The sequence below is a fragment of the Pseudogracilibacillus auburnensis genome, from assembly GCF_003201975.1.
Lineage (GTDB): Bacteria > Bacillota > Bacilli > Bacillales > Amphibacillaceae > Pseudogracilibacillus > Pseudogracilibacillus auburnensis.
Genome location: NZ_QJJQ01000025.1, coordinates 1 through 46,220, shown reverse-complemented (window position 1 = coordinate 46,220; position 46,220 = coordinate 1). Strand labels below are relative to the sequence as shown.

The 46,220-nt window shown below is 35.1% G+C and carries 42 protein-coding genes, 1 rRNA gene, 1 pseudogene and 1 other annotated feature; of the genes and pseudogenes, 28 read left to right on the top strand and 16 right to left on the bottom strand.

All coding sequences use genetic code 11. The features are described from left to right. Positions 1 to 96: ribosomal RNA gene (rrf, locus tag DFR56_RS21670) — 5S ribosomal RNA — on the top strand; the annotation flags it as partial. Between the two features lie 200 nt (positions 97 to 296). Here the strand turns inward: rrf and DFR56_RS21665 are convergent. Then, positions 297 to 506, bottom strand: a complete 210-nt coding sequence (locus tag DFR56_RS21665) for a hypothetical protein (protein ID WP_110397549.1) — start codon at positions 504 to 506, stop codon at positions 297 to 299. 196 nt (positions 507 to 702) lie between these two features. Here DFR56_RS21665 and DFR56_RS21660 point away from each other — a divergent pair, with 196 nt between their 5' ends. The 4 genes from DFR56_RS21660 (at position 703) to DFR56_RS21645 (ending at position 5,117) form a co-directional block, all read left to right on the top strand. Next, the gene (locus DFR56_RS21660) at positions 703 to 2,418 is read left to right on the top strand and encodes a putative polysaccharide biosynthesis protein (protein ID WP_342353179.1); all 1,716 of its coding nucleotides are present in this window, start codon (positions 703 to 705) and stop codon (positions 2,416 to 2,418) included. Further along, entirely contained in the window at positions 2,408 to 3,133 is a 726-nt protein-coding gene (locus tag DFR56_RS21655; RefSeq protein ID WP_110397548.1) for a pseudouridine synthase, read from the top strand. The genes DFR56_RS21660 and DFR56_RS21655 overlap by 11 nt, the downstream gene beginning before the upstream one ends. Positions 3,134 to 3,227: 94 nt before the next feature. Continuing rightward, positions 3,228 to 4,160 carry an NERD domain-containing protein gene (locus DFR56_RS21650; protein WP_110397547.1) on the top strand — a complete coding sequence of 311 codons (933 nt, stop codon included), beginning with the start codon at positions 3,228 to 3,230 and terminating at the stop codon, positions 4,158 to 4,160. Continuing rightward, on the top strand, positions 4,161 to 5,117 hold the full coding sequence (locus DFR56_RS21645) for a diacylglycerol/lipid kinase family protein (RefSeq protein WP_110397546.1): 957 nt from the start codon (positions 4,161 to 4,163) through the stop codon (positions 5,115 to 5,117). Here the strand turns inward: DFR56_RS21645 and DFR56_RS21640 are convergent. Continuing rightward, positions 5,110 to 5,400: a YtzH-like family protein gene (locus DFR56_RS21640; protein WP_110397545.1), complete on the bottom strand. Its 291-nt coding sequence runs from the start codon at positions 5,398 to 5,400 to the stop codon at positions 5,110 to 5,112. The genes DFR56_RS21645 and DFR56_RS21640 overlap by 8 nt on opposite strands. A gap of 81 nt (positions 5,401 to 5,481) precedes the next feature. On the opposite strand from DFR56_RS21640, the gene DFR56_RS21635 reads away from it, so the two are divergent. Next, positions 5,482 to 6,333, top strand: coding sequence for a YtnP family quorum-quenching lactonase (locus DFR56_RS21635; RefSeq protein WP_110397544.1), 852 nt, complete (start codon positions 5,482 to 5,484; stop codon positions 6,331 to 6,333). A gap of 44 nt (positions 6,334 to 6,377) precedes the next feature. On the opposite strand, the gene DFR56_RS21630 is transcribed toward DFR56_RS21635, so the two are convergent. Beyond that, entirely contained in the window at positions 6,378 to 6,695 is a 318-nt protein-coding gene (locus DFR56_RS21630; protein ID WP_110397543.1) for a PepSY domain-containing protein, read from the bottom strand. A gap of 245 nt (positions 6,696 to 6,940) precedes the next feature. Here DFR56_RS21630 and DFR56_RS21625 point away from each other — a divergent pair, with 245 nt between their 5' ends. After that, positions 6,941 to 7,984, top strand: a complete 1,044-nt coding sequence (locus DFR56_RS21625) for a M42 family metallopeptidase (protein ID WP_377725790.1) — start codon at positions 6,941 to 6,943, stop codon at positions 7,982 to 7,984. Positions 7,985 to 8,001: 17 nt separating this feature from the next. Continuing rightward, the gene (locus DFR56_RS21620; RefSeq protein ID WP_110397541.1) at positions 8,002 to 8,511 is read left to right on the top strand and encodes a DUF84 family protein; all 510 of its coding nucleotides are present in this window, start codon (positions 8,002 to 8,004) and stop codon (positions 8,509 to 8,511) included. A gap of 77 nt (positions 8,512 to 8,588) precedes the next feature. Here the strand turns inward: DFR56_RS21620 and DFR56_RS21615 are convergent, their stop codons facing one another. Together DFR56_RS21615 and DFR56_RS21610 are read right to left on the bottom strand one after the other, a co-directional pair. Further along, on the bottom strand, positions 8,589 to 9,335 hold the full coding sequence (locus DFR56_RS21615) for a class I SAM-dependent methyltransferase (protein WP_211320664.1): 747 nt from the start codon (positions 9,333 to 9,335) through the stop codon (positions 8,589 to 8,591). 57 nt (positions 9,336 to 9,392) lie between these two features. Beyond that, positions 9,393 to 9,833, bottom strand: a complete 441-nt coding sequence (locus DFR56_RS21610; RefSeq protein ID WP_110397540.1) for a YtoQ family protein — start codon at positions 9,831 to 9,833, stop codon at positions 9,393 to 9,395. A 375-nt stretch (positions 9,834 to 10,208) separates the two neighbouring features. Here DFR56_RS21610 and DFR56_RS21605 point away from each other — a divergent pair, with 375 nt between their 5' ends. From DFR56_RS21605 to DFR56_RS21575, 7 genes are all read left to right on the top strand, one after another. Further along, positions 10,209 to 11,045 (top strand): DUF1444 domain-containing protein, encoded by an 837-nt coding sequence (locus DFR56_RS21605; RefSeq protein ID WP_110397539.1) that lies wholly within the window; start codon positions 10,209 to 10,211, stop codon positions 11,043 to 11,045. 80 nt (positions 11,046 to 11,125) lie between these two features. Beyond that, positions 11,126 to 13,357, top strand: a complete 2,232-nt coding sequence (locus tag DFR56_RS21600; RefSeq protein WP_110397538.1) for a DNA translocase FtsK — start codon at positions 11,126 to 11,128, stop codon at positions 13,355 to 13,357. 74 nt (positions 13,358 to 13,431) lie between these two features. Further along, the gene (locus DFR56_RS21595; protein WP_110397537.1) at positions 13,432 to 14,565 is read left to right on the top strand and encodes a nicotinate phosphoribosyltransferase; all 1,134 of its coding nucleotides are present in this window, start codon (positions 13,432 to 13,434) and stop codon (positions 14,563 to 14,565) included. 91 nt (positions 14,566 to 14,656) lie between these two features. Next, a complete protein-coding gene (gene murC / locus DFR56_RS21590; protein ID WP_110397536.1) occupies positions 14,657 to 15,988 on the top strand; it encodes a UDP-N-acetylmuramate--L-alanine ligase in 1,332 nt (443 codons plus the stop codon). Positions 15,989 to 16,467: 479 nt separating this feature from the next. Then, positions 16,468 to 16,872, top strand: a complete 405-nt coding sequence (locus DFR56_RS21585) for a DUF948 domain-containing protein (RefSeq protein WP_110397535.1) — start codon at positions 16,468 to 16,470, stop codon at positions 16,870 to 16,872. Positions 16,873 to 16,890: 18 nt separating this feature from the next. Continuing rightward, on the top strand, positions 16,891 to 17,373 hold the full coding sequence (locus tag DFR56_RS21580; RefSeq protein ID WP_110397534.1) for a YtxH domain-containing protein: 483 nt from the start codon (positions 16,891 to 16,893) through the stop codon (positions 17,371 to 17,373). Between the two features lie 205 nt (positions 17,374 to 17,578). Next, the gene (locus DFR56_RS21575; RefSeq protein WP_170124518.1) at positions 17,579 to 18,817 is read left to right on the top strand and encodes an IS256 family transposase; all 1,239 of its coding nucleotides are present in this window, start codon (positions 17,579 to 17,581) and stop codon (positions 18,815 to 18,817) included. Positions 18,818 to 18,924: 107 nt separating this feature from the next. Here the strand turns inward: DFR56_RS21575 and DFR56_RS21570 are convergent, their stop codons facing one another. After that, positions 18,925 to 21,051 carry a cell division protein FtsA gene (locus DFR56_RS21570; protein WP_110397532.1) on the bottom strand — a complete coding sequence of 709 codons (2,127 nt, stop codon included), beginning with the start codon at positions 21,049 to 21,051 and terminating at the stop codon, positions 18,925 to 18,927. Between the two features lie 136 nt (positions 21,052 to 21,187). Here DFR56_RS21570 and DFR56_RS21565 point away from each other — a divergent pair, with 136 nt between their 5' ends. From DFR56_RS21565 to motS, 4 genes are all read left to right on the top strand, one after another. Continuing rightward, on the top strand, positions 21,188 to 22,264 hold the full coding sequence (locus tag DFR56_RS21565; RefSeq protein WP_110397531.1) for a bifunctional 3-deoxy-7-phosphoheptulonate synthase/chorismate mutase: 1,077 nt from the start codon (positions 21,188 to 21,190) through the stop codon (positions 22,262 to 22,264). A 392-nt stretch (positions 22,265 to 22,656) separates the two neighbouring features. Next, positions 22,657 to 23,652 (top strand): catabolite control protein A, encoded by a 996-nt coding sequence (gene ccpA, locus DFR56_RS21560; protein WP_110397530.1) that lies wholly within the window; start codon positions 22,657 to 22,659, stop codon positions 23,650 to 23,652. 64 nt (positions 23,653 to 23,716) lie between these two features. After that, complete coding sequence (motP, locus tag DFR56_RS21555; RefSeq protein ID WP_110397529.1) at positions 23,717 to 24,535, top strand: flagellar motor protein MotP; 819 nt, start codon at positions 23,717 to 23,719, stop codon at positions 24,533 to 24,535. Then, a complete protein-coding gene (motS, locus tag DFR56_RS21550) occupies positions 24,525 to 25,361 on the top strand; it encodes a flagellar motor protein MotS (protein WP_110397528.1) in 837 nt (278 codons plus the stop codon). The genes motP and motS overlap by 11 nt, the downstream gene beginning before the upstream one ends. Positions 25,362 to 25,608: 247 nt before the next feature. On the opposite strand, the gene DFR56_RS21545 is transcribed toward motS, so the two are convergent. After that, entirely contained in the window at positions 25,609 to 26,145 is a 537-nt protein-coding gene (locus tag DFR56_RS21545) for a hypothetical protein (protein ID WP_110397527.1), read from the bottom strand. 363 nt (positions 26,146 to 26,508) lie between these two features. Here DFR56_RS21545 and DFR56_RS21540 point away from each other — a divergent pair. Next, a pseudogene (locus DFR56_RS21540) lies at positions 26,509 to 26,858 on the top strand (transposase); the annotation flags it as partial. 189 nt (positions 26,859 to 27,047) lie between these two features. Here the strand turns inward: DFR56_RS21540 and DFR56_RS21535 are convergent. Then, the gene (locus DFR56_RS21535) at positions 27,048 to 30,074 is read right to left on the bottom strand and encodes a transglycosylase domain-containing protein (protein WP_110397526.1); all 3,027 of its coding nucleotides are present in this window, start codon (positions 30,072 to 30,074) and stop codon (positions 27,048 to 27,050) included. Positions 30,075 to 30,292: 218 nt separating this feature from the next. Here DFR56_RS21535 and DFR56_RS21530 point away from each other — a divergent pair, with 218 nt between their 5' ends. The 3 genes from DFR56_RS21530 (at position 30,293) to tyrS (ending at position 33,194) form a co-directional block, all read left to right on the top strand. Beyond that, a complete protein-coding gene (locus DFR56_RS21530) occupies positions 30,293 to 30,736 on the top strand; it encodes a MarR family winged helix-turn-helix transcriptional regulator (protein WP_110397525.1) in 444 nt (147 codons plus the stop codon). A 17-nt stretch (positions 30,737 to 30,753) separates the two neighbouring features. Further along, positions 30,754 to 31,539, top strand: coding sequence for an alpha/beta fold hydrolase (locus DFR56_RS21525; protein WP_110397524.1), 786 nt, complete (start codon positions 30,754 to 30,756; stop codon positions 31,537 to 31,539). A gap of 109 nt (positions 31,540 to 31,648) precedes the next feature. Then, positions 31,649 to 31,872 (top strand) — a binding site (T-box leader). A gap of 56 nt (positions 31,873 to 31,928) precedes the next feature. After that, the gene (gene tyrS, locus DFR56_RS21520) at positions 31,929 to 33,194 is read left to right on the top strand and encodes a tyrosine--tRNA ligase (RefSeq protein WP_110397550.1); all 1,266 of its coding nucleotides are present in this window, start codon (positions 31,929 to 31,931) and stop codon (positions 33,192 to 33,194) included. Between the two features lie 169 nt (positions 33,195 to 33,363). Here tyrS and DFR56_RS21515 read toward each other — a convergent pair whose 3' ends face one another. Beyond that, entirely contained in the window at positions 33,364 to 34,299 is a 936-nt protein-coding gene (locus tag DFR56_RS21515) for an RpnC/YadD family protein (RefSeq protein WP_110397523.1), read from the bottom strand. A 337-nt stretch (positions 34,300 to 34,636) separates the two neighbouring features. On the opposite strand from DFR56_RS21515, the gene DFR56_RS21510 reads away from it, so the two are divergent. Further along, entirely contained in the window at positions 34,637 to 35,650 is a 1,014-nt protein-coding gene (locus tag DFR56_RS21510) for a S66 family peptidase (protein ID WP_110397522.1), read from the top strand. Positions 35,651 to 35,752: 102 nt separating this feature from the next. On the opposite strand, the gene DFR56_RS21505 is transcribed toward DFR56_RS21510, so the two are convergent. Both DFR56_RS21505 and DFR56_RS21500 read right to left on the bottom strand, forming a co-directional pair. Next, the gene (locus DFR56_RS21505) at positions 35,753 to 36,406 is read right to left on the bottom strand and encodes an SAP domain-containing protein (protein WP_110397521.1); all 654 of its coding nucleotides are present in this window, start codon (positions 36,404 to 36,406) and stop codon (positions 35,753 to 35,755) included. A gap of 419 nt (positions 36,407 to 36,825) precedes the next feature. Further along, positions 36,826 to 38,088 carry a DNA polymerase IV gene (locus DFR56_RS21500; RefSeq protein ID WP_110397520.1) on the bottom strand — a complete coding sequence of 421 codons (1,263 nt, stop codon included), beginning with the start codon at positions 38,086 to 38,088 and terminating at the stop codon, positions 36,826 to 36,828. 250 nt (positions 38,089 to 38,338) lie between these two features. Between DFR56_RS21500 and DFR56_RS21495 the strand changes: the two genes are divergently transcribed. The 3 genes from DFR56_RS21495 to DFR56_RS21485 all read left to right on the top strand — a co-directional run bounded on the left by DFR56_RS21495 (position 38,339) and on the right by DFR56_RS21485 (position 43,326). After that, on the top strand, positions 38,339 to 38,659 hold the full coding sequence (locus DFR56_RS21495; protein WP_110397519.1) for a YolD-like family protein: 321 nt from the start codon (positions 38,339 to 38,341) through the stop codon (positions 38,657 to 38,659). 1,060 nt (positions 38,660 to 39,719) lie between these two features. Further along, positions 39,720 to 41,579 carry an asparagine synthase (glutamine-hydrolyzing) gene (asnB, locus tag DFR56_RS21490; RefSeq protein ID WP_110397518.1) on the top strand — a complete coding sequence of 620 codons (1,860 nt, stop codon included), beginning with the start codon at positions 39,720 to 39,722 and terminating at the stop codon, positions 41,577 to 41,579. Positions 41,580 to 41,883: 304 nt separating this feature from the next. Further along, complete coding sequence (locus DFR56_RS21485) at positions 41,884 to 43,326, top strand: CPBP family intramembrane glutamic endopeptidase (protein ID WP_146214356.1); 1,443 nt, start codon at positions 41,884 to 41,886, stop codon at positions 43,324 to 43,326. Between the two features lie 53 nt (positions 43,327 to 43,379). Here the strand turns inward: DFR56_RS21485 and DFR56_RS21480 are convergent, their stop codons facing one another. The 5 genes from DFR56_RS21480 to DFR56_RS21460 all read right to left on the bottom strand — a co-directional run bounded on the left by DFR56_RS21480 (position 43,380) and on the right by DFR56_RS21460 (position 45,682). Further along, positions 43,380 to 43,850 (bottom strand): GyrI-like domain-containing protein, encoded by a 471-nt coding sequence (locus DFR56_RS21480; protein WP_110397516.1) that lies wholly within the window; start codon positions 43,848 to 43,850, stop codon positions 43,380 to 43,382. A 26-nt stretch (positions 43,851 to 43,876) separates the two neighbouring features. Next, positions 43,877 to 44,245: a VOC family protein gene (locus DFR56_RS21475; RefSeq protein ID WP_110397515.1), complete on the bottom strand. Its 369-nt coding sequence runs from the start codon at positions 44,243 to 44,245 to the stop codon at positions 43,877 to 43,879. 48 nt (positions 44,246 to 44,293) lie between these two features. After that, positions 44,294 to 44,758, bottom strand: coding sequence for a GyrI-like domain-containing protein (locus DFR56_RS21470; RefSeq protein WP_110397514.1), 465 nt, complete (start codon positions 44,756 to 44,758; stop codon positions 44,294 to 44,296). A 66-nt stretch (positions 44,759 to 44,824) separates the two neighbouring features. Next, positions 44,825 to 45,199 carry a VOC family protein gene (locus tag DFR56_RS21465; protein ID WP_110397513.1) on the bottom strand — a complete coding sequence of 125 codons (375 nt, stop codon included), beginning with the start codon at positions 45,197 to 45,199 and terminating at the stop codon, positions 44,825 to 44,827. 78 nt (positions 45,200 to 45,277) lie between these two features. Continuing rightward, entirely contained in the window at positions 45,278 to 45,682 is a 405-nt protein-coding gene (locus DFR56_RS21460) for a VOC family protein (RefSeq protein WP_158525762.1), read from the bottom strand. Between the two features lie 473 nt (positions 45,683 to 46,155). Here DFR56_RS21460 and DFR56_RS24080 point away from each other — a divergent pair. After that, the coding region (locus DFR56_RS24080; RefSeq protein WP_146214335.1) for a helix-turn-helix domain-containing protein at positions 46,156 to 46,220 on the top strand (65 nt) is incomplete at its 3' end.

Genomic DNA, 46,220 nt, shown 5'->3' with positions numbered 1-46,220 from the left:
GGTCACACCTGTTCCCATCTCGAACACAGTAGTTAAGCTCTCCAGCGCCGATGGTAGTCGAGGCTTTGCCTCCGCAAGAGTAGGACACCGCCAGGCTAACAAACCATCATTTATTTATTATGATAAGTAAATGATGGTTTTTATTTTGTCTTGTGCACAATATGATGTCATTAAGGAAACAAAAGTAAAAACGAATTAGGATGAAAAACTGCAAAAGCATTTAATTATTCAATTCCATATCCACTTTCTATGTAAAGTACAAGCATGACATATTCATGCTTGTACTTATTTTAAATTTAGCTCATACTTTGAGAGCCAAATTGTCCCGATTGTTGATTATTTCCACTACCGCCACTAGTGTTATTGTTTGTCATACCACTAAGCATTGGCGCTACAGTCTCCATCGCCTTGTTCATTGGTTGACCACTTTTTGACATCGTATAAAAAGCAGCAGCACCTACACCAACTGAGGCAAGAAGTGTTAACCACATATCCGATCTTTTCATTCTCTTCATTCCTTCCCAAAATAATGTTCAGTTGATTAATCAAAAAAACGAAAGATTCGATAATTGAACCAAATCTCCTTTATAGTTTAGCTCCTTTAAATGAAATAATACTCGGAATGATTTACCTGTATCATCATAATCATATGACTCCAAAAACGATATTGTAGAATTTTATCGAAAAATAGGAAGGAATTAAGTGACGTTATGCATCATTAAGGTTCCAACATATCTAAAGTATGATAAAATAGCTAAAGGACTTATTATTTTTTATGTAGGTGAACTGATGTCAAATAAAATTTTAAAAGGAACTGCATTATTAACAGGAGCAGCTTTTTTATCCAAGTTTTTAGGAATGATTTACGCAATCCCATTTAATGAATTTGTTGGAGATAAGGGTGGAGAATTGTATTTTTTTGCTTATAATCCTTATTCAATATTAATTAGTATATCAACAGTTGGAATTCCGCTGGCAGTGTCAAAAATAGTGTCAAAATATAATACATTGGGGTATTATGACCTTGGTCTGAGAGTATTTAGATCTAGTTTATTATTTATGGCAATAACAGGACTTTTAGCTTTTATCACACTTTATTTTGGTTCAGGTTGGCTTGCATCGAAGTTCATATATAGTAGTGAAGAAGGTAATACTGTTGAAGATGTGAAAAAAGTAATGCAAATGATTAGCTTTTCCCTTTTGATCATACCGGCAATGAGTGTTGTTAGGGGGTTCTTTCAAGGGAATCAGGTCATGGAGCCGACAGCAATTTCACAAGTTATAGAACAAATTGTACGTATTGCAGTTGTTTTAATAGCAGCTTTCACTATCATCAAAATCTATAACGGAAGTATTGTTTTAGCCGTTAGTTTTGCTACTTTTGCGGCGTTTATTGGTGCAATAGCATCGTGTATCATACTTTTATATTATTGGCAAAAACACCGAAAACAGCTTCGAAAACATGTAAAAGTTTCACAACGTCCTTTAAATATATCGACTAAAGAATTAGTTATTGAATTATTTTCTTACGCTGGACCTTTTGTATTAGTCGGAATTGCTATTCCACTGTATCAATCCGTTGATTCGTTTACATTTAACCGTGCAATGTATATGGGTGGTTATGAAGAAATTGCCACAGTTTCCAATGCAACGATTAATATGTATGGCCATAAATTGATTAGTATTCCGGTCACAATCGCAACTGGAATGTCCTTAACGATCGTACCAGCATTAACTGAATCGTTTACAAGGCAAAATCGTAAAAAACTTTTTGTTGAAATGAATCAATCTTTACAAATTGTTTTATTGTTCGTTATTCCGGCCGTTGTCGGGTTATCGGCACTTTCATATGAAGCATATGGTTCATTATTTGGAATGAAAAATTTAGCAATTACAGGGAATTTACTTGCTTGGTATGCACCTATTGCTTTGCTTTTTGCTTTATTTACAGTAACAGCAGCGATTTTACAAGGAATCAATGAACAACGATTTACATTAATCAGTTTGACAGCTGGATTTTTAGTAAAAGCTATTTTTAACTCTACTTTTATACATGCCTTTGCAGGAAAAGGGTCTATTTTAGCGACAGGTCTTGCTGTTTCAGTCGCTGTCTTGTTAAATTTCTGGCGGATTAGACGTGCTATTTTGTTTTCATATAAACAAACGCTTAAACGAACATTATTTATGGTTATTTATAGTCTGATCATGTGGGGAACAATCATTATACTAAAATATATTTGTGGTATGTTTATCCCTTATGAAGAAAGCAGAATTGCGGCAATTTTTATGTTGTCCATTGGTGTATTAGGCGGGGGATTTGTCTATTTATTTCTTGCATATAAAACCACTTTAATTGATCATGTATTTGGTGGAACTAATATGTTAAATCGTTTCAGGAGGAAAAAACGTGCGAATTGATAAGTTGCTTGCTCACGCGGGTTATGGCTCACGAAAAGATGTGAAACAATTACTAAAGAATCGGGTAGTTACGGTCGATAATAAAGTTATAACGAAAAGTAATGTTCATGTTAACCCAGATGAGCAATCGATCGCAGTAAATCAGAAGCAAGTACATTATCAACAATATATTTATATTATGCTTCATAAGCCAAAAAATTACTTATCTGCAACAACAGATCGTTATGAAAAAACGGTACTAGATCTCGTTGAGGAACAATATCAACATTATGATTTAGCACCTGTTGGAAGGCTTGATAAAGATACAGAGGGGCTTATTTTGCTTACAAATGACGGGAAATTAAATCATCGATTAACTTCGCCCAAACATGATGTCTTTAAGACATATTTTGCGAAAGTCGATGGTCACGTAACGAACGATCATATTCAGCAGTTTAAAAAGGGAGTTATTTTAGATGATGGATATAAAACGAAACCAGCTAATTTAGTCATTGAAAAAAGTAACCCCGTTTCAGAAGTAAGGCTCTCGATATCGGAAGGAAAATTTCATCAAGTAAAACGAATGTTTCGAGCAATTGGAATGGAAGTAATTTACTTAAAACGTTTAAGTATCGGGGATTTATTATTAGATAAGACATTACCAATCGGGAAAATGCGCTTATTAAATGAAGAGGAATTAGCTTATATTGTATCAATAGTAGGTAAGGGAGTCTAAATCCAACTTACTACATAAAGTGCAACTAAGGCATTCGGGTAAAACCTTAGTGGATGCCAACTTTCCTAAAAAAAATGAAAAAGGGGTGCATGAAATGGCGCAATTAATAAAACTTCTTGATTATATTACGAGATACGAATCAAACCCATTTCATTATCCAACTCAATATATTCGATTAAAACAAGAGAACTGGAAAAAAACGTTACAATTATGGGAAATCGAAAATGAAAAGTCTTCAAACCAGAATCAGTCATATCATAATGATAACAATAATGGAAACTTTCGTTGGAATCCATTTGCAAAAAAGCAACAAATGGAACAAGAAGAACGAGAATCTTTCGAGCGAACATTACCTATAACAAAAAAACAACTAACGAAGCACTTTTTGAATGAGCTCTACCCGTTTCAATTAAAATGGGCAACTTCAACTATTTCTCATGTTTCGTTTACTGATTCGAAATACAATCATGATCATGCATTAAAATTTTTTTTACAACGGTTCCCTGATATCTATTTACTGATGTATTATCCGATTTTTAATATTAAAAAAGCACCGATTGATGGTGAAATTATTCTAATTAGCCCTGTTGGGATTGACATTATATCATTAATGAATAAAAATCCATACGAAACAATCGTTGCAAGTAATGAACGTACATGGACGATTGAAACGGAAAATGATGTGCGTAAGGTGCTTAGTCCAGTCATCTCATTAAAGCGGACAGAACAAATAGTGAGAAGTATTTTGAACATGCATAACATTGATTTTACGATTACAAAAACTGTTTTATCCCAAACGAATAATTTTCTATTCAGTACGGAGCCTTATAATACATCGATTATCGGAAAACGAGAGTATGAGGATTGGTTTGAGAAAAAGAGAAACTTACATTCCCCATTAAAAAGCGTTCAATTAAAAGCGATGGAAGTATTATTACATCATTGTCAAACGACATCTGTTCGGCGTCCTGAGTGGGAAACAGAAGATGACACATATACGACACCGGCAAGTTTTGAGGAGTCGTAAATGTACATATTTATTATGAATCCAATTGCCGGAAAAGGTCGTGCTAAAACGATTTATGCCAAATTACAGAAAAATGAGTATTTCCAAAAACTAAATACCGTATCTTTCTGTACAAAATATAAAGGACATGCCGAAGAGATTGCGAAAAGCCTTCACCGAAAATATCGCGAAACTGACATTACTTTAATTGTCGTTATTGGTGGAGATGGTACCATGCATGAAGTGATAAATGGATTGAAAAATAAGCAAATACCGATTAGTTTTATCCCTAGTGGTTCAGGGAATGATTTTGCAAGAGGGACTTCGACTCCAAAAAATATAAATAAACTAATGCAAAACATTTATGAGACTAATACTTCCGTCCCTTATTGGTTCGGGTCTTATCTTTCAAAAAACGGTGAAAAACGAAACTTTGTAAACTGTCTCGGTTTTGGTTTTGATGCAGTAGTCGCTCAGCAGGCTAATCAATCGAAAATAAAAAAGGTCTTCAACCGATTACGATGCGGTTCTCTCGTCTATTTATATGCATTAATACGTTCACTTTTCACGTTTAAACCTTTTATCATAAAAATGGAATTGGATCAAAGGACCAAAGTATTTAAACGATGTTTTTTGCTTACGATAAATAATCATCCTTATTTTGGTGGTGGAATGAAAATAAATCCGCAAGCACGGAATAATGGAGAACATTTTTCGATTCTAGTTATTGATTCGATTTCAAAGTGGAAAGTATTGGCATTGTTTTTCACTGTGTTTTTTGGAAAACATCTTCACTTTAAAGAAGTATCAACGTACACGGCGCAGAAAATCACATGTTATGCCAATCATTCTATCCCATATCAAGTAGATGGAGAGACAGGGAGTACATCTTTTTGCACCATGATAAAACAGCCACTACCAATGCAGGTAAAAGGCTGTTCAAAAATGGTTCAAAATAATCGCAACCATATTAACTAATATTTGTTTTTGTTCGATTGATCGTTTCTAACCACTTCTGAATATTGTTTTCGTTTTCTGAAATATGATCTGAAAAAGAGTGGGCGATTTCACCTTTAATCCCGTAATAATAAATTTCTGGTAGCACTGTTAACAACTCGCCATCCATTTCTTTATTAGCAATCATCGTTTGAACAAGCTTTTTAATTTGCCTGTATTCATTCATGGAAACGGTTTTAAATGTCACTTGTTCATCTAGTAAATCATGTAATAATGTTAACTGATTGTGGACAGTTAAATACATTATAAAATCACCTCTCTGCTATTATGCCCTAAATTTGTTATAATATACCCTAATTGAATTTGAAAATAGGAGGAAGATACGATGGAACGTCTACAAGTTGGAAAAGCGACTTTAACTTGGCTCAATGGTGGTGTTAATTTTCTTGATGGTGGGGCGATGTTTGGTGTTGTACCAAAGCCATTATGGAGTCGTAAATACCCTGTAAATGAAAAAAATCAAATCGAATTAAGAACAGATCCTATTTTGCTTCAATTAGATGGAAAAAATTATTTAATCGATACCGGAATGGGAAATGGAAAGCTTTCAGAAAAACAGATGCGTAATTTCGGGGTACTGGAAGAATCTAATCTTGAATCTTCCCTTGAAAAACTCCATTTAACCGTAGCAGATATCGATTGCATTTTGATGAGCCATTTACATTTTGATCATGCTTGTGGTTTAACGAAAAAGCTAGGTGATGAGTATGTTTCGGTTTTTCCTGATGTGCCAATTATAACGTCTAGCATCGAATGGAAAGAGATGCGAAACCCGAATATTCGGTCCATTAATACGTATTGGCCAATGAACTGGGAGTCCATTCAAGAACAAGTGAAAACGTTTGAAGATGAAATACATATTACCGACGAACTAAAAATGATCCATACAGGTGGGCATAGTGATGGACATAGCATAGTAGTATTTGAAGATGGGGAGAACTGTTTTATCCATATGGCGGATATTATGGCAACCCACGGTCATCAAAACAAGTTATGGGCCATGGCATATGACGACTATCCTGTTACTTCCGTTCATGAAAAAGAAAAGTGGATGGAGTATGGATATGAGCGGAAGGCATGGTATACCTTTTATCATGACGCATATTATCGTGCGTTACAATATGATGAGTCTGGTGTGGTAATTGACGAGCTTAAAAGGAAGCAGTATGAATATTAATAAACTTTAATCGATAAAAAAATAGCCATCCAGTATGAGGATGGCTATGAAGCTATTTGTTTGGCGTCAATGATGGCACCTGTTTCAATATCGACATAAAAGTCATATTGTTTGTTGTCTCCATCAATATTTCGGCTAATACCTCCGCGATACGTATCGTAAATTAGGCCGTTTTTTTCTAGTTTTTCTGGCTTCATGTAAATCCATGACCCATTAATTGGACCGTTTTTTTGAAACGTTTCTTTTGCATATTGTAGTGCTTTTTCTGGTGTGAGTTTTTTGTATTCGTCAAGTTGTTCTTTTAATAAGTAGCCAATCGCAAATCCTAATCCAGCTGCAAGTAAAGTATTTTTTCGACTCATTTGTATCATTCACCCCATTTAAATAATCTTTGTAAGGAGTCATGTTCTCCAAATCTAATGATTTATATGTATAGTATACATGAAAAAAGGAATTTATTATATGACAAAACAAGTAAATAGTATGTAGAAAATGGATATTCTCCAAGTCTTTCATAAATTCCTTATCCATTAGAAATGATCATCCACTTTTGAACAAGTGAAAAAATAGAAAGAGAGTGATAAAATTGGAAAAATCTACAAGGAACATGTTTAAAACGTTGACAGAGTTACAAGGTGTGCCTGGAGATGAAAAGCTAGTACGAGATTTTATGAAAACGGAATTAACTAAATATGCAGATGAAATAATGTATGATAATTTGGGTAGTATATTTGGGGTGAAAAATGGTATTGGACCACGTGTCATGGTTGCAGGACATATGGATGAAGTTGGCTTTATGGTCACGCAAATTACCGACAATGGAATGATTCGCTTTCAACCGCTAGGCGGATGGTGGAATCAAGTATTACTTGCTCAAAGAGTACAAATTATGACGAAAAAAGGAATCGTTCCTGGTGTGATTGGATCGATTCCACCACATAATTTAACTCCAGATCAACGAAAGAAGCCGATGGAAATAAGCAATATGTTAATTGATATTGGCGCGGACGATAAAGAAGATGCACTTCATATCGGTGTTTCACCAGGCGATTCCATTGTGCCAATCTGTCCTTTTACTCCGATGGCAAATGAAAAAAAGATTTTAGCTAAAGCTTGGGATAATCGCTATGGATGCGGACTAGCGATTGAACTATTAAAAGAGCTTAAAGAGGAAACATTACAAAATACATTATATGCAGGGGCTACTGTTCAGGAAGAGGTCGGTTTACGCGGGGCGCAAACGGCAGCAAACATGATTCAGCCAGATATCTTTTTTGCACTTGATGCATCACCTGCAAATGATATGTCTGGAAATAAAGAGGAGTTTGGGCAAATTGGTAAAGGTGCACTACTCAGAATTTTTGACCGAACGATGATCACTCACCGTGGGATGAGGGAGTTTATCCTTGATACAGCAGAATCAAACGATATTCCATACCAATATTTTATCTCTCAAGGTGGAACAGACGCAGGACGTGTACATATTTCAAATGATGGGGTACCATCAGCCGTGATTGGGATTTGTGCTCGATATATCCATACGTCTTCCTCGATCATTCATGTCGATGATTATGCCGCGGCAAAGGAATTATTGGTTACATTAGTAAAGGCAACTGATCAAGCAACAATCGATTCCATACGAAAAAACTAACAGAATGAAGGGTTTTTATGAAAATTGTCATCGGTTCATTGAATAAAACGAAAGTAAATGCAGTGAAAACGGTTTTTGAAAAAGAAGAAATTTTAACTGTGGAAGTACCATCAGGTGTTTCCGCGCAACCAGTGGGGGATGAAGAAACACTGCAAGGTGCGATAAATCGGGCCCGTGGTGCAAGGAAGACAAGTCAAAATAGCACTGGAATAGGACTAGAAGGTGGCGTCATGTTCCTACATGAGGAGCTTTATCTTTGTAATTGGGGGGCGATCGTTACACCAGATGGGAAACTATTTACGGCTGGTGGTGCCCGTATTCAATTGCCACGATCCTTTATAGAGCCGATTGAGGATGGAATAGAATTAAGTGATGTCATGAATGACTATGCACAGAAATCAGATATTCGTCATCATGAAGGTGCAATTGGGATTTTTACAAACGGACAAATACTCCGTGATGAAATGTTTGCTCATGTTGTGACGTTATTGAAAGGGCAGATGGATTTTTGGAGTAAAGAAGAGTAATTTATTCAAGATAAAAGGCTGTGGTGGATTTTTTCCATCACAGCCTTTTTTTACAAATTACTTTTTAGGATAAATAATTAGACGTAGAGCCCCATTAAAAAAAGGCATTTTTCTATGCGCTCCAAACTTTTTATCCCATTTACCGATGTAAGATCATCTTCTAACCTTTTAACGAGTTTTTGTTCCACTTCATCTGACAAAAATATCCAAGCTGATTGAGATTGGCGGACTTCCTTTTGAAGAAATGCTTCTGGTCTTCCATAAAAAGCTTCTTGAAAACCATCTCGACAATCGATCGGAATTGGGATATCTTTGATAATAGAGGCTTCACCTAGTATGTTTGTTATTTTATTTATTTTTGGATAGCGCGCTTTTTCTACTTTAATTAATTCTGGAAAATAATAAGCATTCCAAAAAACATCCAGTGCATTAGGATCATATGTCATAATAACAATTTGGTTTCGAGTCACCCTCTTAAGCTCAAGTAAGCCTTTTTCAAGGTCAGGCCAATGGTGAATTGTTAGAGTCGCCAAGGACGCATCAAAAGAGTCGTTATCAAAAGGTAATGAATCCGCTGTTCCGATAATGGCAGGAACTTTATTCGCATTCACTCGTTCTTTTCTCATTGAAATAGAAGGTTCAACTGCAACAACATATTTGTCTTGAGGCTCATAAGAACCCCCACCTGCACCAACATTGAGGACCGTTTTAGCTGAGCCTAAAGCTTCTACTATATGTTTGGCAATAATTGGATCGGTTTGCCTCAGGCTAGAATACTTTGTTTCGTGCTCATCATAATTAAAACTCGTTTTTCCAATAGTCATTATGGAGCCCCTTTGTACATAAAGTTCTCCCTACGAAATCCCAAATACCGATTACATTTATTCATAAATATAGCTTAACACATCTAATGCTTGATCTACCGTTTCCACTGTTACATTCGCTTTATTGGAAAGCTCTTTCAGTGGATGAATGAGTGATTCTGGTCTAATAATAATAGTTGGCTTGTTCCATGTAATTGCGCTGCTTGCATCCATTGCAGTATTCCACTGCCGGTACTGCTCTCCAAACAGGGCGATGACAACATCTGCTTTTTGCAACATTACTTGTGTTCTGAAATTATTAATATCGGAAGCTGCTGCATCTTTATAAAGCTTTCCCGGTTGCTTTCCTAAAATGTCTTCCCCAATATCATCTGAACGATCATGATTCGTTTGAGGTGCAACAAATGTAAGGGGTAATTGTTTTTTTTCTGCCTTCTTTTGCAGTTCTTCACGCCAATTCGTATGAATTTCTCCCGCTAAATACACCGTTAATTTCATTCTCATCCCTCCAAGTCTTATTATACTTTGTAAGCAAGGAAAAACAAAATTTTTCCATTTAAAATATAAACGAGCAAGTGAGTCACTGACATCAATGCTAATTCCCAGATCAACCCGAACATTATCTATGGAAGAAATCTTCATATTCTTGTATTGTAACTAACATCTAGAGTGGAAACGAATAACTAATCTTTGTTATTCGGATTTTTAACTGAAATATTGAAAGATGGGGATTGATTCCAGTAGAAAAACAATTAGAAAAAGAAATATTATTTGTTAAAGTTCAAGAACGTAGTATGATAGTATATAAAGAAATAACAATTAAATGTAAAAAATCGAACGTTTTTGATATATTTTTCTTGGAGGAATTTTCAAATGAAAATGACTAGTATAAAAATGAAAAACATTCTCAATAAGAGATTAGCAAGTCCGGATTTTCGGACTTCTTTTAATCGTGATAAAGATTTGTTTCGGATTGAATGGAAAAATACAAAAAAAGGGATGAACGTTAAGTTACCTCAAGTGATCGCGAAATATAATGCACAAGGTGAGGCAGCGATCGATGAACTTGTTAACCATATAAAAGAAGCATTAGCAATTATGAATGAAGAACATCAATTAAAAGGAATGGAAAAACATATTTTCCCTGTCATCCGTTCTACCTCCTTTCCAACAAAAACGAATGGCGGAAAACAATTAGTAACAAAAGATCATACAGCAGAAACGAGAATATTTTATGCGCTTGATTTAGGAAAATCATATCGATTAATTGATGAAGAGATTCTTGAAAAAGAAGGCTGGACAAAAGAACGAATGCATGAAAATGCTTTATTCAATCTCCGTTCTTTACCGATGGATTATAAAGTGGATCGAGTTCGAGAAAATGATTTTTATTTTATAGCAACACAAGATGGATATGATGCAAGCCGTATCCTATATGATGCTTTTTTAGAAGAAATGAAAGCAAAATGTGTCGGCGACCTAGCCGTTGCTGTCCCACATCAAGATGTTCTTATTTTAGCAGATATCACAAATGATACAGGGTACGATATTTTAGCACAGATGACGATGAAGTTTTTTGCAGAAGGTAGAATTCCGATCACTTCTTTATCCTTTATTTATGAAGATAAAACATTAGAACCGATTTTTATTTTAGCTAAAAATAAACCGAAAAAAGTAAAAAATAAAGCAGATGATGGAAAGAACGATTAATTTTCGCGATCTTTCAACAAAAAAAGTAAAAAACTGATAAAATAGATATATCATTATCGTTATGAAAAGTAGGTGAGATTATGTGGAAAGATTGGAAGAAAAAAGTGAGTGACTTTTTTTACGAAGATGTCATCGAAGGCGATGAAGAAGAACGAGAAGAAGATGAAGCAATGAATCAGTCGATTCATCGTTCTGTTGCAAATCGAACTGTAAACACAAAAATGACCTACCAATATCCGAAAGAACAAATAACTCCTTTTCGTTTCCCAGTTATTCCTGATCATCAAGCTGAAAAAAAATTGGCAAAAAGACAAGTTAATCAGAGAAATTATCAACTAAAGCGTAACTCTCATCGTTCCAATAAGGAAAAAGACTTTTTAATTCATGGATACAAACGAAAACAGTTAGTAAAAGAACTAGAAGATATCCCAGCATATGTTCGAAGGAGAAAAATAGAAGAGCGAGAACAAAAAAGGAATCAAGTAGAGAATAAGGAAGATCAAATAGAAGTACAGCATGAGCCAATTGTATTCAATCATACGAGGCCAGATGAGCTTGATCGAGTGTTTAAAATTCGAGACGGCCTACTAAATAATGATTCCGAAGAGTATAAGATGAACTCACTACCAATTCAGATTGAAGTTCACGATTCAACTGAACAAAAAAGGAAGCCATTTGAGCTTTCACTAAAGGAAGAAAAAAAGCTAGAAATGCAGCAACAAATAGAACAAAAAGCTACTTCAGAAAAAGAAAAGCATATAGTATCTAGTGAAAAGCCAAATCCACCATCATTTGTTCTTGACCTTATAGAAGATAGTCATGAGGAGTATGATTTACCACTTGATAAGCTGATCGATGAATCAATCGATGACCCAATCGATGAACCAATTGATGACCCAATCGATGAACCAATTGATGTACCAAACTATTTATTAAACGATCCAATACTTCCAGACGAAGATGATTCGGTCTGGTTAGATGAACAACAATCTTTACTTGAACAAACGTTAAAACATTTTAATATCCAAGCCAAAATTGTCAAAGTGACGCAAGGCCCATCCGTAACAAGATTTGAAATCCAACCAGCGCTTGGGGTAAAAGTAAGCAAAGTTAGAAATTTAGCAGATGATATTAAACTAAATATGGCTGCAAAAGATATTCGTATTGAAGCACCCATTCCAGGTAAAAATACAATTGGAATCGAAGTGCCAAATCAATATCCACAAGTCGTAAGCTTACAAGAAATTATTGAAACAGAGGAGTTTAACCAGGCTCCATCTCCATTAACAATTGCGTTAGGCTTAACAATTGAAGGAGATCCACTTATAACCGATATCGGTAAAATGCCCCACGGCTTAATTGCTGGTGCGACAGGATCAGGAAAAAGTGTCTGTATCAACACCATTTTACTTAGTCTTTTATATAAAGCGAATTACAATGAAGTAAAATTTTTGCTTATTGATCCGAAAATGGTTGAACTTACTCCATATAATGGGATTCCGCATTTGATCGCCCCAGTCATTACAGATGCGAAAGCGGCAACGATTTCATTAAAATGGGCTGTGGATGAAATGGAAGATCGATATGAGAAATTTGTTGAAGCAGGCGTAAGAAATATATTAAAATATAATGAAAAAATGACGAAACAAAATCGAGAGAGAGACAAATTACCTTATATGGTTATTGTCATCGATGAACTAGCCGATTTAATGATCGTCTCTCCGCAAGAAGTAGAAGATGCGATTTGTCGGATAGCTCAGAAGGCGCGTGCGTGTGGTATTCACTTACTACTTGCAACGCAACGACCGTCTGTTGATGTCATTACAGGTCTTATCAAAGCAAATATACCGACTAGAATTGCTTTTAGTGTTTCATCACAAGTGGATTCTCGAACGATGCTTGATACAGTCGGTGCAGAAAAGTTATTAGGTAAAGGTGATATGTTATTCGTTGAAAATGGAGCAAATAAAAGTGTAAGATTGCAAGGACCATTTGTTTCAGACGAAGAAATTGATCGAGTAGCTTCTTATATGCGTTCAGTTGCTAAGCCAAATTATTTATTCGAGCAGGAACAATTACTACTCGACTTCCAAGAAGAGGAAGAAGATGAATTATTAAACGAAGTGATTGCATTTATCGTAGACCAAAATCAAGCGAGCACTTCCTTATTGCAAAGAAGGTTTAGAATAGGGTATAATCGAGCCGCACGCTTAATTGATACATTAGAAAATAAGGGAATAGTATCTGCCCAAAATGGATCAAAACCACGTGAGGTACTTGTAACAAAAACACAATTGGAAGAATTTTTATAAAGGTGAAAACGAGAGGATAAAAAGACAGTTAGCTTATCCTTTAGAAAATGAGATGAAAGCAAGGAGCTCCTTTTATGAAAGAAATAGAACAGAAATTACAAGGGAAAATAAGCCGTTTAACAAATCGTACCTTCAAATTTGATAAACGTATTGGAGAAGGTTGGTTCTCAGCGGTATACTTTTTAAAAACAAGAGAGATCGTTGAAAAAAAGTTACCACATAATATAGTGACCATGCAATTTTTTCAAAAAGAAGAAGCGGTTCTTTGTGGAACAGATGAAGTGATTGCATTAATACATACGTTTGCAGAACACCCTGAACAACTGGAAATAAAATCGTTAAAAGATGGCGATAAAATAAAACCATTTGAATCTGTACTAACGGTTACGGGACCATATCAATACTTTGGCTTTTTAGAAGGGATTATTGATGGGATTTTGTCACGAAGAACCTCTGTTGCTACAAATGTATATAATGTGGTAAAAGCAGCAAGGTCATCTGGAAAACAGAAACCGGTAATCTTTATGGGAGACCGGGATGACCATTATACACAGCAAGCAGGGGATGGCTATGCGGCATTTATTGGCGGATCGACAGCGCAAGCGACTCATGCAATGAATGAATGGTGGGGGAAAGAAGGCATGGGGACGATGCCACATGCATTAATCCAAATGTTTCGCGGTGATATTATCGCCGCATCAAAAGCCTACCACGAAATGTTTCCAGAAGATGACTTGATGGCACTTGTCGATTATAATAATGATGTGATTACAGATTCACTTAAAGTCGCACGAGAATTTGGTAAGACATTAAAAGCAGTTCGTGTAGATACATCACGTACATTAGTAGACAAATATTTTTTAAGAAACCATCATTTAATGGGTACTTTTGATCCTCGTGGTGTCAATCCTGAATTAATTTTTGCCTTACGAAAAGCTTTAGATGAAGAAGGTTTTGAATTTGTAAAAATTGTTGCAAGTGGCGGATTTACGGAAAAGAAAATCGCCTATTTTGAAAGCAAGAATGTTCCCGTTGATATGTATGGAATCGGTAGTAGCTTATTAAAAATTAATATTGGCTTTACTGGGGATAATGTATTATTAAATGGATCACATTCAGCAAAAGAAGGTAGAAAATTTCGTCCAAATCCGCGATTAGAAGAAGTTAGATATGAAAAAAAACTAAATTTGAGAAATGAAAGTCAATAAAGAATAAAAACAATGATATTAGTCAATAAAAAACACTAGGTGTTTTGACTATATTTTATGTTACGTTCTTTATATGTTTTGGAGGTTTGTTATGACAACTTACCATTTTATTGGTATTAAAGGAACTGGAATGAGTGCTTTAGCCCAAATTCTTCATGATTCAGGGGAAAAGGTACAAGGTTCAGATGTAGATAAATATTTTTTTACACAAGAAGAAGTAGAGAAAAAAGGAATTTCCATTTTACCATTTTCAAGTGACAATATTAAAGAAGATCAAATTATTATCGCTGGAAATGCTTTTTCAGACGATCATATTGAAATAAAACGGGCAAGAGAATTGGGATTAACTTTTTACAAATACCATGAATTTCTCGGTCAATGGGCAAAAAAGTATACAAGTATTGCGATTACAGGCTCACATGGAAAAACGTCCACAACAGGTCTATTATCACATGTACTGGAGGAAAGCTATCCAACCTCCTATTTAATAGGTGATGGAACTGGAAAAGGACATGAAAATAGTGATTACTTCGTATTCGAAGCATGTGAATATAAACGTCACTTCCTACATTATAGTCCTGATTACGCAGTGATTACGAATATCGATTTTGATCATCCTGATTATTTTGCCGATGTAGAAGATGTTTTCAATGCATTTCAATCGATGGCAGATCAAGTGAAAAAAGGAATTATTGCTTGTGGAGAAGATGAGCATTTGCAACATTTACAAACAAAAGTGCCAATTATTTATTATGGCTTTTCATCAACGAATGATTTTCAAGCAAATAATATTCAAGTAACGAAAAATGGCACACAATTCGATGTCTTTGTACGAAATACGTACTACGATACTTTTCATATTCCAATGTATGGAAACCACCATATTTTAAATGCGTTAGCTGTGATTGCTTTTTGTCATTATGAAGAAATGGATAGGAAAGTAATGCATCATTTAAGCACTTTTGGTGGGGTAAAACGCCGTTTTTCCGAAAAGCAAATTGGTAACCAAATTATTATTGATGATTATGCACACCATCCAATTGAAGTTACGGTTACGATTGATTCGGCAAGGAAGAAGTATCCTGATAAGTCGGTGATTGCCGTTTTTCAACCACATACATTTACACGAACAAAAACATTTTTAAATGAATTTGCTGAAAGCCTCGACAATGCGGACTACGTATTTTTATGTGATATATTTTCTTCCGCTCGTGAATCATCGGGGGATTTAACGATTAATGACCTATTAAATAAAGTAGAAGGAAGTACTTTATTAACATTGGAAAATGTATCGGTTTTACAGCAATTTGCTGATAGTGTTCTTATTTTTATGGGAGCTGGGGATATACAAAAATTTCAGTCTGCATATGAACAAAGTGTAGAACTTGGCTTATCGGAACAAAAAGAAAGTAAAAGTAGTTAAACATCTTAGCGTTAAGGGAAGAAGTGTTTGCATAGATTGGCTATGTAAACACTTTTATGTTAACAAGTAAAAAGTATTAAACTTACTACTGCTTCCGCTCGTCCCATCGAAAAGCGTTGCGACTGCAATTACTTGTCGTGTTAAACATTGTAACGTCGTAAAGTACAGCAAGGACTCGCCGTTACAGGCTTTACGAATGCCAAGTTTTCTAATCGTTTTTATTTTGGACAAACATTTTATGATTGAAATTTCACTTTTGGAATAAAATAAGCGTAGGAAGTTTACCTTTCTGTCAAAAAGGTAAAAGATCTTAATTATTTTTTCGATTTATTTGAAAAAAATTGTCAAAATAAGCTAGTATGTATATAGGGATAAGTTGAAAAATGTTTACTCTATTTAGTAATGGGTATTGTTATTAAAAAACAAGTAATATATACCTATGATTTATGAAAAGATAAAGAAAGAGGAGTTGACCAATTATGAGTGCCGGATTAACGATTGCAGCAATTATCGTAGCAGTTGCATTTGCCGTATTAGTCTTTTATTTAGCCCAAACACTTTTAGCAACAAAACGTACTTTAAACAATGTTGCAGATACATTGGCAGATGTAAATAAACAAATGGAAGGAATTACAACGGAGACGACATTGTTACTTCAAAAAACAAATGATTTGGCAGAAGATGTCAATCATAAAGTCTCAAAACTAAACAGCGTATTTGATGGAATTCAAGAAATAGGGGATTCATTCAATCATTTAACACATTCTGTAAAAAAATTATCCACTAGCGTTTCCGTATCTGCAGATCAAGACGTCGAAAAAGCGACAGAAGCAGTTAAGTGGAGCACAGCCATTTATAATGTTTGGAAAAACAGAAAAAAATAACTTAGGGAGGGTTTAATAATGGAAGAGAACAACAACAAAGGTTTTTTATTAGGTACAATCATTGGAAGTGTTGTCGGTGCCACATTAGCGTTAGTATTCGCCCCTAAACCTGGAAGAGAATTACGTCAAGACATCAACAAAGGGGCTAGACAGGCACTTGAAAAAGCTGACGAGCTAAAAGAAATTGCACAAGAAAAAGGAAGTGTGTATACAGAAAAAGTTAAGGTCAAAGGTTCTGAACTAAAAGAAAAAGGATCCGAACTTACTAAAAAAGCAGTTGATTCAACGTCAAAACTGACAAAAGAAGTTACTGAAAAAACAGTTGATTTTGCCCAAGATGTAGGTGAAAAAACGAAAGATCTTGCAAAAGATGTATCGGAAAAAACGAAAAGTACGGTAAAAGAAGTTTCACAAAAGGCAAAAGAATTACGAAAAGATACAAAAGAAGAAGTTCAAGCAGAAATAGAAGATGTGAAAGAAGAAGTAAAAAGCGAAAGTTAAATTGGTTAAATAAAAAAGCTTGTAGAAGTCGAATTGGCTACTACAAGCTTTTTGGTTTGGGGCCATCAGAATTTTTCCCTCCCGATCTTTTAGGGAGTGTAAAATAAACTGTGTAAGTAAGAGAGCGTACGGCTCTTACTTCACAGTTTATTTTTTTACTATTTTATTGTTAGAATAAATACAAAACAATTGGGAGGTTATTCTATTGACTCAATCAAAGCGTGATCAGAAATCAGCTGAATTAGCGAAACAAATTCTAGAAAACTACCAACCAGAGACCGTAGAAGATATGCAGAATGCACTTAAAGATATATTTGGACCTATGTTTGAAGCAATGTTAAAAGGAGAAATGGTAACTCATTTAGGCTATGAATCGAATGATAAAGAAGAAAAAGAGACGGAGAATAGACGAAATGGTTATGGAAAGAAGACCATCAAAACGAGCTCCGGTGAAGTGAATATCAAGGTGCCACGAGATCGCGACGGTTCTTTTAATCCGGAACTGATACCGAAACGGAAAAAGGACGTTTCGGCGATCGAAAATAAAGTAATCTCCATGTATGCACGCGGGATGTCGCAACGGGATATTTCTTCAACGATTGAAGATATCTATGGCTTTTCGGTATCTCACGAAATGGTGTCTGATATTACGGATCAAGTTCTTCCTGAACTGGATGAATGGCAAACGAGACCTTTAAGTAACTGTTATGCCTTTGTTTTTGTAGACTGTATGTATACAACGATTCGCAATGAATATGAAACAAGAAAATATGCCGTCTATACGATTTTAGGATACACCACTCAGGGCCATAAAGAAATCCTTGGATTGTGGCTCAATGAAACAGAGAGTAAGCATAAATGGATGCAGATTTTTGATGAAATCAAAGCGAGAGGAGTTGAAGATATTTTCTTTATCTCTATGGATGGAGTGAGTGGTTTGGAAGAAGGAGCACGTGCTATTTTCCCAGATATCATCGTACAACGATGTGTGGTTCATTTGATTCGCAACTCCATCAAATATGTTCCTAGTAAAGATTATAAAGCATTCACCAAGGCCTTAAAGAAAGTCTATGGTGCACCAAGCCTCAAGGCTTGCCTAAGTGCTTTCGAATCCTTTAAACAACAATGGGCTTCATACTCAGGGGCTATTGACGTTTGGACAAGAAACTTCAACCATATCGAGCAACTTTATGATTATGGAAGTGCGATTCGTAAAGTGATGTACACAACGAATGCAGTAGAAAGTATCCATGCCAGCTTTAGAAAAATAACTAAAAAAGGAGCATTCCCTAACGAGAACGCTCTATTAAAAGTATTATTTTTACGAATAAAAGAACTTGAAACCAAATGGGAAGGTGGACACATTCAAAACTGGGCAATGGTTATGAACCAACTTCTCCTTCATGATGAGCTAAAAGATAGGGTGTTAAAATATCATGAGTAAATTGAAACTTACACACTTTATTTGACAAACCCATCTTTTCCATCTTGAGGTAGAAGTTTCCCCCAAAAGGGTTAGGAGGACAATTCTTTTCGATCATCTTGCAAAAACTATTCCCAAACAATTTCCAACTTATCTCCATGAATGACTTCTTCATGGAAGGTTGTCAACTCATTATTTTTATATAATTTATAGCTTCCTCTTATCTGGGATAAGTCAATATCGACATACCGAAAGATATCTTGAAAGATAAAGGCTCTCACATTTGTTTCCTTTAATACAAGTCGATCCCCATGATGTAATTCACTCGTTTCTTCCAACGGTTGGTCATCTCTTATCATCGTCATTCGATTTTGCTTTAGTTCAACAGGCTCTCCATTAAATGTTACATGAATCTGATAATCGAACTGCTTGTCTAGCTGATGTAATAACGTTTTTACCGTGACGTTTTCCGATGGGGTCATTGTTATTTGGTCTTCCTCATGAATATAAGTAGTCATATTAGCCTGTTTTCCATTGACCAAAATGATTGTACTTCCTTTATCTAATTTTACTTTTCGTTCGTTTACGATAACAAAAAAATCCTCTTTTTCCTGATCATTCAATAGAGTTTGTTCCGATAAAAAGTCAGCAATTGTTTTTGCCATGACGACATGAATCGTATCTTTATCTTGCACAAGGTAATTTTTATCAACGATTTGACCATTTGCTTGATAAACAGGTTTAAGTACAAATTCCTGATCATTGTATGTAAAAGGTATTTCCTTCATATCGCCTACGATCTCTTCTAATGTAACAGTTGAATTTTTCCCGTCTTTCCCTTTATGGATTACAATCTTGTCACCTGAAGCTATTAAACTATCAACAGTGGCAGCTTGATCATTGACAAAGATAGTTGGTGGATCACCATATTCTCCGCGAAGGGTCATTTTTTTCCCATTGAACGTAATAATCGAGGCAAGGCCAATCTTGCCATAATACTTGTTTACTTCAATTCCGGCTTGAATAATGGCATCTCCAACCGTTAATTGTTTTGTTTCAAACATAAGCGTTACTTTATCATTGACGTAAACGGTAATATAGTGAAGTGGATTTTGTGTTGCACTAATCGCTATCCCAACCGGAGTGACAAATTCTGGCCCAGTCGGCAACCCTTCATTTGATTTTAAACATTGGATCGCTTCAATTCCTCTCATGGCAACTCTGTTTGCAGGAAGTTGTAAATAAGTAGCTAGTTTTTCATTTAGTTTTGGTGTTAAACTTCCACCACCGATAAGCATGACAGCTTGTGGTGCCTTTGCATTTAAATGACGTATTTCAGTTGCTAATAGATTTGCCAGTCGATCGACACTTTCTGCAATTTGCGGAACTAAATCTTCATATGTAATGGTTGATTCAAACCCTAAAATATCGTGGACAGTTGCTTCTTGATCATTGATAATTTTCCGCTTTGTTTCTTCAGCTACTTTAAAGTCGAGTAAGTAATGATCACTTATTGCTTCTGTTATTTCATCTCCTGCAATTGGTACCATCCCGTAAGCCACAACTGTCCCATCATTTGAAATAGCAATATCGCTCGTACCTGCACCGATATCAATTAATGCAATATTTAATCTCCGCATGGATTCAGGAATAAGTACATGAATAGCAGCAATCGGTTCCAATGTTAATGCTTCCATCGTTAAATCAGCTCGTTCAAGTGCGGCTAATAAAGATTCAACAACAATTTTCGGTAAAAAAGTAGCGATAATTTCTACTGTTGCTTCCTTTCCAACTTGATCGATAAAAGAACCAATTTTTTCACCGTCTAGTTTATAATGTAAAATGGAAAAACCTACACAATGATAGTTGGTAAAATTATGTTTATTTTCTTTTGCTAAAAGAGCTTGTGCTTGTTGAACAGCACTTAACTCTAAATGTTTAATTTCTTCTTCGGTAGTAATTGGTTTATCTATTATCGAAATACTTTTTTCTGTTTGTATCGTTTTTAACGCACGACCCGCGGCAGCCACACAAACATGTTGTAACAGACCATGCTTTTTTTCAAGAGCACATTTCACTTCAGTTATTACTTCTGCAACTTGAACAACGTTTTGGATTTGTCCATCTAACATTGATCTTTCTTTATGTTGTCTTACACAAAAATCTATTACTTTATAGGAATCGTTTGTCTTTTGTAAAATGATCCCCGTAACAGATTGTGTTCCTATATCAAGTGCAAAAACGTGTTCATTCATTATGTAATTTCCTTTCGTTAGAAAAATTGCGAAAAACAGTATATACTCTATTATATATACATTAAAGTGACAAAGAAAACAATATTAGATATAATTGTTCTAATTGTTAATAAACTTGAAGGAGAGTCGTTCGTAAATGAGTAATGGAACTATGCAAGAACTACGTGAGCAACTGGATTCACTCAATCTAGAATTACTAGATTTGATTAACAAACGAGCCGAAATCGTTCAGCAAATTGGTGAAATTAAGGGAAAACAAAGTACAAGACGTTTTGACCCTGTCCGTGAAAGAGATATGTTAAATCATATTATTCGTAATAATGACGGACCTTTTAAAAATGCAACGGTTGAGCATATATTTAAAGAAATTTTTAAAGCGAGCTTAGAAATTCAAGAAGATGATCAGCAAAAAGAATTACTCGTATCTCGTAAGCGAAAGGCAGAAGATACGATTATTGATATTAAAGGTGTGAAATTTGGAGACGGGGATAATCATTTCATTTTTGGACCTTGTGCAGTTGAAAGCTATGAGCAAGTTGCAAGTGTAGCAGAAGCAATTAAGTCAAAAGGATTAAAGTTACTAAGAGGTGGTGCATTTAAACCACGTACGTCTCCTTATGATTTCCAAGGGTTAGGATTAGAAGGATTAAAAATTTTAAAACGAGTAGCTGATGAATACGATTTAGCTGTCGTAAGTGAAATTGTCAATCCGGCAGATATTGAAGCGGCACAAGAATATATTGATGTCATCCAAATCGGAGCACGAAACATGCAAAACTTCGAATTATTAAAAACGGCTGGAGAAGCAAATAAACCAGTTATTTTAAAAAGAGGATTATCCGCAACGATTGCTGAATTCATTAATGCTGCCGAATACATTATTTCACGAGGCAATGGAAACATTATCTTATGTGAACGTGGAATAAGAACGTATGAAACAGCAACAAGAAATACACTAGATATTTCTGCTGTGCCTATTTTAAAACAGGAAACTCATTTACCAGTTCTTGTTGATGTCACCCACTCTACTGGGCGAAGAGACCTTTTAATACCGACAGCTAAAGCGGCGATTGCAGTTGGCGCAGATGGTGTGATGGCTGAAGTGCACCCAGACCCAGCAGTTGCTTTATCTGATGCACAACAACAAATGGATTTAGATATGTTTAATGAATTTTTCAATGAAGTAGCTAATTATGGATTAGCGGTAAAATAACGTTCTTAAGGAAAGTTATTCCCAATTTGAACGAATAAAATGATTAGATCCTACTTTAGCGATCCGAATAAAAGTAGACTTTTTGACTAAAGTGAGACCCCACAGAATACAGGACGAGGTTGATCAATCGTCACGTCCATGTGACATTATCGACATTAGCACGTCCTGGGGCTTTGCGACTGCGATTACTCGTCACAATAAATATGGTGCTTCGGAGGCACAAGGGTCACCTATTCAAAGCGAAGTATAGTCGGATCGCGGGTAAAAGAGCATAAATAACGGATAATATACAGTGGGTTTTGCAGGCTTGCTGTATATTTTTTGTGTTTTTATTCAAGCTAGGATATTATAAACAGTAGATAGTTGATAATTTTGGTCGGAGGTGGCTAAAGATGAGTATAACAATTTATGATGTAGCAAGAGAAGCAAACGTTTCTATGGCAACTGTATCACGTGTTGTTAATGGAAACCCAAATGTAAAGCCAACAACTAGGAAGAAAGTGCTGGAAACGATTGAAAGATTAGGATATCGTCCAAATGCTGTTGCAAGAGGTCTTGCTAGCAAAAAAACGACGACAGTTGGTGCAATAATTCCTGATATTTCGAGCACCTTCTTTTCAGAACTAACGCGTGGTATTGAAGATATTGCCACAATGTATAAATATAATATTATTTTAAGTAATTCAGATCAAAATAAGGAAAAAGAACTTCATCTAATTGACACAATGTTAGAAAAGCAAGTAGATGGAATCGTTTTTATGGGTGGAGAAATTACAGAGGAACATATTGAGCAGTTCAAAACATCTCGTGTTCCCGTCGTTTTGGCAGCAACTCATGATGAAACAAATGAACTGCCATCTGTTAATATTGATTATGAATCTGCTGCATATGAGGCAACAAAACATTTAATTGAGACGACGAAAAGTCAACCAGCATTCATCACTGGCGGCGAGCATATTCAGTCAAATGGATTAAAATATGAAGGATATATTCGTGCGTTAAAGGATTCGTCCATTGAAATTAATGAACAAATCGTTATTGAAAATGAAGCTACTTATCATGGTGGTATTGAAGGAGTCGAGCAACTGTTAAAAGTAGCGGAGCGACCGAAAGCAATTTTTGTCACGACTGATGAAATGGCTATTGGTGTGATCCATGGTATTCAAGATAGAGGACTTCACGTTCCAAATGATATTGAAGTATTTGGATTTAATAACACTCGGGTTGCGCTCATGGTTCGCCCGACGCTTACGACAGTTGTACAACCGATGTATGATATTGGAGCAGTTGCTATGCGTTTATTAACAAAATATATGAATAAAGAAGAAGTAGACGAAAATACAGTTATTCTCCCACATCGAATCATCGAAAGAGATTCAACAAAATAAAAATAGAGCCGATATATAGAGTAGGTAGTAATTACTACACTAGCATACGGGAGAGATTTATATAATGAGAAAAAGAGACATTCTAACTCCAATAGGGATCACCATCGGGTTTATTATGATTATGCTCGCAATTTTATCGAGTGGCGGTAAAGAAGGCTTCGGGAATTTTGTTGATGTAGCTTCCATTTTTATCGTCATTGGTGGTCTTATTGGATCATTGCTCATTAACTTCAAGTATGAACAAATTAAATTATTTTCATCCGTAATGAAAGAGGCGTTCAGAAAGAATGATCGTAAAATGCCTGAATTAATTCAGTTATTTATCCGCCTTTCTGAACAAGCGAGAAAAGAAGGATTACTCGCATTAGAAAACGAAATGGAAGATGTAGAAGACGAATTTATTAAAAAAGGAATTTTGCTAGCAATTGATGGGATTGAGCCTGAAGTAATTAATGAAATTATGAATGCTGAAATTACTGCCATGGAAGAAAGGCACTATAAAGGACGTGTCATTATCGAGAAAGCTGGTGAATATGCACCTGCTTGGGGGATGATAGGTACGCTAATCGGCCTTGTGTTGATGCTTAGTAGTTTGGACGACCCGGCAAGTTTGGGACCTAATATGGCAGTAGCACTATTAACAACACTTTATGGAACGGTTCTTGCTAACTTAGTTTTTTTACCAATGGCAAGCAAATTAGAAAACAAAACAGACGAAGAAATTTTTATTAAACAAATTATCATTGAAGGTATAATCGGTGTGCAATCCGGGCAAAACCCACGTATTTTAGAAGAAAAATTAAGCGCCTTTTTAGTTGGAGAAGAGTTAGAGACACCTTCTAAAGTAACAGGAATTAGTGGGGAAAACATCCATGAGGCGTAGAAATAGAAAGCAACAAAAGAATGGCGCACCAAAGTGGATGGTTACATATTCTGATATGGTTACATTAGTATTAGTTTTTTTCATCTTATTATTTTCGATGTCGCAAATTGACTTGGTTAAATTTGAATCTATTTCAAAGTCATTTCAAAGTCGGGCAATTTTAGACTTTCTACCTTCTTCTGTTCCATCAGAAAATATCACGAACGATGATGCTTTTGGTGGATTGGGAGATGGGGACGAAGGTGTTGACGATGCTGCAGGTGGAGAGGACGATAGTGAAGATGAAGAAGAATTAGACGTTGACAAACTAATTGATCATTTGGAAGAATGGGAAAAGAAAGCCGATGCACTTGCAAAACTAATGGAAAACATTGATTCCTTTTTAGATTCGGAGGAGTTGGGAGACGTTATCTCAGCTAAGCGTACGGAAGAAGGGGTTATTTTAGTTTTACAAGATAGTATTTTATTTGATTCAGCGGAAGCACAAATTTTAGATACTGGACGACCTTTTTTAGATGAGGTTGGTAATTTGTTAAAAGGAATGAATAATCATGTACGTGTCGAAGGGCATACGGATAATCGACCTATTTCGACCTATCGTTATCCTTCCAACTGGGAGCTTTCTGGAGCTCGTGCTGGAAGTGTTGTTCGTTACTTTATTGAAGAACACGACCTCGATGAAGAGCGTTTTTTAATTGGAGGATACGGTGACACTAGACCTGTCGTAGAAAATAAAACTCCAGAAGATTGGAGTAAAAATAGACGAGTTGAAATTGTCATATTGGACGCGGATCATGAGCAAACAAGTAAAAAGCCAGAGGATTAAAAGTTAATCCTCTGGCTTTTTTTGTTCGTCTATCTTTTCACTTGTGGCTTTACTTGAATCTTATGAATTTTAGAAATAACTAGATTTTAACTTGTTGTTTTGCGTATGTTATTTTTCGCAGCACTATATTATGCTAAAGCAGTTTCAGCATTAGTTTTACCAATATTGATACTATTTCTTCTTAGGTCAAATAGATGAGATTGACGAGGGCAGTGGATAATAAAAATAAAGACAAGGGATAGAGATTCTATCCTTTTTTAAGTAAAGGAATATCCTTTAAGAAAGACTCAACCTTATCTGATTGAGAATTACCTTTAAAATACGCAATGTTATTTTTGGGAAGGTAAAGTATAAACAAATCATCTTCTCTGCTAAAATACAGGACTTCGTTCCAGTTATAGGAACTTTTAAGATTATGTTTTTTATTGTATTCTTGTCTTTCATTAAATAGAAAATCTTCTTTAACACGTTTATTAGAAAAACCATTTTCGGAAATTATACTTATACGGTCACCTAAGTGTAAGTGTTTAATATGAGATAGTTTTCTTTCCATACCTTTTGTAAACATAAATTTATACACTGGAAATAGTATAAGAATTATAAAAATCCATCTTAATAAAGTATATATTAAAGGTAGTTTGGAATAAAATAAAAATGCAATAATTAGAACACCAAATACCCAAATTGCTTTCTTTATATTTTCAAGTTTAGAATACTTGAAAACATTATTCGCTATTTTCTTTAAGTCTTGATCTTCAGTAGTATATTCGAGTTTAAATAACATTTAAAACTATAACCTCCTAAAGATGATATCACTATAAAATAAATCTAAAAAAAGAAACGAGATCTCTAATGCAGAAGACTTTTCAATTACATAATATGGTATAATTGATATATATCATACACGATAAATTAAGGAATTACAAACATCTTAGGAGGGGTTAACATGATAGAAAAGCCCTTAAAAAAAGAAGGTAATCAACTTAAAAAGATAGAAAAGCATTTAAGAAATTATAAGCAATAATATAAATCTGCAATAACTATATTACAAAAGCAATTAGCTAATTATAGAGATAGTGTAAACTAAACTGGCCAATAGGAACTGCACGCTATTCTACTTACACAGGCTAGTTTAAGCTACTTATTCTTTCCAGATGCCATTGTTCAACGTTGCATCGTTCATTTGATCCGTAATTCTGCTTTTGATGTATGGACTAGGAACTCGCATCATCTGGTACAACTCTTGATGATCATGGTAGTGCTATTCGTAAAATGATGTACACAACGGATGCCGTAGAATGCATCTACTCTAGTTTTAGAAAAGTAACCAAAAAGGAGCATTCCCAAATGAGAACGCCCTTTTAAAAGTATTATATCTTCGGATTAAAGAACTTGAAAAGAAGTGGGAAGTGACCATATCCAAAACTGGTTAATAGCTATGAACCAGCTTCTACTACACACGATCAATTAAAAGATCGAGTAAAGTATTTAGAATAAATTATAATTTACACACTTTATTTGACAAGCTCCCCCGTCTTTTCGTTGTTCGGGAAGTATAAAAACTTCTAATTTCAAAGTGGTTATATTCTTACATCAAATATGAGCAATTTCGAGAACTAATCAAAAAGTAGAACTGAAATTTATTTCAGCTCTACTTTGGGCTCGTACTATTCATAAATGGACTAGTTAATCGCTATCTTCATTTCCTTCATCACTACTGTCATCTTGCTTTTCTTCTTCTTTCTTTTTTTCTTCTTCCTCTTTCTTACGCTTCTCTTCTTCTTTCTTTTTCTTTTCCTCTTCTTTTTTACGTTTTTCTTCTTCCTTCTGTCGTTCTTTATCGGCTTTTTCTTGCTCTTTTTGTTGTTTTTCTAGTTCTTTCTGTTTTTCTTTCTCTTTCTCTTTCTCTTTATCTTTTTCCTTGTCTTTATCATCCACTTCTACAGTAAATGGTTTAGAAGGTTCTGATTCTCTTCCGAAATAATTTACAGCTCGTACATGATAAACACCTTCTCCAGAAGGAATGGAGTAGGACGGCTTAATCGTATGACCAATTAATTTAAAAGAACCGCCCTCTTTAGATGCATAATACACTCGATAACCTACGATTAAGTGTCCTGTTGCTCCCGACCAAGAAATACTACTGCTCGATGCTTTTAAGGATCCGGGTGCGGGGGGTGAACCTCCGCTGTCATTTTCAATAGCTCCTGATGAAGAACTACCGCCTCTAAAACCGATTTTTTGCCAAGGTTCCGGATTTTTTCTTGGAATAAGTACTGATAAATCACCTAAACGATCATATCCCATCCGTTTTAAAAACTCTGGATTAAAGGCATACCCACCCTTTCCAGACGTAGTAAATTCGGATGGAGTGTTAGGTCCAGCAACGATTTGTTCTCCATCTACTTCAACAAGAGGCATATTTCCTCCTACTAAACTATCATCTGTTTGGTTCGGAACATATTTAGCATTGTATAAATCAGATCGAACAAGACCAGCATCTGAACAAATTTTCGATGGAGCCATCCCTGAAGTTGCACAATAACTTCGTCTAACAAGTCCATCTGGTTGTTTATGGTTTCCTTGTGGTGCCAGTAATTCAGGATTAATTTCGGTAACAGCATTCATAATTTGTGCCCATAGGTTTTGTGTTCGTTGACTATAATTTAGTCCGCAGCCAGAACAATCATAGATGGAACTTGGCGTATCATAGCCAAGCCATAACCCCATCGTTACATTTGGATTTGTTCCGACAAACCACGCATCTTCATAATCATTCGACGTACCAGTTTTCCCAGCCCAATCGACGCCGCGATAGGCTAAGTGGTTAGGTAAATATGCTCCAGTTCCTGATCGAAGTACATCTCGCATCATGTCGATCGTTAAATAAGCAGTTTGCGGTGAAAATACTTCTACTGGTTCCGATTTATGTTCATAAATAATATTTCCATCAGAATCAGTTATTTTCTCAATCATATAAGCAGGAATATACTTTCCCCCATTACTAAATGTGGCAAATGCATTTGTGTTTTGCTCTACTGTCACGTTATTTGGTCCTAATGCGATAGCAGGACTTTCCAGCTCCTCATCAGATAGTGGTATTCCCATTTTCATGATGTACTCTTTTCCGGGATTTGCATATAATATCTTCTTATAAATTTCCACCGTAGAAGTATTATATGAGTATGTTAAAGCTTCTCTAGCTGAAACAAGCCCATAATAACCACCCCCATAGTTAGGTGGTGAGTAACCTGGAAGTCCTGGAACATCAGCAACCACTGATCCTGGTTGGATAGCACCCATTTCCATTGCAGGGGCATAAACAGCAAGCGGTTTAAATGTACTTCCTGCTGGACGTCCTAATGTTCCGTAGCCTGTCGCATAATTAACTTCATGACTTCCAGCACGAAAATCTCTACCTGGAACAAAACTTAAAATTTTTCCAGTTTTATTCTCGACCAATTCTACTCCCACTTCAACTTGCTCTATTGTTTGTTCTGTATCTTCTTTTTCTGGTAAAGTTTTATCAGGTCCGAAGTATTGATAATCTTTTACGACTTTTTGCATCGTATCATACATTTTCTTATCGATCGTTGAATGAATATGATAACCATTCATTCGTAAAGCACGATCTGCTAAAATTTCATATTGTTCTTTTAGCTCTTCACTTTCCATCACTTCCGCCAAAGTATATCCATCTTCCTCAGCAATTACCTCCATAATGATTTCCTTCGCCCGTTTTTCTAACTCTAAAACAATGGCTGGATATTTTTCGATAGGGGAAGCAGACTTCTTCGTAAAGTCAGCAGCAATATCATATTTCACTGCTTTTTTATATTCTTTTTCTGTAATAAATTCTGCTTGATACATCCGCTTTAAAACGGTTTTCATTCGGTTGATTCCTTTTTCTAACTCTTCTTCCTCTTTTACTTCTCCTGACGTTTGAAAAGGAGTAAAGGCATATGGGTTTTGCGGAATTCCAGCTAAAAATGCCGCTTGCGGTAACGTTAACTCAGATGCATCGACTCCGAATATCCCTTTAGCTGCAGTTTGAATTCCTGCAACGTTTTGTCCGGAGGCATCTCTTCCATATGGAACGATATTTAAGTATGCTTCTAATATTTCATCTTTTTCAAAAAAATGTTCTAAACGCATTGCAAGTAAAATCTCTTTTGCTTTACGCTCAAATGAAACTTCATTCGTTAATATTTGGTTTTTAATTAATTGTTGTGTTAATGTACTACCACCTGTTTTTGTATCGGAATTGGATACTTCTTGATAAATTGCACGAACAATTGCTTTTGGAACAACTCCATTATGTTCATAGAACAATTCATCTTCTGTGGCAATTACTGCTTCTGTTACTAAATCTGAAACATCTTTTAATTTGACTTCTTCTCGGTGTAAATCAGCTCTTATATCACCAATATACTTTTCACCAGCGAAATACAACTTAGATGTTTCTTCGTAATTGTAAATGTCTTTTTTCATCTCTTCGTAATCTCTAATTGGTTCATCTTTGACGAGGGAGGCAAAATATCCAGCCCCAACCCCTCCAGCAAAAATAACGGACATGGAGCCAACAATAATAAAAAAGAGAATAATATTCCAGACAATATCATATGTAATCCGTGATGTTCTTTGAATTTTACCTTTATTCCATGAACCTATTAATTTATTTCCTACATTTTGCAGAAATTGTTTGAAATTCATCTTTAAACCTCCTAAATTCAAGTATTTATTATATCACAAATTAAGATAATATGGTCTTAAGTTTAAGTAAGAAAATAATTTATTTCCAATATTTTCAAATATCCTTTTCTTCATTAAAAACTAGGAGGAAAAGGTAATAGATTTAAAAGAGAAGGGTTCCACTTGCAAGATAACTAAGGTTACTTTATAATTAAGTTAACTTAGCGAAGGTGGATGGAATGAAAAAGGAACAAATTAGGCAAATAAATAGGTTACAAAACAATTTTAATATATTAATAGCGAATAAATTTGAGGATAAATTAGATAATCAGTTAACAGCTAAACAAGTATTAATGTTAGAGTTAATTAAGCAAGGGATAAATTCAACGAAAGATTTAGCTACTAAATTAAATGTTTCAACAAGTGCAATAAGTCAAATTTTAAATAAATTAGATGATAAGGGATATATTGAACGAACCGTTAATCCACAAAACAGGCGGGAAATCATTTTGAAACTTGCCGATAAAGCCGATCAATATTTCCATGATTTAACTGCATTGAAAGATCAAATTAATCAAGAGGTTTATGGGAAGTTGTCTTTAGAGGATTTGAAACATTTAAAAAAGATATTAGAAAAATTACAGACGATAGCTATGAATGAAACAAATGATGATAGGAAATAACATATTGGAGGGATTTTTTGACTTTATTTTATCGAGAATCAGGTAATATAGACGGCTCATTCCTGCTTTTTATTCATGGCGGCGGGGTAAGTGGATGGATGTGGGATAAACAAGTTCAGTATTTTAATAATTATCATTGTATTGTTCCAGATTTACTGAAGCAAGAGGGAGATAATGATATTGCAGAATTCTCCATTAAGAATAGTGCTGAACAATTGCTCATGTTAATCGAGAAAAAAGCTAAAAATAAAAAAGTAATAGTGATTGGTTTTTCATTAGGAGCTCAAATTGCGATGCAAATGGTAAGCATGAAACCGAAATTAATTGATTTTGTAATGATTAATAGTGCATTAGTTAGACCATTCCCGTTTGCAAAATATTTTATAAGTCCATCTGTCAAACTCACATTTCCATTCATTAAAAATAAAACATTTTCAAAACTTCAAGCAAAAACGCTTTATATTGGGGACGAGTACTTTGAAAAATATTATGAAGAAAGTTCTAACATGAAGCAAGATAGTCTCATTAACATATTAAAAGACAATATGGCGTTTGAAATACCTGAAAATTTTAGCAAGGTACAAGCGAAAATATTAGTAACTGTCGGCGAAAAGGAAAAAGGGATCATGAAAAAGTCTGCCGTCGATATCGTGAAACATAACCCGCATTGTGAAGGAGTTATCTTACCTAATATTGGACATGGTATACCATTAGCTGAACCAGATCGTTTTAATCACATGGTTGAAGAGTGGATGAAGGAGGGAAAGGTGCCAAATGGAAAATTAATCAATGACGGGATCTAGTATACTGAATATACAAGTGTTATAGTCAGTCAGAGAAAAAACGTGATCTATTTTATGAGTAAATAATTTGCCTTTTTATTTGGAATATGGTTAAAATTAGATCAGAATAAAATTTGTGAAGAACGACCGAAGTAGTGGAGCAAATCCCTTTTAAAGCGAGCTAACGGCTGGTGGAAGTTAGTAATATTTGTTTCTACGAATTACAGTCTGGAGCAATTCTTTTTACGTATCGTAAATAAGACGGTGACATCATCGTTAACAATGCCAAGTGGTAAATAAGTTATTTTATTTACAACAAGGGTGGTACCGCGAGTATAATGCCTCGTCCCTTTTTTAGGGATGGGGCTTTTTTATATTTTCAAAAACTTAGATTACGGAGAGTGAAGCAAGTGAATATTTTACAAGATTTAAAAAATAGAGGACTAATTCAGCAGACGACAGATGAAGAAGGTTTAAAAAAACATTTAGCGGAAAACCAAGTAACTTTATACTGTGGCTTTGATCCTACGGCCGATAGTTTGCATATTGGTCATTTACTTCCAATTACGATATTAAAAAGATTTCAACAAGCTGGTCACCGTCCGATTGCATTAATTGGTGGTGGGACAGGAATGATTGGTGATCCAAGTGGAAGAACGAGTGAAAGATCATTAAATTCAGAAAGTGTCGTACATGGCTTTACGGAAAGTATTCGTAACCAATTAGCTGGATTGCTTAACTTTGATAGCGGTGAAAATGCTGCTGTGGCAAGAAATAACCATGATTGGCTAGCTAAATTAACGTTCATCGAATTTTTAAGAGATGTTGGAAAACACTTTACCGTAAATTATATGTTAGCAAAAGATGCTGTTTCGTCCCGTATTGAACAAGGAATTTCGTACACTGAATTTAGCTACATGCTGATGCAGTCTTACGATTTTCTACAATTACATGAACAAGAAAACTGTACACTACAGATTGGCGGTAGTGATCAGTGGGGAAATATTACTGCTGGAATGGAATTTATCCGTCGTTCTCGTGGAGATGAAGAGACGAAGGTTTTCGGCTTAACAGTACCACTCATTACAAAAGCAGATGGAACAAAATTTGGTAAAACAGCAGGTGGAGCGGTATGGCTTGATGCGAAAAAGACGAGCCCATACGAATTTTACCAGTTCTGGTACAATACAGATGATCGTGATGTCATTAAGTTTATTCAGTTCTTTACGTTTTTAGAGCAGGATGAAATTGGACAACTACAAACGGCTGTAGAAGAAAATCCAGGTGCACGGGAGGCGCAAAAGCGTTTAGCAGAGGAAATGACGAAAATGGTGCATGGTGAAGCTGCCTTAGCACAAGCGATAAAGATTTCAACTGCATTATTTAGTGGGGATGTAAAAGCACTTACGAAAGATGAAATTGAACAAGGTTTCAAAGATGTTCCTACGTTTGAGGCGGAAAAAACAGATCTATCTTTAGTTGATTTACTCGTTGAAGCGAAAATCTCTTCGTCTAAACGTCAAGCGCGCGAAGACATAAATAATGGAGCCATTTACATTAATGGAGATCGTAATCAAGATGTCCAACATGTCGTAACAAGTGCAGATCGTCTAGAAGATACATTTACCGTTATTCGTCGTGGCAGAAGAAAATATTTCTTAGTTCATTTTAAATGAGCAAGAAAATGGAACACTCCAAAAATAGAACTTTTGGAGTGTTTTTATCTAGTCTAGCGTGAATTCACTTGAATAACACCGAACCGAGTATTTATGCATTATAGATTATTAAATAAATTTGGATAAAAAATTAAGGCCGTTGTAATCACCCTGCCAATGTAGAGGGTGATCAGATTTGCTGCTGTTTCAATATTTCTACTTCATCATGCTTTAATTTGGTTAATTGCATAATTTTCTCCACAGTAAATCCATCCGCCAGCATTTTAAGGGCAATTCCCTTACGTTCGGCCTCAATTCCTTCAACTCGTCCTTTATGCTTCAGTTCTTCCTCATATGGAATGATGATCTTCTTCATTTCCTCCGCATCATCAAAGTCTTCCATTGCTTCCATATATTTTACCTCCTCTTCCCCCGTTAATTGTAAATAAGAATTAAAAAAACCATAAATTAATCGTTGCGCAGCTTCATCCAGTTGCAAACGCCATAATAAATGCATAAATTCGACCTTTACCTTATAACGTTCTTCCTCTTTATATCCCATTTTTGAAAGAAATGCTGCCACAACGGGATTTTCCTTCCTTAAATAATCTCGCCAGTACATTTTCCTCAAGTGTAATGTATGATACCGAAAATGCAAATAGGTTGTACCTAACGCTTGAATTGTAAATTCATTTTTTTCCCAATTTTCCGGATAACTAAAGACAGCAATCGGAATAATCGGTTTTTGATACTCGTTGTAAAGCAAACTATAATATTGGAACATTCGCTTATTAAACTGGTATTGAACTGAACTTTGCGGTTCTACATGAATAATAATCAACGCATCTGTATTTTTTTGTTTCACCTCGACTACGATATCAAGTTTTCGTATGTCTCTCCTTACGACATTCGTATACACTTCCTCAGGCAAAAAATGGATGGATTCCAAATCGATTTGCTCATACATATCTGGAAAAAAAGCCTTCAAAAAATCCGTAAAGAAGTAACGAATAAGTTGCTTAAATAACATATCATGATTCGTATATTCCTTTTTTTGCTCTTTCAGAAAATAAACTTGTGCGGGCTTTGCGAACGAAGGCGTCTCTGTCAATAATATTGTATCCATTATACCACATCCGAATCTATGTAAATATTCTGAAATTTAACTAGTTCTATCATACTAGAAAAAATAGAACAGAACAAGTGTTTCGTTCATTGCAATCAATACTTTAGTTTCATGGGAGAAAGTCTATAGCTCTTACTTTGGGAGTTTCACAATGGTTATTGGCATAATGGAGAGATAAAAGAATTATCTACATTTTTGAGTTTAGATATTTAGAAGGTTAAGTCGTGAACCGTATGGTTGGCCATGTGAGAGGTTGACTAATCAATGAATCATTAGTCATCTACTCGTTTGAAAATAGTATGGTATGATATGGTAAATTGAAAAGGAGAGTGATCTCATGATTAAATACCCTCTGCTAGAAAAAGGTGCAACAATCGGGATAACTGCACCTTCATCTGGAGTCGAAGCAGAATTACATCATCTTGTGAAATCGGCATGTAATCGCCAAAGTATAAAGGGATTTAAGACGATTTGTGGCGACACTGTTTGGACGCAGGAAAAGGCAAAATCGGCGCCAGCGAAACAACGCGCGGCTGAGTTTACTCAAATGATGAAAGATAATGAAATCGATCTTGTCATTCCACCGTGGGGAGGTGAGCTACTCATTGAAATCTTGGAATTTATTGATTTTAATCAGTTAGAAAAGAAATGGATTTTAGGTTACTCTGATACAAGTGTATTGCTGCTTGCAGTCACTTTAATGACAGGAATAGCTACTGCCCACGGAACGAATTTAGTAGATTTACATGGAGAATATTCGGATGAAACAACGGCTATGTGGGAGCCCGTTTTATCAACTAAAACAGGTGCATCCATCCTTCAACATTCCTCTAAAATATATCAGAAGGAATGGGATTTTAATACATGTTCCCCTTATGTCTTTCATTTTACGGAGCATACGTATTGGAAAACAACTCCGAATGAGCCAATAAATGTAGCAGGTCGATTACTTGGTGGTTGTATTGACGTCATAAGGCATTTGATTGGAACTCCATTTGGGGATGTCCAACATTTTAGCGAAAAACATATCGGAGAACCAATTATTTGGTATTTTGAAAACTGTCATTTAAAAACAACTGATTTACGAAGAACACTTGTGCAGATGAAGTTGGCCAGATGGTTTGAAAATTGTTCCGCTATATTGTTTGGACGAAGTGATGCCAATATGCCTGTAGAAGATTATACGATTGAAGATGTCTATCAAGACCTTCGAAACGAATTACAAATACCAATCATTTACGATATTGACTGTGGTCACTTGCCCCCGCAACTTACTTTCATTAATGGTGCATATGCCAGGGTATGTGTGCAACAAGGGAAAGGAACTGTTTTACAAACATTTAGTCCATAACATGTTATGAAAAAATTGGTGTTTGCTTATAGTCTAGTTAAAGATTCCTATAGGGACTTCGCTCTAAAATTTTATGTGAGCTGTTTTTATCTTTTTTTACTATTACTTATTTTTCATAACCACTTCTATTTCATCTTTATACGTTTTCAGCAGTTCACTTCTATATTTTTTTGATCCAGGTTTTTGTTTTACGGCTTGCCATAGTAAGGCAGCAACCTCCATTTTAGGATGTAAATCTTTTGTTTTCGTATCGCGATGAAAATCTTTGACAAAATTATTCCATTGATATGTCTGTTCTTCTGGAAGATTTGTTGTTTGTTGTCCCTTCTTTCCATTTTCATATACTTTCATCAGATCAGCTACTGTCATCTGTAAGTTGTTATTTTTCTCAGCTTCTCTGAGTGCTGCAGCCATATGTTTCGTAAAGGAAAACTTGGAGACACCGTAATATTGTTTGAAAAATTCCCGTGCTTGTTGATTGAATTTAAAACCGTCAGGGATTAAACGTGTTTCTAATGTTATTTCTTTTGAGGAAGATTTTTGTCTTTTATCGTAATTTTCTTTCCTTACATCAGTGATCGCTTTTCCTGTCATTAAAAATTCTTTTATTCTCTCTATTAATTCTGCTTTTGTCCCATATGATGATAAGTTGTATTTTTTACATAGTTGTCTAAGCTCTTCTTTGTACCAATAATGTTGATTAAATTCTTGAACGGTCATACTTGGACTAAAATGAGGCTTATTAGCTTTATCCATTGTGAACTCCTTTCATGTTTTACATTTACCTTAACATGGATATTGAAAGCTGCCAACCTACTTTAAGTATTAAAGGATGTTCAAAAGGTCCAACAAAAATGACACATCGAATTTCTGCGTTGGCAGTTAAGAAAGGATAAATCCTTTCTTCCTGCATAAGTGCAACTAAGGCATTCGCTGTAAAAGCTTAGCGAAAGCCAAGTTTTCTAAGCTTGCTTTTTTAGGTACTCACGTATGTAAGAGCATACGCTCCGTTCCTCATAGCTACGCCGCCTTCGACGAACAGGACGTTCTAGCACTGGCGTTGCCACAATGCTTTTCGATGGGATGAGCATTTAGCGGAGTCCCAGGACGTGGCGTTTTTAGACAGTGGAACTTCTTGGTCCTTTTTATCGGCCTTTTTGAACACGCACTATTAGTCAACTTTTCGCCCAATGCCCACCAATTTTTTTACTACGATCTAATGTAATCCCTGCATCCGTATAGCTGGAAGCGCGTAAAATGGCAGTCGCACCGAATTTATCTCGAATGGTATCCATGACATAGCCAATATCTTTATTTTCCGGCCGCTTGCTAAATAAATCGAGCTGTGTATCGCCATCCTCGCTTAAATTCGTTAATGTGACATAGACCTTTCTTATTTTACTATACCCATCATAAAATTTTTCAAAAAGTTGTATGCAAACGATATACATTTCCATCGTAATATTCGTCGGAGCGTAAATGGAACGAGAACGACTAAATCCTCCACCAGTCTCGGATGAGTAACCAATTCCTAAATGAATCGTTCTTCCCACTTTTTTAGCGGTACGAGCTCTTCTACATGCTTCCTCACACAGCTCCAATATACAGACGAAGGTATCTTCTTTCGTATAATCACGTAATAAAGAAATTCCATGACCGAAGCTTTCTTGTGTTGTTTTTGTAAAATCCCCGAATACAGGACTTAAATCGATCCCCCATGCGTGCCAATACAGTTGCTCACCCATTACCCCAAAATGCTTTTTCAAAGAAACGAGGGGAAATTGCGCAAGTTGTCCGAGTGTCGTAATCCCTAAGCGGTATAAATTTCTTTTCATTCTAGAACCAATTCCCCAAATTTTTTCAACTGAAAAAGGCCATAACATCTTTTGTACATCTTCATATGTGCATTTGGCAATCCCGTTTTCTGCATTTTTTGCATGTAAGTCCATCACTACTTTTGCTAAAAATTTATTATCGCCAATTCCAATTGCGCTCGTAATACCAAAGTTGGACAGAATTTTATCTTTAATTTTCACAGCAATTTCAACGCGATTTCCGAATAATTTTTCTAACCCATTTACTGTGATCCAAACTTCGTCAACTGAATATTGGTGAATTGCCTCTTTTGGTGCAAAAGTATTTAATAATTTTGTAATGTTTAATGAAACATGTAAATAATCCGCCATATTTGCTTGCACAATATGAATGGCAGGGTCTTTTGGGAGTTCAAAAAAACGACTAACATTACTAATCCCATGTTTCTTTTTTAAAGCTGGTGAAGCGGCAAGTATAATACTCCCAGATCGACTCCTATCCCCAACGACAGCGAGCATCACTTTCATTGGATCGAGCCCAAGCTTTACTGCCTCCACACTTGCATAAAAAGAGCGCATATCAATACAAAGGATATCATTTCGTGGATAATGTGAATAATCCATGTTTCCCACTCCTTAAGAGAACGTATGATTCATTATATGTAACGAAGTAGGTGAAAACAACTAATAGGGGAATATTTGTTCTTGTTTTTTACTGGAAATTATGTTAGTATAGGAACAAACGTTTCGTGAAGTTTTCCAAGCATATGATTGATAATATTTCCTGTACGAACGAACGTATTGCTATATCCGAAAAGGATCAGACATTTAACATAAATAGAACGAAGCGAGTAACGAATGGAGGTATTGTATAATGGAAGTACAAGAGCGTGGGACAATGAGGTGGGTATCGCCCATGTTACCGGAACATGTTGAATTATTAAAAGAAGTATTTGTTGAATATAAAGAAAAGCCAATCCTTAATGAACAGAAGATGAATGAAATAGATCAAACGTTAAAATATGCATTAAAACATCAAGTAAATATTGAAATGACTTATTATAAGGAAGGAGAATTTTTAACATTAAGCGGGAAACTAGTAAGAATCGATCAACGAAAAGGGTATATCGTTTTATGGAATGAAGATGGATTTAATATATCGTTGACCAGTATTATTGATGTCGAAATTGTATAACTGTAACAACCTTAGAAACAATTTACTGTTTTTAAGGTTTTTTTTTGTTCATATGCATAACATAATAAAAAGTGAACATTGCTTGGTCATTTGAAAATTTGAGGGATAGTAGAGCGCCTTTTTTTGAGAACAAATTCCGCCTAGGAGAACGGTTCGATATTCAACTAAAGGGAGCAGGAAGAATACCTTATTTACGTGAGTAATATGGACGTGCAGCGCTTGACTTAAGGATACGCGAATACATGATAAATGAATCCATCATTTATTGATGAGCTTGGAGATGTTGGCGACCATGCAAGGCTAATGCGAAGCAGCAATCCAGCAGAAATCATTGAGTAAAAGAAGCGGTAGAAAAGAATGGTGATGGTAAAAATAGAACAGCTTTTGCAACTACTTGCGAAAAGGAGCAAGTTGACTGCGCTAGGACTGAAGACTCAGTAAAACGAATGATGCCTGTAAACATTTGAATAGTTAAACGACCATTAACGTAAAAGTCATTTTACCTAGATAAACTAGAATGTAAAATTAAAATAATCAATAAAAAGGAATGAATACAAACAATCTTTAAAAAATATTTACCATTTCTTTCTGATATCTAAACTTTTCTATTTTATTATTAGGAAGTAGAAAAGAATTTCCAAGAAAGAATGCATGTGATTAAAAAAGAATGGTAAGTTGTATGATGAGAAATCGGCAGTGTCCATTGATTCGACACTAAACGTACTGACGAACTGTAGAGGATATGTTCTAAAAAGGAATACTAAGAAGGAGCATCGCCGCTTGCACAAGTTTACATGGAATTAATTTCCTTATAATGAAAACGATTTAATTTTGACAATTTAAGTAAAATGATGTGTAATTAATGAAGATTCACCAAAATACTATTGTATGTAATGAAAAAAGGTGGTATGATTTAAAGGAAAAAAATGTAATGGGAGGATACATAGAATTAGATGTAACATAGAACTAAGTGTAACATTTGAAAACTGATTATTAGGAATATTGTATTAAGTCTAAATGCTTATAAAAATGGAAAGCAAGAAAAAGAGGATGAAAAAATATGTGTGGACATTTATCTGTGTTAAACAACGAAAATTCCCAATTTAGTGAGGAACAAGTAGAGAACTTTAAAAGTAAAGGGTACTTTGTTGACGATCATGTTGCAATAGGATTTGGCGGATTATGTCCAGAAGATCTTTTACCCGAACAACAGCCTTATCATTTCAGTAATGGAAGGTATACACTTATTTTAAATGGTGAGATTTATAATGACGTTGAACTTCGTAATAAATTAAAAAAAGACGGATACCATTTTGATTCCGAATCAGTTTTAGAAGTTATTGCGAAACTTTTTTTAGATAAGAATGTGCAAGCTTTCTCTCATTTACGTGGGAGATTTTCCATCTTTATCTGGGATAGTAAAGATAAAATTGTGTATGGTGCAAGAGACAGTTTTGGAAGTAAATCATTATATTATGTGGAGGGCGAAAAGCAAGTCATTTTTGCCACGGAGGAAAAATATATCATTTCTGCACTTGACGATGCAAAAGTGATAGATCATGAAGCATTACAACATTATTTCACCTTTCAGTATGTTCCCGAACCTCTTACTTTAATGAAAAATATTCGTAAAGTAGAGCCTGGACATTATTTTATAAAAGAGTTGAACAAACCAATTGAATTTGCACGTTATTTTCATGCAACATTTCAGCCAGTAATCACAGAACAAAAACGAATGATTTCTTGGATTAGGGATGTGCTCATTGAATCTGTTCATATTCATATGCGAACAGAATTACCGTTAGGATCATTACTGTCTGGCGGGATAGATTCAAGTTTAATTGTTGCACTTGCAAAAGAAGTGAATCCAAACATAAAAACATTTACAGTCGGTTTTGAGCATGAAGGCTTTTCAGAAATTGAAGTGGCCCAAAATACTGCTGAACAGCTAGGCGTAGATAATATCTCATACGTTATTTCCCAAGAGGAATATATCGAAAAGTTACCTGAAATTATTTGGCATATGGAAGATCCGTTAGCAGATCCATCTTGTGTTCCACTTTACTTTGTAGCTCGTGAAGCGAAAAAGCATGTGGAAGCAGTCCTATCAGGGGAAGGTGCTGACGAATTGTTTGGAGGCTATAATATTTATCGGGAGCCAGGTTCACTAAAAGTTTTTCAGGCTATACCAAATGGTATCAATCATGTTATTAATAAAATTGCAACAACATTGCCTGAAGGGGTGAAAGGAAAAAGTTTTCTTATAAGAGGGACGACCCCATTAAAGGATCGATATATTGGTAATGCGAAAATGTTTGAAGAAAATGAGAAAGAGGAGTTACTAAAACAATATGATAAGAACGCATTTTACCAAACAATAACAGAAAAGCTGTATCGAAACGTGACAGAGGATCATTTAGTACAACAGATGCAGTACATCGACATGCACACTTGGTTACCTGGTGATATATTATTAAAAGGAAATAAAATGATGAAGGCACATGCTTTACAACTTCGTCTCCCGTTTTTGGATAAGGAAGTATTTGAAGTAGCGAGAAAGATTCCTGTAGATGAAAATATTGCTGGAGGAACTACAAAATTATTGTTACGGAATGCATTTTCCGATCTCGTACCAGAAAGTGTTTTATTCCGTAAAAAGCTCGGTTTCCCTGTCCCGATTAGACATTGGCTTAAAGAAGACAGTTTTTATCATTGGACTCAGGGGTTAATTCGAGAAAGTGAAACGGATCATTTACTTGATAAGACGGTTGTGTTAAAGTTGTTGACAGACCATAGACAAGGTAAAAGTGATCATTCTAGAAAAATTTGGACTGTACTTATCTTTATGATTTGGCATCAAATTTTTATCGAGGAAAAATATTCTTTTGCAAAAAATGAATCGACATTAGAGACAGTTTAAAAAAGACACAAAGTGTATAACGCCTCCTTATTTGGGGGCGTTTTATGTGTGCAGCTAACTATGGAATACAGTGTTAGATAGTTTTATTTACTCGGAGTCACGAAAAATTTCCGGGCCACTGCAAATATAAATATTATAAAGTTTTTATAAAAAATCCTGTATAAAAGAAAAGGTAGGATATAATGTAATCGTCGTAATAGGTTTTACTTTTTAGCAGATAAGAAAATATAAAACTTTCTTACCGAATAAATGCAACTAAAGCTTGGCGATAAGCTACGTTTTCTGAGAAGGGACAGATTATGTGATGAAAAATCGGCGTTTAACCATTTTTGCTGGAATTGGATTGATAGCATATATTTTGCTAATGTTTTTTGGTAATTCTTCTTCCGGCTATTCTTTACCAGACTATACAAAGTCAGATATTTTTAATGCATTAGATTATTCAGCAAAACAGTTACATATTCCATCGATCACGGAAGAGGAAGCGATGTATGTTGATGCAGTTGCAAATAATAGTATTGGCAGGTATGTGGATGAGAAGCAATTAGATCAACAGCAACTAACTATTTTAGAAAAGGAAGTCCCACTTTACACCATTGAAGTTGATACATTTCTAAAGGCGTATCAAGTCAATCCACAAAATGGCGAACTGACTTCGGCCACATCTATTAATATTGCAACAGATAATGTGGAGCAATTTGTTATAGACCAATTTGGAGCAGGTTATGAACTCCAATCAGAAGAGCGTGATAATAGTATATTTGCGGAATGGGAAGTAAAAAAGACATTTGTTGCTGAAACTTCTTTTGACAATGTGTCAAAAATGGTTGATGTTTATTTGATCAATAACGATATCGTGCAATTTGATCATTATGGATTAGCAGAAAATTATCCACTTCAACAAGTGGATTCGACAGGGCAGATGATTTTATACATTATCATCTTTTTATTTTTAGTCGTGATGTTTTTCATTGTGACAATCCACCTTATTATTAAACTAGTGAAAAAACAAATAGAAGGATTTATTGGACCACTTTTCCTTACTATTGTAGCTGGATTTGGTTGGTTTTACTTAACGAATGCCATGGGTGGAGCAATATCAGGAATAGGAATGATTGAACCGGCTTTAATGACTTATTTAACTTTTGCAACTTTAATGATTCGTTGGAAAAAGTCAAAACAAACAGTCAGCACAAAATTATTATCTTTTAAAAAGCCAATTTGGTTAGGATTATTAGCTGCAATAATTAGTCTTGCTTTAAGTGAATCTTTCTTTTTTATTGCTAGCTTTTTTGGGGCTTGGGTATCTCCTGTTTTGAATCATGGGGCACTTATTCAGTTGGATGTATGGATGTTACCGATTTTCTCTCTATTTATCGGTCTTAGTGCAGCAATTACGGAAGAGTCCATTTTTAGAAATTATATGATTCCTTCCTTTGACCGATTAGGGGTTATTGTATCGGTCATTGCTACGTCTGTATTGTGGGGGATCCTCCATATTGGATATGATATGTTCCCTTGGTATTTGTATGTCATTGATTTTATCATTATTACCGGCCCATTATTTTATTTTGTTTATAAAAGATACGGTTTTAAAACAGTCATCTTTTTACACTTTTTCTATAATACATGGGTGACCACTCTTTTCTTATTTTCAGTTGATGTAAAAGTTGCTTTTGTTTCATTGCTCATTACGTTAAGCCCATTTTTATTGTTCCTGTATAGGCGGACCGATTCAACAGTTTAATAGAAAAACCCTAGAAATAACGAGGGTGATATTTCTAGGGTTTTATTCTTATTCTATTCTTTAATAGGAAAACACAAATCCATTTCAAGTTCATCTTCTTCACTATCGATATAAACCTCTATACCGTAGCTATCAGCTAACGTATAGTCAGACTGATCTACCCATTGATACAAAGCATCATAAATATGACCAGCTTCCCCTTTGGGGCCTTTATATGTAATGATGGCATAAAGATTCTCTGGAAGTTCATATCTAACCATATCTTCAGGGATATCAGAAAATTCATCCACTTTTACGCCCGCAATCCATTGAAACTCATCTTCATCAGGTCGATAATTTGGCGGGTCAATAAATACTCCGCAGGATAAAGTAGGATGACTCTTGTTTTTTATGTCATGTACACGTTTTTCAAATGTGTCATGTAAATTAGTAATAAGCTTCTCTTTTCGTTCAACTTGAAGTAAAACCGATAATGACATTCCGACAATTTTTAAAGGATCCTTTTTTTCAATACGTACATTCATGATTATTCCCCCATTATTTTTATTCTTTACCCATCACATTGAACATTGAACAAATTTCCATCTGGATCATAGAAGTTTAAAAATTTATTTTCTCCATCATTATTAATGTCGGTTACGTTTACTTCAAATGCTTTTAAATGATGGTATAATTCCTCGATATTTTTTGTATGAAAACCTACTGCACCATGAAGGGTACCGTTTTGTGAAAAATTTGTATTTGTTTGATCTGTTGTTTCGAATAAAAATAACATTTGTCCAGATGGTAAATTAAGTTGTGCAAGCTGTTCGTCTTCGTTATGCCAAATAAATGTAAAGCCTAAAACTTCCGTATACCATGGCACAGCATCAGAAATATTTTTTACAGGAATTTGCTCATATAAAATTTCCCGGATCACAGTATCAACCTGCCTATCTTAGAGGATGCAAATGATTATTCGTATTGCTTAAGAAATCGGGTCATACAAGGTTACATATATCATATGCTTAGTTTGTTCTTTTTGATGGTCATATTCTTCTAATGTCCATTTAGTTGGTTGGTGCTTTAATTTTGCTCGTTCTATTTCCTGGTGTAGCTTTCTGTATGTCTGATGAATGTCTTTTGGCAATCCTTCATGATGGATCATTGCATATTTAATTTCGGGAACGTGAATAACTTCCATATCAATTGGAATCTTTTGTACACGATGAACTTGCATACAAACCCAATAACCATCTTCTGACTCATCTGCTTCTGCTTTGAAGATACCATAGGTAAAATGTTCATCTACCTGATGAACTATTTCGTCAAGACGTGAGCGTAACTTTTTGGTCACTTTCGGAATTTCCATTTGATACTCCTCTAATGTTTTACATTGTAAACGAAAACCAACAAATAGTAATGGACCTTTCGTAATGATATTGTTGTTCATAGACTCCCCCTTCTGAGTTAACTATTCATCATCTAAACCATTTTGTTATAATAGAAAGCACCCGATTTACCCTACCACGCCAAACTCATTTTCATCGAGGTCATATAAATTAAATCCTCTTAAACCATCATATTGATGAATCTTGCTAACATTAGCCCCCTTATCGATAAAATATTGATGAGCTTTGTCCACGTCGGTTGTATGAAAATTAAAATAATGTTCCACACTGTAATTGTTTCTAGGAAATGTTGGCTGTTCAATTTCATTTGATTTCACCAAACAAAATGTGACAATTCTATTCCCCATTATGAATACATTTGCTTCAGGTTCATCTTGATGTAATAGTTCAAATCCGAACATTTCGCGATACCACTTTGTCGATGCCGCTAGGTCACTAACTGGTACAAATACCCCAACTCCATCCAATAAGCTTTTATCCATGTCTAATCATTCCTTTACATCCATTTTTGTTTACCGAAATTTGAATAACCGGTATATCCAATGATTTGACCTTCTAGTTTATTCTTCCTTTACGTAAAAATATTGATCATTATCTTTATCCACGACAACGCTAAACATATTTTCATCTTGATCAAAGAAGTCAAACCCTACTACTGGACCAAGATCTTCGATGTCGGTTACAGTCACCCCTTTTCGTTGGAGCTTTTTACGATAAGCCTCTAGATTATCTGTTGAAAAATTGTAATAGGGCAGCGTCTGGTCTTTGTTTACATGAAACGTGCCTGACTGTTTTTCTTCCACTTTAACAAGGGATAAGTATTGCTTTTCAGTTGTAAAATAAAAGTCTGCTCCAGTGTCTTCAGGCCATGTACCTACATGATGAAGTTCCAGCTTCTCTTTATACCATTCGATTGCTTTTTCTACATTACGTACCGGGACAAATATTGCTCCAATTTTGATCATACTTTTTCCTCCTAATTTAAGTATTGATGTCTTCATATAATAAACGGGAAAGGAAAAGGAAACCTTACACATAATTACTAAAAATTTTTTAGATTAAAATAATCATTTATGTTTTATTATAAGTTGGTTCGCAAATCATCCAGACATTTCCATCTGGATCAGTGAAATGGAAATAGAATGCTCCACGAATAGTTTGAATCTTATTTATCGTTATGTCATTTTCTACTAATGATAGATATGTAGTGTAGATGAGTTTCGGATCTCGTTTTGTAACCCCTTCCACAAATGTCTCGAAAGAATGATTCAGAGATTGCTTTTCTGTCTGAGCTAACTTTTTATAAAAATGTTCAGAACACCCGCGATTTCAATCGTGGGATGAATGGACGCCTGGGAGCTATAAATCTAATCTCAAATCCATTTGCAAACACACGTTCCGTAAAGTATAATGAAAGTATAAAAACGAGGTGGATCATATGTTGAAACATAAAGCCTATAAAATTCGGATCTATCCCAATAAAAACCAAGAAAAACTAATTGC

Coding starts and splice junctions, on each gene's coding strand:
- DFR56_RS21665 (WP_110397549.1), bottom strand. CDS start 506: ATGAAAAGATCGGATATGTGGTTAACACTTCTTGCCTCAGTTGGTGTA.
- DFR56_RS21650 (WP_110397547.1), top strand. CDS start 3,228: ATGGCGCAATTAATAAAACTTCTTGATTATATTACGAGATACGAATCA.
- DFR56_RS21645 (WP_110397546.1), top strand. CDS start 4,161: ATGTACATATTTATTATGAATCCAATTGCCGGAAAAGGTCGTGCTAAA.
- DFR56_RS21640 (WP_110397545.1), bottom strand. CDS start 5,400: ATGTATTTAACTGTCCACAATCAGTTAACATTATTACATGATTTACTA.
- DFR56_RS21635 (WP_110397544.1), top strand. CDS start 5,482: ATGGAACGTCTACAAGTTGGAAAAGCGACTTTAACTTGGCTCAATGGT.
- DFR56_RS21630 (WP_110397543.1), bottom strand. CDS start 6,695: ATGAGTCGAAAAAATACTTTACTTGCAGCTGGATTAGGATTTGCGATT.
- DFR56_RS21625 (WP_377725790.1), top strand. CDS start 6,941: ATGTTTAAAACGTTGACAGAGTTACAAGGTGTGCCTGGAGATGAAAAG.
- DFR56_RS21620 (WP_110397541.1), top strand. CDS start 8,002: ATGAAAATTGTCATCGGTTCATTGAATAAAACGAAAGTAAATGCAGTG.
- DFR56_RS21615 (WP_211320664.1), bottom strand. CDS start 9,335: ATGACTATTGGAAAAACGAGTTTTAATTATGATGAGCACGAAACAAAG.
- DFR56_RS21610 (WP_110397540.1), bottom strand. CDS start 9,833: ATGAAATTAACGGTGTATTTAGCGGGAGAAATTCATACGAATTGGCGT.
- DFR56_RS21605 (WP_110397539.1), top strand. CDS start 10,209: ATGAAAATGACTAGTATAAAAATGAAAAACATTCTCAATAAGAGATTA.
- DFR56_RS21600 (WP_110397538.1), top strand. CDS start 11,126: ATGTGGAAAGATTGGAAGAAAAAAGTGAGTGACTTTTTTTACGAAGAT.
- DFR56_RS21595 (WP_110397537.1), top strand. CDS start 13,432: ATGAAAGAAATAGAACAGAAATTACAAGGGAAAATAAGCCGTTTAACA.
- murC (WP_110397536.1), top strand. CDS start 14,657: ATGACAACTTACCATTTTATTGGTATTAAAGGAACTGGAATGAGTGCT.
- DFR56_RS21585 (WP_110397535.1), top strand. CDS start 16,468: ATGAGTGCCGGATTAACGATTGCAGCAATTATCGTAGCAGTTGCATTT.
- DFR56_RS21580 (WP_110397534.1), top strand. CDS start 16,891: ATGGAAGAGAACAACAACAAAGGTTTTTTATTAGGTACAATCATTGGA.
- DFR56_RS21570 (WP_110397532.1), bottom strand. CDS start 21,051: ATGAATGAACACGTTTTTGCACTTGATATAGGAACACAATCTGTTACG.
- DFR56_RS21565 (WP_110397531.1), top strand. CDS start 21,188: ATGAGTAATGGAACTATGCAAGAACTACGTGAGCAACTGGATTCACTC.
- ccpA (WP_110397530.1), top strand. CDS start 22,657: ATGAGTATAACAATTTATGATGTAGCAAGAGAAGCAAACGTTTCTATG.
- motP (WP_110397529.1), top strand. CDS start 23,717: ATGAGAAAAAGAGACATTCTAACTCCAATAGGGATCACCATCGGGTTT.
- motS (WP_110397528.1), top strand. CDS start 24,525: ATGAGGCGTAGAAATAGAAAGCAACAAAAGAATGGCGCACCAAAGTGG.
- DFR56_RS21545 (WP_110397527.1), bottom strand. CDS start 26,145: ATGTTATTTAAACTCGAATATACTACTGAAGATCAAGACTTAAAGAAA.
- DFR56_RS21535 (WP_110397526.1), bottom strand. CDS start 30,074: ATGAATTTCAAACAATTTCTGCAAAATGTAGGAAATAAATTAATAGGT.
- DFR56_RS21530 (WP_110397525.1), top strand. CDS start 30,293: ATGAAAAAGGAACAAATTAGGCAAATAAATAGGTTACAAAACAATTTT.
- DFR56_RS21515 (WP_110397523.1), bottom strand. CDS start 34,299: ATGGATACAATATTATTGACAGAGACGCCTTCGTTCGCAAAGCCCGCA.
- DFR56_RS21510 (WP_110397522.1), top strand. CDS start 34,637: ATGATTAAATACCCTCTGCTAGAAAAAGGTGCAACAATCGGGATAACT.
- DFR56_RS21505 (WP_110397521.1), bottom strand. CDS start 36,406: ATGGATAAAGCTAATAAGCCTCATTTTAGTCCAAGTATGACCGTTCAA.
- DFR56_RS21500 (WP_110397520.1), bottom strand. CDS start 38,088: ATGGATTATTCACATTATCCACGAAATGATATCCTTTGTATTGATATG.
- DFR56_RS21495 (WP_110397519.1), top strand. CDS start 38,339: ATGGAAGTACAAGAGCGTGGGACAATGAGGTGGGTATCGCCCATGTTA.
- asnB (WP_110397518.1), top strand. CDS start 39,720: ATGTGTGGACATTTATCTGTGTTAAACAACGAAAATTCCCAATTTAGT.
- DFR56_RS21485 (WP_146214356.1), top strand. CDS start 41,884: ATGAAAAATCGGCGTTTAACCATTTTTGCTGGAATTGGATTGATAGCA.
- DFR56_RS21480 (WP_110397516.1), bottom strand. CDS start 43,850: ATGAATGTACGTATTGAAAAAAAGGATCCTTTAAAAATTGTCGGAATG.
- DFR56_RS21470 (WP_110397514.1), bottom strand. CDS start 44,758: ATGAACAACAATATCATTACGAAAGGTCCATTACTATTTGTTGGTTTT.
- DFR56_RS21465 (WP_110397513.1), bottom strand. CDS start 45,199: ATGGATAAAAGCTTATTGGATGGAGTTGGGGTATTTGTACCAGTTAGT.
- DFR56_RS21460 (WP_158525762.1), bottom strand. CDS start 45,682: ATGATCAAAATTGGAGCAATATTTGTCCCGGTACGTAATGTAGAAAAA.